This window comes from Leifsonia sp. TF02-11, from assembly GCF_017565305.1.
Taxonomy (GTDB): Bacteria; Actinomycetota; Actinomycetes; order Actinomycetales; family Microbacteriaceae; genus Leifsonia.
Genome location: NZ_JAGEKP010000030.1, coordinates 1 through 55,754, shown reverse-complemented (window position 1 = coordinate 55,754; position 55,754 = coordinate 1). Strand labels below are relative to the sequence as shown.

The following is a 55,754-nucleotide window of genomic DNA, read 5'->3' as shown; positions in this document are numbered from 1 at the left end:
CTCGAAGAACGGCGCCCGCCCCGCCGACAACGCCGCGACCTTCACCCCATCCACATCCACACCCACCACGGTGTGACCCAAATCAGCCATCGCCGCAGCATGCACCGCACCCAAATAACCGACGCCGACGACGGAAAGTCTCACTGGATCGTTCTCCTCTGTGCCCGTTCAAACGCGGGGCCCGTTGTGGTCGTGGGACGGCCCGAAAGAACACGCGTCGAACGTGGCCGGTGCGGGTGCCGCTCGATGTCAGGGAGGCACCCGCACCACTCGCCGCCGGAGGGGATGATGGTGGCGGCGGGCCGACCGCGGCGATTCCCGAAATTCGTCGCGATGTGTGAAATTGTGTGCTCCAGTCCCAGCCGACCGCAATGGCCGGAGTGGGAATTCACCCACCCTCGGACCGAAGATCACCCGCTACCCGGCAATGCACGTTTTGCATGCATTTCACCTCGCTCTCGCCCCGGGGCTCACCCGATCCACAGCTACCGTGAACCGCACGTTCGGGGAAACGACGCTCGACCGGATCCGGGGGATCCGACCTCTCCGATCGACAGAGGAACTCATCAGAGAACGGTTGGAGAGATCGATGAACAGACTCACGAAAGGGCTGATCGCCGGCGGCGCGGGCTTGGCGCTGCTGATCGGATCGGCCGGCACCCTGGCGCTCTGGAACGATGCGGCGACGCTCAACGCGGGCGCCGTCGACTCCGGTGTGCTGACGGTGAACGCGACAGGGGGCACGTGGGACAACACGATCACCGCGTGGTCGCCAGGCGACACCGCCACCTACACCGCCGACGTGTCGATCGTCGCGCAGGGTGACAACCTGCACTCCCGGCTCTCCATCGACCCGTCGTCCATCACGGGGGACCCGGAGTTGCTCGCCGCCCTGCAGATCACGATGTCGGTCGGCACGACCTCGGGCGGCACGCTCACCCCGGTCGCCGGACAGCCGAACACGTTCGACGTGGTCTCCGCGGCGCCGACGACGACGGCTCCGATCACGGCGCCGGTAACGGTGACGGTCACCTTCCCCGCAGACTCGGTCACCGGAACGGTGGCGCAGGCCCAGTCCGTGCAGCTCAGCGGGCTCCAGTTCCTGCTGCAGCAGACACCCTGACGACGGCGCCATCGAACGCATTCCACGGGAGGGGCGGTGATGAGAGAACGACAGGCGAGACGGTCCCTGGTGCCTCCCGCCCTCCTGACCGCGTCGATCGCGCTCGTCGCAGGCATCAGCGTCGGGGGGAGCTACGCACTGTGGAACGGGGGAGCTCCCATCTCCGAGACGGAGGTCCGTTCCGGAACCCTGACGGCGACGGTCGCGGTCGGCGATACAGGCTCGCCGACCGCGACTTCGGCCGCGTTCGACCCGGCCGCGTTCGACGGGATGCTCCCGGGCGAGGCACGATCGGAGACTCTCACGGTGGGGAACACCGGGACGACGTCTTTCCTGGTGGCCGCGTCCGTGGATGCCGCCTCCGCGGCGAGTGCCGAGGTGTCGTGGGCGCTGGCTCCCGGTGCGTGCGCGGCTCCGGCTGCCGCTGCGATACCGCTCGGCGCGACGCCCGAGAACATCGGCGGCCCGCTGGCCGGCAGTGCGTTCGCGCCCTACTGCCTGACTGTCACGCTCGCCCCCGATGTCCCCGCGGACGCCGCGGGGACCACGGTGGCCGACTTCATGCTCATCCTCGACGCGAATCAGTACCGGTCATGACCGGACGGCTCAGCTCACGAACGCATCACAGGACCGTCCTCTCCGTGGCGGCCGTGCTCGCGGCCGTGTTCGCGGGGCCGGCCGCGATGGCCCTGTGGAGCGCCCAGGTCACCGTTTCGGGGCAGGTCACGGCGGCGCAGGTCACGAGTTCCGTGGGGCTCGCGCCGCAGACGGCGACGATCGCCAACGAGGCACTCTCGCGGGCATCCTTGGTCACGATCACCAACACCACGACAGGTTCGTCGCCCGTGGCTGCGCAGGTGCGGGCCGACCTCTCCGTCGATTCCGTTCTCAACCCGGGCATCCTCGTCACGGCCTGGCCGGTGCAGACTCCGGCGGAGTGCACGGATACGGCCGTCGCGCCGCCGGGCTCCGCAACGGGGCCATGGACCGACGGGCTGTCTGTGCAGGGCGACCCGGTCGTGCCGGGCGCGGAGTCCTACCTCTGCGTGCAGACCACGGGCACGACCAGCGCTTTCGGCATCGATGGCGGGACGCAGTCCTTCTCGCCGACCATCACGACAACACTGTCGGTGCACGGTTTCGCGGCGACGGCGACGACGGTGGCGACCTATACGACGCAGTGGATCTTCCGCGTCTTCACCTGGAGCAACGGGCGAGTCCATCAGATCCGGCCCGACAGCGACAGGACGTTGTGCTTGGACGCCGGCGCCGCAATGGGAATGCCGGTGACCTTGGCCGCCTGCCAGGGCACCGTCGCCACGCCGGGTCCGAACCAATTCTTCATCTGGACCACCGTTGCGCCCAACTACCAGACATTGACGGCGGGCAGAGCCGCGGGCGGTCTCGTGACGATCGACCCGGACCAGTCCTTGCGCACGCGCGCCGCCGGCGTGGGAGAGCAGACCTGGCAGCTCCAGCGGAGGACAGGCTCTGGCACCGCGTTCCAGGTCGTCTCGGGCAACGGACTGTGCTGGACTGCTCCGGCGGTGGCCGGCGGGCCGATGACAGCGGCCGTCTGCGATGGGTCTACGGCGCAGCAGTGGGCGTTCTTGCTCGTCTCCGAAGGCACGACCGGAAACCCGGAGGGCGGCGGATGAAGACCCTGACCGCCGCTCTGGTGATCGCCCTCGCCGGCCTGACCGGCGCCTCCGGATCGGGTGCGCACCCCGCCGCGTCGCCGGACCTCTACGTGCTCACGACCCAGGCGGACAGCGTCGTGCGGACCCCGCAATCGCTCTTCGACGGCTCGATCCTCGTCCCGGGCACGAGTGCGCACGATCGCTTCGCCGTGCAGAACGGCTCGGGCGCCCTCGCCTACCTCCGGGTCGCGTTGACGTCGGTCGACGTCCCCGACGACGACCTGCGTCGGTCGCTCTCGCTCGGCGTCTCGACGGAGCGCGAGTCCGGCCCTGTGGTGCCGCTCGACGGTTCCGGTTCGTGCGTCACCCTGCTCGCTCCCCAGCCCGTGGCCACCGGCGCGACCGTGAACGTCGATGCGGCCCTCGCGCTCGGCGACCTCACCGGAACCGCGGGACAATCCGAGCCGATCGGCTTCTCGCTCCTGGTGGTGCTGGACGCCGATCCCGCCGGCGCCGGCTGCGACACCCGACCGCCGGACGGGGGAGGCGGCACGAGACCTCCCGGCTCCGCAGAGCGCGAGCGCCCGGACCCGCTCGCCGCGACCGGGTCCGACATCCTGGCCGCCCTCTGGGCCGCCGCGGCGCTCGGAGGCGCGGGCACGGCCGCCGTTCTCATAGCGCGCGTGCGCAGGGCCACGCGCCGCAGAAGCCGCAACGCCCCGAGAGACGAGGGATGACGAATGGTCGTCGCGAACATCGCGCACGGACGACGGTCCGCCGGCGCGCGCAGCCCGGGCAGGCTCCCGCGGATCGTGCGTGCGGTCGGGAGGGCGGTCACCGCCGGCTTGCTGATCCTGGTGTGTGGACTGCTCGTGATGACGGTCGGCGTCCCCATCGCGACGGGTGCCGACACGTACACGGTGCTGACGCGGTCGATGGAACCCGGTCTTCCGCCCGGCACGCTCCTGGTCGTGCGCCCCACCGCGCACGACAGCCTCCACGTCGGTGACGTCGTGACCTATCAGCTCCATTCGGGCAAACCCGATGTCGTCACCCACCGCATCGTCCGCGTGGAGGCGAGCTCCGACGGGACCAAGCGATACATCACCCAGGGCGATGCCAATGCCGTCGCCGACGCGTCACCGGTGCGCGCCGAGCAAGTGCGGGGTCGGGTCTGGTACGCGATTCCGGCCGTCGGTTGGCTGGCGGTCGTGAAGAACAGCACGTCCCTGCAGCCGTGGCTGATCGGGGTCGGCGCCCTCCTGGTCCTCTACTCCCTCATCTCGATCGCCAGGTGGCTGCGCAGCCGGCGCCGCACCGCCGCCGCGCCCGTCGTCCACCGGGAGACGTACATCCCGCTCTAGGGATGCAGACGCGCCAACGGCTCGAGCGCGGCTGTCACGTCGTCGAGGACGTTCGGCGCGAGGTCGACCAGTTGCCGGTCCGCGACCTCCTGGATGCGGCGGGCGCGCAGCGTGAGGATCGGCCCGGCCATCGACGCCAGCGCAGGTGGGAGCGCACCGCCCTCCAGCAGGAACGACGCGGGAACGCCGAAGACCCCGGCCAATCCGGCGAACACCTCGTTCGAGGGGAGGGCGCCGCAGCCGCCGCCGACCAGCAGCGACCACTGGGACGGGCGCAGCGACAGGTTCTGCGGCTGGAGCGAACCCACCAGCTCCGCGTACGAGAAGGGCGCACCTCTGACCACCTCTGCGAAGTCCTGCAGCAGCTGGATCCGTCGGGCCAGGGCGGCTCTCGAGGGGTCGCCGTGAACGGTGTGCTCTGTCATCGAGCCTCCTCGGTGCCGGTGCGCCAGACGCCTCCACGGTCGCACGGGATCGGTGGGGTACCGGGTGCGGCGTGGGTCTTCGGCGTCGAGTTTCACCCGGGGATTCGTCCCGGCAGGATGTTCCGCCCAGTGGGCCAGCGGGTGAACGCACAGGTGACGATAAGGAACGCGACGTATGATCTCTACAATGTTACCCACAGACGTTGGGTGATTCACCGGATGAAGACCCCCATACGCGGGTGGCGTAGACCGCCGTGATGGTCTTCCGCTGAGCGGTATCCCTCGTAATCGGCCTGCGATCATCGCACATGCGCTCCTGGCGTCGCCCGACCGTTTCGGGGCGGACCAGCAGACCAGGGCCACAGCACGAGGGGGAGACACGGGATGAAGAAGACAAGGGTCGCGTCGCGACATGTGCGCGTTACGTTCCGCGCGGTAGCCGGATCGTACGCAGTGACACCCAGCCGAAGGAGTCCAGCATGACCACCACGCACCCGCACGAGACACGAGTGCACGAAACCGCCGCGGAGTCGTCGCGGCTTCCCCGCCTGTCGCGCTACACGATCGAGAGGCCGGCGCTGTTCGAACGCCTCGACCGCGCGCTCCGCGAACAGGCGACCATCGTCAGGGCTCCCGCGGGCTATGGCAAGACGTCCCTGGTCCGCAAGTGGCTCGACCGCACGGAGGACGCGAATCGCCCGTGGGCGACCTGGATCGACCTCGACCTCGTCAGCGGCGGGATCGACGGGTTCTGGGACGCCATGCACGCGGGGTTCGATCCGCATGACGAATCGGCGTTCTGGGACGCAGACCCGCTCGCCGCGACGCAGGACGGCATCGGCCGGCACATCGGGGCCGTCGTGCTCGTCCTCGACGGCTACACGCGCGGGTGGGACGGCCTGCTCTCGAGCGAGCTCGTCCAGCTGCTGCGTCGCACGCCCAACCTCCATCTCATGGTCCTCACCCGCGCGCTGACCTCCTTCGAAGCCCCCGCCCTCGCTGCGGTGTTCGACCTGGTCGTCGTACAGAACGACGACCTGGCCTTCGAGCGTCAGGAGCTCGACGAGGTCGTCCACCTCCTGGGCACCGAGGTCGAGCCGCGCGTGCTCGACCACGTCTGGAAGCGCAGCCACGGCTGGCCGCTGGCGGCGCGCGCGATGATCCGCGTGTTCGACGACCCGCGTGCCGTGCTGCCGGAGCCCGTCGTGGCACGGGCGCTGGAGGAGATCTCGGAGACGGTGGTGTCCGAGCTGCTCGCACAGGCACCGATCGGGGTGCAGGAACGGAGCGCCCTCCAGCGCGCCGCCGTCGCGCCGTACCTCGCGCCGCACATCGTCGCCCGGATCGGAACTGACGGCGCCGACGACGGCGCACTCTCCGTGGCGGAGTCGGCAGGGCTCGGCGTCTGGACGTACGCGCGCGGGCAGGGGCGCCTCGTCTACGAGTTCCTCGACCCGGTACGCGCCGTCCTCCGCTCCCAGCTCGAGGTCGAGTCGCCCGGCGAGGGCGACCGGCTGGCGGGTGAGCTCCTCGACGTGCTCGAGGCGAACGGCGATCCGATCACGGCGCTGCGCCAGGCGCTGCGGAGCAACGAGATCGTGGCGGCGGAGACCATCCTGGCCCGCAACTGGACGTCGGCCTTCACCGAGGAGGCGGACGACTACCTGCAGGAGCTCAGCGCGCTCGACCTCGGAGCGCTGCGCTCCTCGGTGATCCTGCTGACGGTGACGGGCCTCCTCCGCGAGAACGCCGGCGGCGACCCGCTCGGTGCCCTCGACTACTACCACGCCGCCGCGGAACCGCAGGCCCTGCGCGGTCGGCGGCTCGAGCCGGTGCGGCAGTACTGGACCGATCTGACCAGCATGATCGCGCTGCGCAAGGTGGGCAGGCTCTCGCAAGCCGACGACTTCCTCGCCGCACTGTCCGCTCCCGACCCAGCCGTGGCCGAACCTCCGCTGGCCTGGCTCGAGATCGGGCTCACCCAGCTGCGACTGGGCCGCGACCAGGAGGCCGCGACCGCGTTCGAGCGGGCCGCCATCGGAGCGGCAGACGATCCGAACCTCTACACGTATTCGACCGGCGCCGCGTCGCTCGCGTACGCCCTTCACGGTGAGATCGACAGGGCTCAGGCCGTCGCCACGCGGGTCGAGGCCTTCGTCGTCGGCGACCACACCCTCCGGCCGAGCGCCTTCATCCCCGTCGCCGTCGCGTCACGACTGATCGACACCGAGTCGCATCCGGAGGGCGCGACCGAGTCCCGCTCCCCTTGGGTGAACCTGGAGTCCGACCTCGGCGAGCTGCACAGCTACTCCGCGTACGCGGCGGCGCTCGGCGCGCTGGCATCGGGTGAGCTGGAGCAGGCGCAGCAGATCATCGACGCGGAGCTGCTGAGCAAGTGCGCCCACTCCCCGAGCAACAGCGAGCGGGCGCGCTTCGTTGCGCTGGAGGCCGACCTCCTGATGTCGCAGGGCAACCTCGTGGCCGCGCAGAAGCTCATCAAGTCGTTCCCGGACGGCACGAACGCCTTGCGGCCCGTCTCGGCCCGACTGCTGCTCATGTTCCGCGAGTACCGGAGCGCCCAGCTGCTGGCGGAAGCGGTGCTCGGGGAGGGCGCAGGTCCCCGGACGCGCGTGGAGATGCTCCTCGTGCAGGCCGAGGCGCTGCAGCGGCTGAAGAGCGCTCGGGCGGCGACGATCCGCCTCAACGCCCGTCAAGTCGCCGAGGCGAACAACCTCCTCACCCCGTTCGTGCTGACGATCGCGGGCCACCCCGCGCCCCCGCTCGCGGTGTCGGTCGACGGCGCAGGCGAGGGGACGGCGGAGACCGCGCTGGCCAAGGTCAAGCCGCTCTTCTCGGAGGCCGCCATGGCCGCGCAACTGACCCAGCGCGAGCGCATCGTGCTCGACCGGCTGCAGTCGACGGCGAGTCTGGAGTACATCGCACGGTCGCTGGTGGTCTCCATCAACACGGTGAAGACCCAGACGCGGAGCATCTACCGCAAGCTCGGGGCGAACTCCCGCGACGAGGCCGTCCGCATCGCCTACGACCTCGGGCTGCTGCGGCCGCGGCTTCCCCTCGGACGCAACCGCTACGAGGGTGACGACCGGATCGCCTGATCCGGTCGGGAGGGAGTGGGCGGATGTTCGGGAACCTCTTCAGCGGGTGGCACCTCGTCATCATCGTCGCCCTGGTGCTGCTGCTCTTCGGTGCCACCAAGCTGCCCGCGCTGGCGAAGGGCCTGGGCGAGTCGATCCGGATTCTGCGGAAGGAGTCGAAGCCGACGACGAAGGCGGAGCCCAGTGACGGTGGTGCGGGGTCTGGTGGTGCGGGGTCTGGCGGCGCGGGGGCTGGCGGCGCGGGGGCTGGCGGTGCAGAGGCCGGGGCCGGCCCAGGTGCCGAGGCACGTACGGGCGGTGCGGCTGACGCGGGCTCGGCGGACGCAGGCGGGGCGGACGCGCCCGCACCGTCCGCGGGTGCAGCGGACGACCCCGCGGTGGACCCGCCTCAGCGCGACTGACGCGCCGGGGACGCGGTGACGATCTGGATCAGCGCGGCGCGCAGCGCTTCGGGGTCGTCGACCCGCGGGAACACCTCGTCCTCCAGCCCGCGCACCGCCTCGAACGCTGCCCGGCCCGCGGGAGTCATCGCCACGATATGGCGCCGACGGTCGGCCGGATCGGGCGCGCGGGTGACGAGTCCTTCGCGTTCGAGCCGGTCCACGGTGCGCGACATGGTCTGCGCCTCCACTTGGGCGATCCGGGCGAGATCGGTCTGGGAGCGGATCCCGAGCTCGACGAAGTGCAGCACGATGAGGCCCGCATGGGTGAGCCCGCGGGCCTCGAGGGCGTCATGCCAGGCGCGTTCCACGGCCCGGGACGCGGCCCCGAGTAGCCGGCCCAACGGCCAGCCGTCCGGGCTGTGCCCCTCGGGGTCCGGCACCGCAGGCTCCTGCGTCTCCGGATTCCGCGCCTCCGGCTCGCGCGCCTCCGGTTCGCCGGCCGCCCTCGGCGCGCGCGCCACGGTCGTTCCTCAGTCGGTCCCGGCGTCGAAGGCGGCGCCCTCGGACGATGCGTCGATCTCGCGGGAGAGGGCGTCGTCGGTCGTGCTCACATCGAGCTCGAGGATGGAGCGGGCGCTGCCCTCCTGCAGCTCGCCGACCAGCTCGCCGGTCGGGCCGCCGATCAGTCCGGATGCCGCGTACTGCTCGAGGCGCGAGCGCGAGTCCGCGATGTCGAGGTTGCGCATGGTCAGCTGACCGATCCGGTCCGAGGGGCCGAAGGCGGCGTTGCCGACGCGCTCCATCGAGAGCTTGTCGGGGTGGTAGCTGAGTGCCGGTCCTGTCGTGTCGAGGATCGTGTAGTCATCGCCGCGGCGCAGGCGCAGGGTGACCTCGCCGGTGATCGCGGAGCCGACCCAGCGCTGCAGGGACTCGCGCAGCATCAGCGACTGCGGGTCGAGCCAGCGGCCCTCGTACATGAGTCGGCCGAGGCGGCGACCCTCGTTGTGGTAGTTGGCGACGGTGTCCTCGTTGTGGATCGCGTTGAGGAGCCGCTCGTAGGCGATGTGCAGCAGCGCCATGCCCGGAGCCTCGTAGATGCCGCGGCTCTTGGCCTCGATGATGCGGTTCTCGATCTGGTCGGACGCGCCGAGGCCGTGTCGGCCTCCGATCGCGTTCGCCTCGAGCACGAGCGCCACCGGGTCCGTGAACTCCACGCCGTTGAGGGCGACGGGGCGCCCCGCCTCGAACCGCACGGACACGGTCTCCGGGACGATCTCCACGTCTTCGCGCCAGGCGGCGAGGCCCATGATCGGGTCGACGATGTCGAGACCCGCGTCGAGCTCCTCGAGGCGCTTGGCCTCGTGGGTGGCTCCCCAGATGTTCGCGTCGGTCGAGTAGGCCTTCTCGGTGGCGTCGCGGTAGGGGAAGCCGCGGGCGACGAGCCATTCGCTCATCTCTTTGCGGCCACCGAGCTCCTCGACGAACGCCGCGTCCAGCCACGGCTTGTAGATGCGCAGGCGCGGGTTGGCGATGAGGCCGTACCGGTAGAAGCGCTCGATGTCATTGCCCTTGTACGTGGAGCCGTCGCCCCAGATCTCGACGTCGTCGTCCATCATGGCGCGCACCAGCATGACGCCGGTCACCGCGCGGCCGAGCGGAGTGGTGTTGAAGTAGGTCTTGCCGCCGGAGCGGATGTGGAAGGCGCCGCACTGCAGGGCGATGAGGCCTTCCTCGACCAGCGCGCGCTTGGCGTCGACCAGGCGGGCGATCTCGGCGCCGTACTCGGTGGCGCGTCCGGGCACCTTGTCGATCTCTGGCTCGTCGTACTGGCCGATGTCGGCGGTGTACGTGCAGGGCACCGCGCCCTTCTCGCGCATCCAGGCGACCGCGCAGGAGGTGTCGAGACCTCCCGAGAACGCGATGCCGACTCGCTCACCGACCGGAAGACTGCTCAAGACTTTGGACACGGCTTCCAGCTTAGTGCGGGCGTGCGGCGGCTGCCTTCGCGCCGGCGCCCGGGCGGCTCAGTGCGCGGAGCCCAGCCCGGGATGCACTCCTGCTCGGTAGCAGGCCGACGCCACCAGGCGGGTCAGGGTCGCGATCAGCGCTGCCCGTTCCTCGGGGCTGAGGTCGCCGAGCAGCGCCTCCTCCTGCTCGTCGGCCAGCGGGTCGTCGGCGGCGAGCACCTCCCGGGCCGCGGGGGTGAGGTGGATGGCGTAGGCGCCGACCTCGCCGCCGCGATGCTCGCATGCCTCGGACGTCCGGAGACCGAACGACAGGCGGTCGGCGTCGCGGGGTGACCGGGCGGTGGCGGTCGGGGTGGATAGCGGGCCTCGCCGCCGGCTCCCGCGTTCAGCGCGGCGCCCAGTGTGCCGCTGCGTTCCGCGCCGCGAGCCCGAGCGGTGTCGCCGGCACCAGCAGCGCGGCACCCAGCCGCGCGCCGCGCTGATGGCGCTCCACCACCGGACGGTGGGCGCGCTCGTAGGCGTCGAGGGCCGTTGCGAGGTCGGTGCCGGCGTCCAGTGCGGCGCTCAGGGTGCGGGCGCCGGTTACGGCCATGCTCGAGCCTTCGCCGAGGATGGTGATGCTCGAGGCGGCGTCGCCGAGGAGGGTGACCGCCGCGCGCGACCAGCGCGTCGTGCGGACGCGCGACACGGTGTCGTAGTACACGTCGTCGGAGTCGCGGACCCGGGCGAGTAGCTCCGGCGCGCGCCAGCCCACGTCCGCGTAGCGCCGGGCCAGCAGCCCCGCTCGGCCGTCGGATGTCGCGGGCGCCTGGTCCCGCCCAGTGCGCAGGATGAACGCCGCCACGGCCGAGCCGCCCGCGGGATGCACGGACAGCGAGACGCCGGGGCGGTTGTGCATCAGCAGCGTCGCGGGATCGTCGACCGGCCCGGCCGGGACGGTGGCGATGGTCAGACCGACCGGCATCTCCGTGGCGTCCTCGGCTCCCCAGAGCAGGCGTCGCACGGTGGAGTGCTGGCCGTCCGCTCCGATCAGCAGGTCTGCGGTGAGCGTTCGGCCGTCGCTGAGTGCGACCTCCACCCCGCCGGAGTCGGCGGTGATGGCGGTCGGGCCTGAGCCGAGCCGTAGTTCGGCCAGCTCCGCGGCGCGGTCGGCGAGGATGCGTCCGAGCGCGGTCCGCGAGAGCTCGATGTCGGGGCTTTCGGGCCGCCGGAGGCGCACGTCCGTGATGCCCCGGCCTCCCGCATCGACCAGGCGCAGCCGACGCACGCCGGTGTCGGCCTCCCGGAGCTCGGCCTCCAGGCCGAGCGCCCGCACCGCGTCGAGGGCGTCGCCGCGGAGGTCGACGGGGCTGCCGCTCGGGCGCAGGGCGGAGGCGCGCTCGAGCAGCGTCACCCGGTGGCCTGCCCTGGCGAGGAACAGCGCGGCCGCGCTGCCGGCGATCCCGGCACCAACGATGATGATGGAATATTTTCGCATGCATTGCAAAATAGCAGTCACTGCTGAAAAGCAGCAAGTGTGAAAATGCATTCATTGCTATCCTGTTGAGATGACGACTCTGCGCGAGCGCAAACGAGACCGCACCCGGGAGGCTCTCGTCGGCTCCGCGAACCGGCTGTTCGCCGAGCGCGGGTTCGATGGCGTGACGGTGGCGGAGATCGCGGAGGACGCCGAGGTCGGCGCGCGGACGTTCTTCGCGTACTTCCCGACGAAGGAAGACCTGCTCTTCCCCGACGCGGGCGCGCGGGTGGCCGCCGCGGTCGCGGCACTGCGCGAGCACGCGCCGGACGACGATCCGCTCCCCGCCCTCATGCGTGCGCTCGACAGCGCGGGCGTCACCGGTAGCGACCTGACCACCGAGCGCGCGCGTCTGCGGCTGCGTCTCATCGCGGAGCATCCCACCGTGCAGAGCCGCGCCCTCCGCTTCCAGGCGGAGGCGGAGACGGCCATCGCCGTTGCGCTACGGGAGAGCTATCCCGACCGGTACGACGCGGTGGAGGCGGCGGCGCTGGTCGGTGCGTTCATGGGTGCGGTCACCGCGGCGCTGCGGGCGGCGTTCGCCGAGGTCAGCGGAGAGGTGACGGGCGAGGTGGATGAGGAGCGCATTCGAGCGCGCGTGCGTGCGGCCGCCGAGCGTGCGCTCGCGCCCTGGCTGGGCGAGGCCGGTCGCAGCCCAGTGGCGCCCTAGCCGCGGCCGTCGGCCAGCAGCTGCGGGCACTCGCCGCCCGGCGTCGTCGCCAGCTCGAAGTGCCAGGCCTCGTTCGCGTAGATCTGGCAGATCCCCCACTCGGAGCCGAACCGGCTCAGGAAGTCCATCGCGTCAGCGGTCCCGATGTCCACGGCGTGCCCGGAGACATGCGCGGAGTCCGCGCCGCGCTTGACCCAGCGCTCGGCTTCGTGTTCGCTTCCGTACTTCTGCACGGCCTGTTCGAAGAGGTACTCCTGGTAGCGCAGCGAGCGCCAGCCGTCCACGATCGTGATCGTCGTCCCGTGTTCGTCGACGGCCGTCCGGTCGGCGGCGCGCAACGCCTCCAGCAGTTGCGGGTCGAGCCTCTGGATCGCGGGGAGATCGCTGTCGAGCGTGAGCGAGGTGCCCTCGGGGATGTACCCGTCGTCGTCGGTCAGCTGCGAGACGTCGGTCGGCGCGGGAACGGAGACGACAGCCGTCGTCGCCGCGGTGCAGCCCGTGAGGGCGACCAGGGCGGACAGGGTGAGGGCGACGGGGAGGAGGCCGCGGCGGGCGGAGACGAGGGAGGCACGTCGGGGGAGGCGCATGCTTCCACCGTCTCAACCCGGCCGCGCTGCCGTCGTCGCCCCCGCGACGTACCCGCATCCACCGTCAGGGGTATCCCGCCGCGCCCGCGCGCAGATTCGTGACGAATCGCGACATTCGTGGCACGAAACCGCAGATTCGTGACGAATCGCGACATTCGTGGCACGAAACACGGGATTCGTGACGAATCTCGACTCCGACGGGCTCGTTACGCGAGGCGCGGAGTGCGCGGCGGCTCGGTGCGGCGCCGGCCGGTCGCCTCGAACGCCGCCGCCAGGGCGAGGAGCGCGGTGTCGTCGTACGCCCGGCCCGCAAAGGTGAGCCCGACCGGCATCCCGATGTCGGCCATCGTCCCCATCGGCACGGTGACAGTCGGGATGCCGAGGTGCCGCGGCACCAGGTTGCCGTTGGCCACCCACACGCCGTTGCGCCAGCCGAGGTCGGCGGAGGCCGGGTTCACGTCCACGTCGGCCGGGCCGACGTCGGCGGAGGCGGGGAACACGACCGCGTCGACGCCGAGCGCATCCATCCACTCCTCCAGGTCGACGCGTCGGGTCTCCTCGAGCCCGCGCAGTCCGTCGGCGAGCTCGGGGATGGCGGTCAGGGTCGTGCCGGGGTGGGCGCGCACCCAGCCCGGGTACTCCGCGATGTCGTCGTCGAAGCCGTCGTAGCGATCGGGGAGCGCGCCCTCCGGTGCCGGGAAGATGCGGGCGCCGTCGACGTCGGCCAGCGTGTCGAGCGCTGGGTCGCCGTTCGCGGCCAGAAAGTCGTCCCAGGCCCACGCGGACAGGTCGATGATCTCGCGCCGCAGGTACTCCGGTGAGACGAGCCCGCGGGTGGCGATCGTCGGGGCGCCTGGCCGGTCGCCCTCGTAGTTCGAGACCACGGGGAAGTCGGTCTCCACGACCTCGGCGCCGGCCGCTTCGAGGTCGTGGCGCGCGGCCTCCCACAGGTCGATGACGGACGCCCGCGTCTCGATGCGGCGACCGGTCGGGCCGCCGATGCCGCCGTGCTCGGCCGTGCCGGCCTCCTCGTCGCGGTTGATGTACATGCGCGGGACGGCGATGCGCTTTCCGGCCAGGGCGGTCCCCGCGGCCGCGGACGCCAGCGCGGGGTACGAGGCCGGTCGCAGCTGCGACGCGCGCGGGATCGGCACCCACGGCTGCACGCGCCAGAAGTCGCCGCGCGTCTCGGTGTCGTCGGCCACGATGACGTCGAGGACCTCCAGGAGGTCGGCCATGGTGCGGGTGTGCGGAACGACGACGTCCATCGTCGGCACGAGCGGCCAGTTGCCGCGCACCGAGATCACGCCGCGCGACGGCGTGTAGGCGCACAGGGCGTTGTTGGAGGCCGGGGCACGCCCGGACGACCAGGTCTCCTCGCCGAGCCCGAACGCGGCGAAGCTCGCCGCGGTGGCGGTCCCGGAGCCGTTGGACGACCCGGAGCCGAACGCGGCCGTCAGGAAGTCGCCGTTGTACGGGCTCTCGGCGCGGCCGTACACGCCGCGCTGCATCCCGCCGTTCGCCATCGGCGGCATGTTCGTGAGCCCGAGCAGGACCGCGCCGCCCGCACGGAGCCGCTCGATCGTGAAAGCGTCGCGCTGCGCGACGAGGTGCTCGAACGCGGGCGAGCCGGCCGCGGCGGTGAGGCCGCGTGCCAGGTAACTGTCTTTGGCGGTGTACGGGATGCCGTCGAGCGGACCCAGCGTCTCGCCGCGTGCACGCCGCTCGTCGGAGGCTGCGGCCTCGGCGCGGGCGTCCGGGTTGCGGACGATCACGGCGTTGAGGGTCGGGCCGGCGGTGTCGTACGCGTCCATGCGGGCGAGGTAGGCGTCGACCAGCTCCACGCTGGTGGTCTCCCCGGCCTCCAGCGCCTGTCGCAGCTCGGCGATGCCGGCCTCGACCACGTCGAAGCGCGGCGTGCCCTGCTCGCTCATCAGGCGACCGTCGGCTGCTGCTGCGTGATGCAGTGGATGCCGCCGCCGCGGGCGAAGATCGGCCGCGAGTCGAACATGCTCACCCGGCGGCCGGGATAGGCGGCCTCCAGGATCTCCGTCGCCTCGGCGTCGGCGCGCTCGTCGCCGAAGCCGCACGCGATCACGCCGTCGTTGACGACGAGGTGGTTCACATAGCTCCAGTCGACGAAGCCCTCCTCGTCGCGCACGGTCGCCGGCGCGGGCAGCTCGATGATGTCCCACGAACGGCCGGCGGCATCGGTCGTGCCGGAGAGGAACGCCCGCAGCTCGCGCGAGACCTCGTAGTCGGGGTGCTCGGGGTTGCGCTGCGTGTGCAGCAGCAGGCGGCCGGGCGACGGGATGGTGGCCACGATGTCGACGTGGCCGTTGGTGCCGAAGTCGTCGTAGTCGCGCGTCAGCCCGCGGGGGAACCAGACCGCGTGGGTGGCTCCGATGGTGCGGGCGAGCTCGGCCTCCACCCGCGCCCGGTCGGCGTACGGGTTGCGGCGGGGGTCGAGCTGGACCGTCTCGGTGAGCAGCACGGTGCCGTCGCCGTCGACGTGGATGCCGCCGCCCTCGTTCACGAGCACCGAGCTGACCAGCTCCGCGCCGGTGCGCTCGGCGACGAAGCGGGCGATCTCCGCCGACTTGCGCCACTCCGACCAGGCCGGGTCGCCCCAGCCGTTGAAGGTCCAGTCGACAGCGCCGAGGACGCCGGGGCGCTCGTCGTCGACCACGAAGGTCGGGCCGAAGTCGCGCATCCAGAACTCGTCGAGCGGCGCCTCCACCTGCTCGACGTGCGAGCCCAGCATGCGGGCCGCGCGCTCGCGTTCCGTCGGGTCGACCACCATCGTCACCGGCTCGAACTCCGCGACCGCGTGCGCGACGGCGGTCCAGGCGGCGTAGGCCTCCTCGGCCGAGGCCGCGTCGTCGCCGAGGGTGATCCCGGCGCGCGGGAAGGCCATCCAGGTGCGCTCGTGCGGTGCGGTCTCTGCGGGCATTCGCCAGGTCATCGTGAACCTCCGGGCTCTATTGATCGGATGATCAATAAATACCTATACTGGACCCACGATGTCAAGAGCCACCCGAAAACCGCCCGCCGAGCGCCGCGCCGAACTGGCCGCCGCCGCCCGCGCGGTCGCCCTCGACGAGGGGCTCGCGGCGGTGACGCTGCGCGCGGTCGCGGCGCGGGCCGGCGTGACCCCCGCCCTGGTCGCCCACTACCACGAGTCGATGGACGGGCTGGTAGCCGAGACGTTCGTCAGCGTTGTGGCCGCAGAGCTCGACGAGCTGCGAGCACTGCTCGCCGCAGAGCGGGATCCCGTCGCCCGGCTCGCGGGTCTGGTGAGCACCCTCCTCGACGGGTCGCGCGACGACGTCACGGTGATCTGGGTGGAGGCGTACGCGCTGGGCCGCCGCAACGCCGAACTGGGGGCGGCGGTGCGCGACCAGATGGACGCCTGGAGCGACGTCATCGAAGACGTCATCGAGAGCGGGGTCGCGTCGGGCGACTTCCGCACAGAGGACCCGCGAGCGGCGGCCTGGCAGCTGCTGGGCATGATCGACGGCCTCAACGCCCAGGCCCTCGTGCGCTGGGGAGGCGCCGCCGAGCGCGGACCGCTGCTCGCCCACGCGCTCGAGGGAATGCTGGGGCTCGGGCGCGGGGTGCTCCTGGCGGGGTGATCGATGATGCGGGCGCGGGGCTCGGGGGCTCCCTGCTCCAGGACGCTGTGCTCCGAGCGATCCAGGCGTCCGAGGCTCTCGGCAAGCGCGCTCTGGGAATGCGCGCACTCATCGTGAACGCGAAGGACGACGACATCGTCCCCTTCTACGAGCGGTTCGGCTTCCGCCGGTTCCCCGACGGCTCCGAGCGCGTCCTGTATCTGACGATCGCGGACGCCCTGAAGACGGCGGCGAGCCTCACCCCACCCACGCCGTGAGCTCGGCCAGGAACTCCTCCGGCCGCTCGATGTGCGGGGAGTGGCCGCAGTCCTCGAAGACGACCTCCCGGGTGTCGCCACCGGCCGCCGCGTACCGCTCCAGCACCGAGCGGATCTGCACGAGCATCGGCTGCGGGGGCGCGACCTCCTCGCCGGGCCAGCCGGGGATGATGCCGGCCGCGCCGAGCTGGTTGAGGTCGAAGAACGACGCGTCGTTGACGATGGCGTCGACCGCCCCGTGGATCCAGAGGATGGGCGGCTTGACGGCGGCGTCCACGATCCCTGTGGTGTCGAAGTAGGTCGGGGCCATCGTGTTGAGCACGCCGCGCGTCCCCGGAGCGAATCCCGGCCACTCGTCGGTCGTCGTCGCGTCGCCGGGGTAGTTGTCCTCGCCCGTGGCGGTGGACAGCATCGACTCCACCCAGATGTCTTCGTACTCGGTCGTGAAGCCGGGCGCGACGTACGCCGAACGGTAGACGGCACGAGGCGACGTGGGTGAGTCCTCGCCGGTGTCGCCCGCCGCGAGCCGCGCGACGAAGTCCGGGTTCGCCCCGCCGCCACCGGTGCCGGAGGCGTCCGCGTTGAGGAGGGTGCCGTCGGCCGCGGTGCCGCCGAACCCGTACGGGGAGACCGTGGACACCAGGGTGAGGCTGCGCACCAGGTCGGGGCGGTCGAGCAGCAGCTGCATGACCACCCCGCCGCCCATGCTCCAGCCCACCAGGTGCACGGCGCCGGTTCCGAGCTCATCGAGCACGGCGGCCACATCGTCGGAGAAGTCGCGGACGCCGCGGGTCGCGTCGACCGGCAGGGTCTCGCTGTCGCCGAAGCCGCGGAGGTCGACGGCGAGCGCTCTGGTGCCCTCCGGGAGCGACAGCATCAGCGGCTGCCAGAACAGCGACGACGACACGTTGCCGTGGACGAACACGATGGTCGTGCCCGCGTCGTCGGGGTCGGCCGCGCGCTTCAGAACGTTCGCGGTGTAGCGGGAGGTCGGGATGCGGCGGGCGACGATGCCCGGGAGCAGGGTTCCGGTCACTGCGGTCTCCTTCGGTTCGGGTGGAGCGGGCGGAGCGGGTGGAGCGAGGAGGGATGGGATCGTGCGGCGTTGCTGTTCAGGGCTGGTGCGGCGCCCCGTGGCGGGGCGGGTGCGCCGGGTACGCGCCGGGGAGGTGCGGCGAGAGCTGACGGACTCCGGCTGGCGTCATCACGATCGTGTAGTGGTTGACGTCGTCGGCCTCGTAGGCCTCGAACCACGGCAGCCGCGCACGCCACTCGGCGACCTCCTCCGGAAGGTAGAGCGGGTCGGCGTCGAGGAGCCCGCGCGGAACCCGCACGAACGCGATCGGGAGGGTCAGCCCGCCGAGCGCCTCCGCGTAGCCGCCGCTACCGTCCATCTCGAGCGCGTTGACCGACATCGCCTCCTCGGAGACGCTCGACCGCAGCTCGGGTGCTGTGCCGACGAGGTCGTAGAGCGCGTACCGTTCGACGTCGTCGTTCCACCACGGGCCGAGCGCGGGATGCCGGCGCCAGAACGCGAGGTAGTCCTCCGCGCTCGCGAAGGTCATCCGCAGCCGGTCGCGCGCCGGGCCGAGGTCGGCGGTGCGCGAAATCGGGAGGCCGCCGTCGATGAGCACGAGCCGCTCCACCCGGTCGGGGTGCCGCGCGGCGAGCCAGACGGCGACGAACCCGCCCATCGAGTGGCCCGCGACGACGGCGCGGTCGATCCCGAGCGCGTCCATCATGCGCGCGACGTCGTCGGCATGACCGGCCATGCCGTACGGTCCGGGCAGGTCGGCGCTGCGGCCGCGGCCGCGCAGATCGGGGGCGACGAGTCGCACACCGGGCAGCGCGTCGGCGACGACCGCCCAGGAGAGGTGGTTGGCGGTGATGCCGTGGATGCCGACCAGCGGCAGCCCGGCCGCGTCGGCGTGCCACTGGCCGCCGGCGAGCTCGCCGCCGTCGACCGCGACGCGGAACGGTGCGGGGCCGGTCATCGTGCGCTCCAGCCGCCGTCGATCGTATAGCTCGCACCGGTGACCATGCGCGACCCCTCCCCGGCCAGCCAGAGGGCGAGACCGGCGACCTCCTCCGGTTCGACCAGGCTCTTGATCGCCGGCTCGGTGAGCATGATCTTCTCGACCACCTCGTCTTCGGGGATGCCGTGCAGTCGCGCCTGGTCGGCGATCTGCTTCTCGACCAGGGGTGTGCGCACGTAGCTCGGCTCGATGCAGTTGGAGGTGACGCCGTGCGCTGCGCCCTCCAGCGCCGTCACCTTCGACAGGCCCTCCAGGCCGTGCTTGGCGGCGACGTACGCCGACTTGAACTCGGACGCACGCAGACCGTGCACGCTCGACACGTTGATGATGCGCCCGAAGCCCCGCTCGTACATCCCGGGAAGCGCGGCACGGATGAGGAGGAAGGGCGCCTCCAGCATGATCCGCAGGAGGAGTGCGAAGCTCTCCGGCTCGAACTCGGGGATCGCACGCACGTGCTGGAGGCCGGCGTTGTTGACGAGGATGTCGGTGTCGAGCCTCAGGTCGCCGAGCGGAGCGGTCTGCGAGAGGTCGACCTCCCACGCCTCGCCGCCCAGCCGGTCGGCGACCGAACGCGCCGCCTCCCCGTTCAGGTCGGCGATCGTGACGTGCGCGCCCGCGGCGGCGAACGCCTCGGCGCACGCGAGCCCGATGCCGCTGGCCCCGCCGGTGATGAGCGCCCTGCGCCCCGAGAGATCCGCCATCGTGTGCTTCCTTCCCTGGCGCTCCCGCCCACACCCGCACCCTACCCGCGCCCTCCCGCCGCGCGGAAGAAGCAGCTGCCGAAGGGCACGTCGTTGTCCCCTTCGAGCCGCGAAAGGGACAACGACGTGCCCCTCGGCATGACAACGACGTGCCCCTCGGCAAGACAACGACGTGCCCCTCGAGCGAGAGCGGTGGGAGCGGGGGCGGGGGCGGGGGCGGGGGACGGGAGTGGGCGGGAGGGAGAGCAGGTCAGGCGAGCGGCGCGGGAGCGGGGGCGGAGACCGCCACGGCGACGAGGCGGCCGTCGGCCGGCGTGACCACGTGCACCGGGCCGGTGACCTCGATCGTCGTCGCCGTCTCGCGCTCGGCGCACGACGGGCCGACCCACAGCTCGACGTCGCCCGGCTCGACGATGCGCTCGCCGTCGCGGCCGGTGAACGCCAGTCGCGCGGTCGGCACCCGGAGGGCGACGACCGCCTCCTCGCCGGGCTCCAGGCTCACGCGGGCGTAGCCGAGCAGCTGGGCGACCGGACGTGTGATGCTCGCGAACACGTCGCGTGCATACAGCTGCACCAGGTCGGTCCCCGCGCGCTCGCCGGTGTTGCGGACCGTCACGCGCGCCTCGAACTCGCCGCCGGCGGCGACCGCCGCGTCGGCCTCCAGCCCGCTGCGCTCGAACGTCGTGTAGCCCAGCCCGTGCCCGAACGGGAGCACGGGGGTGCTGTCGGCGCTCGTCACGTCCGACGGGCCGCCGAGCAGCGGGTGCAGGTACGAGAACGGCTCGGCACCGGCCGAACGCGGCAGCGACACCGGGAGGTGCCCGGAGGGGGAGACGCGTCCGGAGAGCACGGCGGCGATCGCGCGGCCGCCCTCCTCGCCGGGGAAGAACGCCTGCAGCACGGCCGCGGGGGCGTCCGGCCCCTCCACGGCCCAGTCGATCGCGTAGGGGCGGCCGGAGAGCACGATCACGACCGTCGGCGTTCCGGTGCGGACGACCGCCTCCACCAGCTCGCGCTGCACGCCGGGCAGCTCCAGGCTCTCGACGTCGTTGCCCTCGCCGACCGTGCCGCGGCCGAAGAGGCCGGCGCGGTCGCCCACCACGACGACGGCGACGTCGGCGTCGGCCGCCGCGCTCACCGCCGTGACGATGCCGGAGCGGTCGTCGCCCTCCACATCGCAGCCGCGGGCGTGCACCAGCTGCGCGGCGGGGAACTCCTCGCGCAGCGCGTCCAGCACCGAGGGCAGCTCGAACCCGAGCGGAACCTCCGGGTGGTGCGCGAGCACGTGGTTGGCGAACGAGTAGCAGCCCATCAGCGCCTCTGCGGCGTCGGCGTTCGGGCCGACGACGGCGATGCGCGCGGCGGCCCGGTCGCCCTCGAGCGGCAGTGTGCCGTCGTTCGTCAGCAGCACGAGCGACTCCTCGGCCAGCCGCAGCGCGAGCTCGCGGTGGGCGGGGGAGTCCAGGTCCACCGAGGCGGGAGGCGTGTCGAACGTCTCGTCGAGCAGGCCCAGCTCCTCCTTCTGGGCGAGCAGCCGCAGGACGGCCCTGTCGACCAGCGCCTCGTCGGCGAGACCCGCGCGGATCCGCGCCGCCAGCGGCGCCAGGTAGGCGTCCCCGGTGGGCAGCTCGACGTCGATGCCAGCGGTCAGGGCCAGCTCGGCCGCCTCGCCGCGGTCGGCGGCGATGCGGTGCATGGTGTGCAGGAAGGCGACGGCGAAGTAGTCGGCGACGACCGTCCCGTCGAAGCCCCACTCGTCGCGGAGGACACCGGTGAGGTACTCGGGGTTCGCGGCGACGGGCACCCCGTCGATCTCGGCGTAGGAGTTCATCACCGAGCGGACGCCGCCGTCGCGGATCGCCATCTCGAACGGAGGCAGCAGCACATCCCGCACCTCCCGCGTGCCGGCGTGCACCGGAGCGTGGTTGCGGCCGGCCTGCGACGCCGAGTAGCCGACGAAGTGCTTCAGCGTCGCGTGCACCCCGGACGACTGCAGGCCGCGCACGTAGGCGGTGCCGATCGTCCCGACCACGTACGGATCCTCGGCGATGCACTCGTCCACCCGGCCCCAGCGCGGGTCGCGGATCACGTCGAGCACCGGCGCGAGGCCCTGGTGGATGCCGAGCTCGCGCATCGACGCGCCGATCGCGGCGCCCATCTCCTCCACCAGCTCGGGGTCGAACGCGGCGCCCCAGGCGAGCGGTGTCGGGAACGTCGCGGCCTTCCACGCCGCCAGCCCGGTCAGGCACTCCTCGTGCACCAGCGCCGGGATGCCGAGCCGGGTCTGCTCGCGCAGCCTGCGCTGCTCCGACCACAGCCAGCTCGCGCGCTCCACCGGGTCGACAGGACGGGTGCCGTAGACGCGGGTGAGGTGGCCGATGCCCTGCGCGGTCGCGTCCTCGTAGCTCTGGCCGGTGGTCATCTCGCCGTCGAGCGGCGCGACGTTGTCGTCGCCCTTGTCGACCCAGTAGCCGACGATCTGCGCCAGCTTCTCGTCGAGCGTCATCCTGGCGTGCAGTTCGCGTACACGCTCGGAGACGGTGGGGAGGTTGTCAGTAGTCATGCTTCTTTCCTGCGTACGGGGTTGTGCGTGGAGCCGGAGGGGCTCAGCCCTTGACGGCGCCGGTCAGTCCGCCGACGATGCGGCGCTCGAACAGGCTGAAGAAGATCAGGGCGGGGATCATCGACAGGGAGGTGAAGGCCAGCACCTTCGACGTGTCCGTGGCGTACTGCGACGAGAACGCCTGGACGCCGAGCGGCAGGGTGAAGGTCGCCTGGTCGTTCAGGATGAACAGGGGCAGCAGGTAGCTGTTCCAGCTGCCGATGAAGGCCAGGATGCCGACGGTGATGACGCCGGGGAGCGACAGCCGCAGCACCATCCGGAAGAAGAAGCCCAGGCGGCTGCAGCCGTCGATGAAGGCGGCCTCCTGGATCTCGTCGGGGATCGCGCGCAGGAACGGCACCAGGATGATGATCGTCGTCGGCAGCGCGAACGCGATCTGCGGGATGATCACGCCGGCGAGCGAGTTCATCAGGCCGAGGTTGCGCACCACGATGTACAGCGGTGTGATCGCGACGGTGATCGGGAACATCAGGCCGGCGGCGAAGAGCGCGTAGAGGAACCCGCTGCCGCGGAAGGTGTACCGCGCGAGCACGTAGCTGGCCATCAGGCCGAGCGCGACGGCGCCGACGGTCGTGACCAGGGCGGTGATCGTGGAGTTGAGCACCTGGCCCCAGAACACGCTGCCGGTGAGCACGTCGAGGTAGTTCGCCGGGTTCCACGGGTTCGGGAATCCGGCAGGGTCGACCGTGATCTGCGAGTTGGTGCGGAAGCCGCCGATGATGATGTACGCGATCGGGACGATCATCAGGGCGATGACGAGCAGAGCGATGAAGTAGACGGCGGGCGAGCCCCAGGGCAGGCTCTTGCGCTCGGCGCGGCGTGCGGCGCGCGAGGAGCGGGTGGAGGGAGCGGTGAGGGTGGTCATCACGCCGTCCTTTCTTTCGCGGAGGCGTTGCGGCGCCCCCTGCGTTCGGCGTTCTTGGCGGTGGTCACGGCTCCTGCGGTGTCGCGGCGGAGGACGAAACGCTGGTAGACGAGCGCGACGAACAACGAGATGAGGAAGATCACGACGGCGACGGCGTTGCCGTAGCCGTAGTTGCCGGCGTTGCGGCCGTTGGCGACCATGTACGTCGCCATCGTCGAGGTGCCGGCGGTGGAGGCCACGTACTGACCCCAGATGATGTAGACGAGGTCGAACAGCTGGAGGGCGCCGATGATCGAGAGGAACGCCCAGATCCGCAGCGTCGGGCCGAGCAGCGGGAGGGTGATCCTGCGCTGGATCTGCCAGTACGACGCGCCGTCGAGCGCTGCCGCCTCGTAGAGCTCCTCGGGGATGCCCTGCAGGCCGGCGAGGAAGAGGATGACGGCGAAGCCGACGTACTTCCAGGTCAGGATCGCCATCAGGGTCCAGATGGCGATGCTCGGGTCGGACAGCCAGTCGTGCGCCATCCAGCCGAGTCCGACGTTGTGCAGGAAGCCGTTGAGCGCGCCGTTGGTGGCGAGCATCAGGCTCCAGCCGGTGCCGACCACGACCTCCGAGATCACGTACGGCACGAAGATCAGAACGCGGATGAGCGACTGGCCCTTCATCCTCCTGTTGAGGAGGAGCGCCAGGAGGATGGCGACGGGGCCTTGGATGACGATCGACATCACGACGATGAACGCGTTGTGGCCGAGAGCAGCCTGGAACGCGGGGTCGGTGAGGATGACGAGGTAGTTCTGGAGACCGACGAAGTCGGTCGGCGTTCCGTAGCCCGCCCAGCGGAAGAAGCCGTAGTAGGCGGCCATCACGACGGGGAAGATCACGAACGCCAGGAAGACGATGACGGCGGGGCCGGCCAGGAGGAGGATCTCGGCGCGGAGGCCCCAGCCCGCGCCGCGGCGGCGGCGCTGCGGCGACGGGAGCGACGCGGTCGCGCCGCTCCCGTCGTGCTGCGCGAGATCCGCCTTCGGCTCGGTGGTGGTCGAGCCCGTCCGGTCAGAGTGCATCTCGCGGGTGTTGCTCACAGTGCGGCCTCTCAGCCCTTCTTCGCGGCGTCGTTCGCGGCCTGGATCATGCCCTTGGCGTCGGTCTTGCCGGCGAGCATGTCGACCACGGCGACGTTCAGCGCGTTGCCGATGTTCTGGCCGAGCACCGTGTCGAGCCACTGCGAGACGTACGGGGCCTTGTTGTAGGCGGCGAGGACGTCCTTGAGGTAGGGCTCGGTGACCTCCTTCTGCGCGTCGGTGTTGACCGGCGGCGAGTTGAAGGCCTTGTAGTAGTTGATCTGCTGCGGAGTGGTCGCGATGAAGTTGAGGAAGTCGGCGCACTCCTTCGGGGCCTTCACCGAGCACGAGTAGCCGTCGACGCCACCCATGATCGAGCCGGGCTCACCCTTGCCGCCGGACAGCTCGGGGAACGGGTAGAAGCCGAGGTCGGGCAAGGGCTTCTGGTCGGGCGTCAGGGAGGCGATCACGCCCGGGTCCCACGCGCCCATGAGCTCCATCGCGGCCTTGTGGTTGGCCACTAGACCGGCGGAGGAGCCGGCGCCCTGCTGGGCGGAGGTGGTCAGGAAGCCGTCGTTGAACGGCTTCTGGGCTGCGAAGGTCTCGAGGTCCTGAGCCGCCTTGGTCCAGCACGGGTCGCTGAAGCTCTTGGAGTCGGCCGTCTTCTCCATCGTGGCGCCGGAGCACTCGCGGAGCGCGAACCAGTAGAACCAGTGCGCGGCGGGCCAGGCGTCCTTGGCGCCGAGGGCGATCGGGGCGACGCCCGTCGCCTTCAGCTTCTGCACGTCGGCGCTGAGGTCGTCGATGGTCGCGGGAGCCTCGGTGATCCCTGCCGCTTTGAAGAGGTCCTGGCTGTAGAACAGGCCGCCGGGGAGGACGGCGAGCGGCATGGCCCAGACCTTGTTCTGGTACGTCTCGGCCTTGAACGAGCCGGAGGAGATGACCTTCTTGGTGTCGGAGGACACCTTGTCGGTGAGGTCCATCAGCTGGCCCGCCTGCACCATCGCGGCCATCTTGCCGCCGCCGCGCTGCAGGAAGATGTCGGGGGCGTCACCCGAGTTGAGCGCCGTCTGGAGCTTGCCGTCGAGGTCCTCGTTCTGGATCGACTGCATCTTGATGGTGACGTTCGGGTTGGCCTTCTCGAAGGCTGCGATCGCGTCCTTCCAGTACTGCTGACCGGGGCCGGTCGTCGAGTTCTGCCAGAGCGTCATGCTGACTTTGCCGTTGCTGGAGCTGTCGTTGGTGCCGCTGCATGCGGTGAGCGCGAGCGAGCCGGCGGCCAGGACAGCTGCTCCGATGAGGAGCTTCTTGGCTTTCATGTGATTCCAACCTGTTCTCTTCGTTGAGCGGCATCCACGTGATCGTCGATGCCCGGTGACGGGGCCCGTGTGGGGGGTGCCGGGCTTGCGAAGCCTCTCGCCTGCGCCGGTGCACGGTCTCGTCGGGGTCCGGGAGGCTGACCGGACCGTGTCAGTGTCGCAACCTCACCTGGGAGTGTCAAACGTTTTCGAAATCCTTTTCGAAATCCTTTTCGAGCTTGCTATGCTGCACGGTCATGGGACGACGACCAACCATCAACGACGTGGCGGAAGCGGCGGGCGTGTCCGCTGCGACCGTGTCGAAAGCGGTGAACGGCCGCTACGGCGTCGCCTCCCACACGGCCGAGCGCGTGCTCCAGATCGTGGAGGAGCTCGGGTACGAGTCCAGCCTGGTCGCCAGCAGCATGCGCTCCCGCCAGACCGGCGTGATCGGGGTGCTGGTCGCCGACTTCGAGCCGTTCAGCGCCGAGGTCCTCAAGGGTGTCGGAGCGGCGCTCGCCGACTCCCGGTACGACCTCCTCGCGTACAGCGGCTCGCGCCAGCTGGCCCAGGAGGGCTGGGAGCGGCGTTCGCTCAGCAGGCTGAGCGGCACGCTGATCGACGGCGTCATCATGGTGACGCCGACAGTCGTCAACGCGAACGTCGACGTGCCGATCGTCGCCGTCGACCCGCACACCGGCCGCGCCGACCTCCCGACGGTGGAGTCGGACAGCTTCGGAGGGGCGCGCAGCGCCGTCGACTTCCTGATCGGGCTGGGCCACCGCCGCATCGGCTTCGTCGCCGGCCGCCCGGACCTGCGATCGTCCGCGGCACGCGACGCCGGCTACCGCCGCGCGCTCAGCGAGGCCGGCATCGCCTACGACCCCGCGATCGTCGGCGTCGGCAACTACGAGCAGGACAGCGCGCGGGAGGCCGCCCGCCGGCTCCTCGCCGCACCGGAGCGGCCCAGCGCGATCTTCGCCGCCAACGACCTGTCGGCCATCGTCGTCATCGAGGTGGCGCACGAGCTGGGGCTGGAGGTGCCGCGCGACCTCTCCGTGGTCGGCTTCGACGACATCCCGGAGGCCTCGCGCTACTCGACGCCGCTGACCACGATCCGGCAGCCGATGGGACGCCTCGGCGCGGCGGCGGCCGAGATGGTCGTCGCCCTGATGTCGGGCGAGACCCCCGACCCGACCCACGTGCGCCTCCCGACGCGCCTCATCCGCCGCGCGAGCACGGCGCCGCCCGCGTAGGCGGTCGGCTAGCGCGGTCGGCTAGGGCGCGATCTACCGCGCCGCCGTCGTCCACAACGCCGTCATCGCGAGGACCAGTGCGATCACTCGGGTCGAAGTCGAGCCAGCCCGCGGAGCCCGATGATCGCGGCGGCCGGCTTGAGCAGCACGATTTCCCCGAAACGATGTTCCGCGCCCCGTCGAAGACGCCCGGCGAGATCCGGCCTCAGCTTCCAGAGATACGCGCGGCCCTTCTCCGCGTGCAGCGAATTGGAGACGATCTTGATCGAGTCCACGTCCTCGATGAGCGGGACCGCGTTCTGGATGTTCTCCCGCGTCGTGCTGCTGGTCGTGTCCAGCCGGATGGTCCCGGTGAACCCGCAGCCACGCGCATAGCGAGCCATCAATTCGGCCTCCGGCACCGCCCCGGCAACGCCGCCACCGCACAACACCAACACGGACGCGCCCGCGTTGCCGTCGAACGACCGCAACCCGGCGCGGACACGATACCGGTTGACGAAGTTCGCTCGCGTCGCGCGATTGCGGTAGCCGAGGACGACAACGGCCTCCGAGACAGACGCCGCTGCAGCCGACGAGCCGAGCCTGCGACGCGACGCCCGATCATGCACGAACTCCGACCAGGCGAGCACAGCGACGAAGACGCAAGATGCGAGCAATACGACACGCGCGAGCATCTCAGGATGCTACCGAAAACCCTCTCCGGCGAAACCGATCCCGGGCGCCTCTTCAGAGCGCCGTCGGCGCGCCGAGGCCGTCGGCGGCGGCCCGCATGGCGGCCTCCGCGCTCGCGACGGTGATCAGGGAGTTGCCCGCGACGATGTGCAGCCCGTAGGCGTCCTCCAGTGCCACGAGGTTCATCGACAGGGTCTCGAGGGGCAGCGCGGGTGCGAACACGCCGGCGGCCACGCCGCGCTCCAGGATGCCCGCGTAGGTCGCGAGCTGCCGCCGGTACATCCGCTCGACCAGTTCGTCGTGGAGCGCGGAGGTGCCGGCCAGCACATCGAACTCGTAGAGCAGCCGCATCAGAGCGTCGTCCGGTCCGCTCGGCAGGCCCTCCCGGATGGCGGCGGCGAGCTGCAGCTGCGGCTCTGCGATGCCGGCGACGACCGCGTCGCGGTGGTCGCAGAAGCGTTCGAGGCCGGCGCGGTGGGCCTCCACCAGCAGCTGGTCGAGGTCCTCGTAGTAGTACAGGATCGCCCCGCGGGTCAGCCCCGCCTTCGCCGCCACGTCGGCGAGCGAGAGCGAGCGGAGGCCGCGCTCGCCCACGGCGCTCAGCGCCGCCTCGATGAGGTCGGCACGGCGCTCGTCCTGCTTGCGGGGTCGGGCCATGCCTCGACACTACCGGCGCGGGCCGCCGGAGGAGACGCCGTCAGGCGCAGTCCCAGAGCAGCACAACGCCCCCGACGCCGAGCACCGTCGTGATCGTCCGGGTCTGCAGGGAGGTCGACGACGTCCAGCCCGAGGCGTTCGCCGTCACCGTGACCGTCGAGGTGCCGAGGAGCGACAGCGTCGCGCCGGCGACGCTCCCGCTGGTGCCCGACACGGTCGCCGAACCGCTCCCCGCTGTGCCCGACCAGGTGAGCGTGTAGCTCTGCGGGGCCAGGGCGCTGCCGCCGGAGGCCGGAGCCGTCCAGGTGAACGGCACGCCGCCGGAGAGGAGGCCGCTCGCCGCCCCGCAGCTGAGGGTGGGGACCGGGTTGATGGTCGCCGACGAGACGGACGCCGATGCGTAGGTGCTCCGCGACCATCCGGCCTCCGCCCGCGGGAGTGGTGCCGTCGCGGACGGAACGAGCAGACCGGCGGCGAGGCCCGCGATGAGGCCGACGAGGAGGGGGACGGCGCGGCGCTTCACAACGGTCGCCTCCTCGATCGAGCGACTGCGGCGACGGCCGCGACCGACGTTCCCGCCGCGACGGCGCCGCCGGCGAGCACGAGCGGAAGCTCTGGGACGCCCGTCCCGGTGTCCGCCAGCTCGCTCGGCCGGGTCGAGGCGCTGACGGAGTCGCCGGAGCCCCACGCCCATACCGCGATCTCGGCGGAACGGCGCGAGGTGGAACCCGGTGGGATGACCAGGTCCACCGCCAGCCAGCGCTGTGCGGTGGAGGGCATGGAGCCGATCGCGAGGGGCGGGGAGGCGGGGAGCGTCGCCGCCGGTGTATCGCGGAGGAGGGTCTCCGGCACCCCGGGGCAGGTGACGCCGGCCCACGGCGTCGGGCAGGCGATGACCGAGACGACGAGCGAGGAGACGAGCGCACCGGTCGCGGTCAGTCCGAGCTGGATCGTCGTGGGGGTCGGCGGATGCGCGGTCACGCCGACCGTCCAGCGGACCGGATCGCCCGGACGGAGCGCGGCGAAGCGTTCGGGGTCGACGACGGAGGTGAGCGTGAGGTAGCGGCTCGAGGTCGTGGTGACGACGGTCGCGGCGTGCGCTCCCGGGGCGGGCCCGGCGACCAGGGCGGCGACCGCGATGCCGGTACCGGCGAGGACGACCGCAACCGTCGTCGCGCCCGAACCGGGAGTGCGGTGCCGGCCCCGGGCCACCCGACCCGCGCGGTCCTCCCTCGGCCAGAACGCCCAGCCCACCAGGGCGGCCGCTCCGAGCGTCGCGGCCCCGAGAAAGACTGGGCTCGACGCGAAAGCCACCGCCCGCGCGCCGCCAGGAACGCTCGCCACGACGATCCGCACCTGGCTCACCCGGTACGGCGCAGGGTCGTCGGCCGCGTTCGCATCCCCGCGCAGCACAAGCTCGGTGATGCCGTTCCCGGCCGGGGTCGTGCTGACGACCCGGTGCGTGATCGGGAGCTCGCCTGGGCGGTCGACGGTCACGACGTCGCCCGGCCGCGCCTCCGACGCGGGAATCGCCCGCACCAGCGCGACCGAGCCCGCAGGGATGGTCGGACTCATCGAGCCGGTGCTGAACAGGATCAGGCCGACGTGGAAGACGACGGCGAGGATCGCGCCGACGATGCACAGCGCGCCGACGGCGGCCGCGAGCGTCAGCAGCGCGTCCCCGGCCCGGGGCAGCAGGCGGCCGGTCATCCCGACACCGCCGTGAACTGCCAGGTCGCGGAGGCCGACTTGTGCTGGAGGCTGTTCGCCGCCCCTGTCGGGAGGGTGACCTCGAAACAGAATCCGGTGGGGCTTCCCGGCGCGCCGGCCGTGGCCGCGGCCAACGGATTGACCACGCCCGTCTCCTGGCCGGCGGTGAGCGGTCGGGTCGTGCCGGCGGACCCCACCACGAAGACCGGCGTGCCGGAGAACGCCGACGCGGCGCACGTCGCCGTCGTGCGCACGACGCGGTACACGAGCGCCACGCCGAGGGTGGCCGCGTCCGTGCCGCCGAGCGTCGCGCCGTTCAGCGTCACCGTGCCGGCGACGGACGCGGCCGTGGTGCGGATGAGGACGGGCAGATACGCCGAGACGCCGGGGGCGAACGCCCCGGAGATGGTCGCGGTCGCCCCGGGGGCCGTTGCATTGGCGGCGTAGGCGGAGCCGCCGACGCTCGACTCGGTGGCGAACACCGAGCCGGTGAACGACCCGGTGCCGTACTCGACATCCGTCCAGCTGGCGAGCGTCATCCCCGCTCCCGATCCGAGCACGACTCCCGCAGCCAGCACCGCCCGCAGCCGGAGCGCCCGAACTCTCCGGCTGCGAGGCGGCGGCTCGAGGGGCATCGGCGCTACTGGCTCGCCGCCTGGAACTGCCAGGTCGCGCTGCCGGTCTGGCCCTGGGCGAGCCCGGCGCCGGCCGTCACCTTGAAGCACAGGTAGACCGGTGCCCCTGCCGCGCCGCCCGTGCCCGCCGCCAGAGGGAATGTCGTCGAGGCCGGGACCGTACTCAGCGCCGTTCCCGCGGGGACGAGCGTGGTACCGGTCGTTCCCGCGGTGCAGCCGAACGTGGTCGTCTGCAGCAGCTGATAGGTCAGGTTGGTCACCGTGCCGGTCGTGCCGGCACTCGTGACGGTCACGGTGGCGTTGTTCGTCGTGTTCGCCGCGAGTTCGACGGCGAACGGCGCTGCTGCGACGTCCGTCGGCGACAGGGATGCGGCGTTCACGGTGAAGGGCAGCGTCGCCGCCGTGCCGGCAGTGGCATGGTCGGTGAAAGTGGTGCCGTCGGTGCTGCCGACCAGGTTGAACGTCCCGGCGGTGAACGTGCCTGTCGCGAACTCCGAATCGTTCCAGGCGGCGAGCGTCACGGCGGCGCCGGCGCCGAGCACGAGCCCGGCGGCCAGCACGGCCCTCACTTTGCGGCGGCGTCCGGAGGCGCGTACCACTGCGGTATCGGTCATGGTCCCTCTTCCTTCTGCGTGGCGCATTTCTGCGTGACGCGTCTCTGCTAGGCGCGCCGGGTTCGACGCAGGACGATCAGGGCGCCGCCCAGGATGAGCAGGAGGCCGAGGCCGGCGAGCAGGGTGGCATTGCCGGTGTCGGACCCGGTGTCGGCGAGGCCGTTCGGGTCGGAGCCGGTCGACGCAGCGCCGGTCGATCCGCCTCCCGCCGGGGGATCGACGTAGCGGAACCCGCCGGGGAGCGTCGCGGTGCCGCAGGCTGCGGCGCCCACCACGGTGATGTCGACCGTGCCGGCGCCGGCAGGGCTCACCGCCGTGAGGGTGGCGTCGTTGATCACGGTGAACGAGGTCGCCGGTGTCGTCCCGAACAGCACGGCGGTCGCGCCGGTGAAGCAGCCGCCCGTCACGGTGACGGTCGTTCCTCCGCCGCTCGGCCCGGAGCTCGGCGTCACCCCGTCGACCGTCGTCCCCGCGTCGTAGGTGAAGGGTGCGGGAGGCGTCGAGCCGACCGGCGTCGTCACGACGATCGGAACGGCCCCGGCGGCGTGCGCCGGTGTGGTGATCGTGATGGTGCCGTCGCCGACGACCGTGAACGGGACCGACTGGCCGCCGACCGTCACGCTCGTGGCGCTCGTGAACCCGCTTCCCGAGATGGTCACGGTCGTGCCGCCGCGCGCCGGTCCGTGATCGGGTGCGAGTCCGGAGATCGTGGGGGCACCCGGGACGACGTCGAAGGTGAACGTCCCGGGGGAGGATGCTCCGTTCGGGTGCTGCACGATCACTCCCACTGCTCCCGGCGCGTGGGCCGGGGTCGTGACGGTGATCGTGGTGTCGTTCACCACGGTGAAGGCGGTGCCGGGAGCGCCTCCGAAGTTCACGCCGGTGGCGCCGGTGAACCCGGTGCCGGTGATGGTGACGGTCGTGCCTCCGGTCTGCGGTCCGTGCGTCGGGGTGAGACTCGTGATCGCCGGGACGGCGAGGTAGGTGAAGGTGCCTGGCCCGGAGTCCGCGACCGGGGACTGCACGACCACGTTCGCCGGGCCGGGTGTTCCCGCAGGAGTGGTGGCTGTGATCGTGGTGTCGTTCACCACGGTGACCCCGGTCGCCGGCGCGCCGCCGACCGTCACTCCCGTGGCTCCGGTGAACCCGCTGCCCGTGATGGTGATGGACGTCCCTCCGGTCTGCGGGCCGCTGTTCGGCGTGATGCCGGTGATGGCCGGGACGGCGAGGTAGGTGAAGGTGCTCGAGGCGGAGTCCGCGACCGGATGCTGCACCATGACGTTCACCGCGCCCGGAGCGTGGGCCGGGGTTGCAACGGTGATGGTGGTGTCGTTCACGACGGTGAATCCCACCCCGGGGACGCCGTCGAAGGTGACCCCGGTCGCACCCGTGAATCCGCTCCCGGTGATGGTCACCGCGGTGCCTCCGGTCTGCGGGCCGCTGTTCGGCGTGATGCCGGTGATGGCCGGGACGGCGAGGTAGGTGAAGGTGCCCGGCGCGGAGTCGGCCACCGGATTCTGCACGACGACGTTCACCGCTCCTGGTGCATTGGCCGGTGTCGTTGCCGTGATCGTGGTGTCGTTCACGACGGTGACCCCGGTGGCCGGGACGCCGCCGAACGTGACGCCCGTCGAGCCGGTGAAGCCGGATCCCGTGATCGTCACCGCTGTGCCTCCCGTCTGCGGCCCGCTGTTCGGCGTGATGCCGGTGATGGCAGGCACGGCGAGGTAGGTGAAGATGCCCGGGGTGGAATTCGCCACCGGGGACAGCACGACCACGCTCGCCGGACCGGGGATCCCCGCGGGGGTCGTTGCCGTGATGGTCGTGTCGTTCACCACGGTGAACGCGGTGCCGGGACTCCCGGCGAAGGTGACGCCGGTCGCGCCGGTGAAGCCGGAACCGGTGATGGTGACGTGCGTGCCTCCCGTGTCCGGGCCGCTGGCCGGCGCGATGGAGCTGATCGCGGGGACCGGCAGGAACGTGAAGTCGCCGGGGACGGACTGACCGCCCGGTGCTGTCACCACGACGCCGACCGGGCCGACGGCGTGGGCCGGTGTCGTCGCCGTGATCGTGGTGTCGTTCACGACGGTGACGCCGGTGGCCGGGGTGCCGCCGAAGGTGACGGCGGTCGCGCCTGTGAAGCCCGACCCGGTGATGGTGACCGGAGTCCCTCCTGTCTGCGGTCCGCTCGTCGGGGCCACCGCGGTGATCGCGGGGGCTGCGAGGTAGGTGTAGGTGAGCGGCGCCGTGTCGCCGAGCGGATGCTGCACCACGACGTTCACGGCTCCAGGCGCGTGGGCCGGGGTGGTCACCGTGATCGTGGTGTCGTTCACCACCGTGAACGTGCTGCCAGGGGTCCCGTCGAAGGTGACCCCGGTCGCGCCGGTGAAGCCGGTCCCGGTGATCGTCACCGTCGTGCCTCCCGCCTGCGGCCCCTGCGCCGGCGTGATTCCGGTGGCGGTCGGCGGAGCGGGGACCGCGTCGGGGCCGACGCTCGCGTTCGCGACGTTCAGCACCAGCGCCGAGGTCGCGGGGAGGACCGTCGCGCGCAGTGCGGTCTCGGTGAACACGCCGCCGGCGGTGGACTGGTTGTTGGCGGTCAGCGTCACGACCTGGCTCAGCACGGGGTCGAGCGCGGGGACGAGGGTGTTCGCGACCGGCGCGATAACGGCGGGGCCGAGCGCCGTGACGAGTGCGCCGACGGAGTTCAGCGGTCCGGTCAGTGCGCTCAGAACCGTTCCCAGCGGGAGCGCGAGCCCGGCGCCGGCGAGGGCGATCCCGGAGGTGTCGCCGCCGAGGAGCGCGCCCACGGTGGAGTTGACGGTGACGACCGGCAGGCCGAGCACGCTCACGCCCGCGGTCACGGTGAGTGCGTCGATGGCGGTGGTGAGCGTGTTCTGCACGCGCGTCAGGAGCGACCCGACGACCCCGGTGATGCGGTTGCCGATCTCGGCGATGACCGGGCCGCTGAGGACGTTGGTGTTCGGGGCGAGACCTTCGAGGGCGGTGATCGCCCCGAGGTCGACGGTGACCGTCCCCGTCCCGAGGTCGATGGCGATCCCGGGATAGGCCGGGTCGGTGATCGTGCCGGTGAGGAGCGGCGCGACGGCCGACTGCAGGTTCACGGCGCCGACCGTGGCCGAGGTGGTGAGCACGCCGGCGAGCGGGAGGCCGGCGAGGGAGGTCGCGAGCGTTCCGCCCGGCCCCGAGAGCCCGTCGACGGCCGTCTGGACGGTCGCCACCTGGTTGGTGATCGCGGTGGTCAGTGCCGCGAGGGTCGGGCTCTGGAAGCTGAGCCCCGTCGATGCGATGGAGTACGAGCCCGTTGCGGCACCGGGAGCGGCCTGGGCGGCCCGCGCGGCCGTGATGCCGACGGTGAGGTCGAGCTGCGCCACCTCGTTCAGGGTCGCGGTCGGGAGGCCGAGCGAGGAGACGGCCTGCGCGAGGTTCAGGTGCAGCGGGCCCGGTGCGACGCCGGGGGCGGGGGTGATCCCCGTCCCGATGTCGCCGGTGGCGGACGTGAGACCGGATGCCCCGACCGACGACCCGTTCTGCAGCGCGGAGGCGTACTGTCCGACCACTCCGGCGCTGCCGAGGTCGAGCGGCAGCTGGATGCCGCCGGGGGCGGTGAGTGTCACGGCGCCGAGCACGCCGACGTTCAGATTGTTCGCGTTCGTCTGATCGGCCGCGCCGTTGCTGACGGCCGCCTCTCCGCCGAGCGAGGCGACGAGCGCCGCGTCCAGCCCGAGCAGCGAGCCATTCAGGTATTGCCCTGTCGCCGCGGAGGTGTCGCCGGGCGCGGCCTGCGCGGGGAGCGCCCAGATGCCGGCGCCCGCGAGCAGCAGGGCGAGTGCGGTGCTGACCGCGGCCGGCCGCAGTGCCCGGTGCCTTCCCCTCCCATCTGCGGTCGGTGCGTGTGCGCGGAGACGGTTGAGACCAGACCTCACGATGTTCCCCCAACGGTTGAGACGTTGAGTGGATCCTGTACATCGGTCGGTCGGTCTCGGCTCACCCGGATCGGGTGATTTCTCCCCCGTTCAGAGCAGGCCGAGTTCGCGAGCGCGCCGAACGGCATCCGCCCGGCCGCTCGCCCCGACCTTCGCGTAGATCGACCGCAGGTGCGTCTTGACGGTGTTGATGCTCACGCTGTGCTTGGCCGCGATCTCCAGGACGGTCTGGTGCAGCGGGAGCTCCCGCAGGAGGTCGCGCTCGCGCGTCGTCAGGCTCTTCTGCGGGGCGCGGCGGCCTTCGGGGGCGATCCCGACCGCGGACGCGGCCTCCAGGACGGAGGCCGCGAACGCCTCCGAAGCCCCGAACGTCCCGCGCCGTTCCGCCACCAGCCGCACGAACGCCTGGCGCGCGAGGAACGGCCTCCTGGCGCGCATCCGCTCGGCCAGGGCGAGCGCCTTCGACAGGCGCAGGCGTGCTCGTGCCTCGTCTCCGCTTTCGGCCGACCAGTGGGCGAGCAGCAGCCAGCCGACGACCAGGTTCGTGCCCTCGAGGACGCGCGAACCTCCCGAGAGCGCGCGTTCGAGGGCTGCAGCGCCGGAGTCCTGGGCGACCGTGCCCTCGCGCAGGAGTGCGGCCGCGAGGACGGAGCCGAGGCTGTCCGGCCCGAGCGCGGTCGTCAGCTGCTCCACGTAGTCGCGCGCGACGCTCCGGCCCCGATACAGGAGCGCGAGGTCGAGGAACCGGAAGGCGCCGAGCGCGATGGTCTCCGGCCGGCGGCGCAGGCTCACCGCGAACAGCTGCTCCATCTCCTCGAAGACCGAGCGCGGGTCGGCGCCGCCGTCGAGCCGGAAGAGCAGACGCAGAGCGCGGGGAGCGAGGACACCCACCGCGTCGAGTGCCCGCCATTGCGCGTTGATGATGTCGTCGAGCTGCGAGAGGCGGAACGGCTCGCACGACCGATAGGCGGCTGCGGCGGTGCGCAGCAGGGCGCTCGCGTCGACGAGGCTCTCCGGTTCGGCCGATCGGCTGCCCAGTCGGGCGATGCGGCTCTCGAGGATGCCGACCAGGGGCCAGTTGGAGAGCGCGTTCGCCGCGTTCGCCGCCGTGTCCAGCGCGAGCAGCTCGAGCCATGGCAGCTGGGATTCATCGGCGCTGTCGGCTGCGGCGACTGCTCGCGTCAGAGCGCGCTCGAGGCGACCGGTCGACAGCTCGACCCTGGCTCTGGCGGCCTCGGCGAACAGTCGGGCGTCCAGAACGGCGAGCGGGCCGCCCCCGCCGGCCGGATGCTCCGCGGTCACCGCTTCCGCCGCCTCCAGCCGTGCCAGGGCGCTCGCGAGTTCGGGTCCGGTGCTGGCATGGAGCGCGTGGAGCGCGGCCACGACGAGGTCGCGCTCCGGAGAGCGCGGCGCGCCCTCGTCCTCCGCGAGGGCCAGGAAGTGATCGACGCGGACGGACTCCGCCAGTTGCGGTGAGGAGACGAGGGCGCCGAGGAGCCCGGTCGTCGCGGTGAGCACACCGCGGTCCTCCAGGTGCGCGAGGGAGCCCCGGACGCTCAGCGTGGATCCCCGGAAGACCAGGGCGAGGCCGAACCGTCGCAGCAGGTCTTCGACCAGCTCGGAAGAGTTCGATCGCTGCGCCTGATCGAGCGCAGCCTCGATATCGCCCTCGGCGACGTGCCACTCGGCGGCGACGCTGTGCAACCGCAGGAGCCCGATCGCGTCCCGGGCGATGAACTCGGTCAGGACGCCGTCGCGGAAGGCCGGTTCGAGGCGGGAGCGGGCGTGCGGCTCGGAGCGGGCGGCGCCGGCCGTCCGGCCGACGAGCCCCGACCCGAAGCCGATCCGTTCGAGGGCGGCGATGGCGTCCGGGCGTCCGCTGAGGACCGCGGCGAGCTCGGCGTCGAACTCCGGCACAGTGGACAGCGCCAGGAGGAGCTGGGACTGCGCGGGCGCGAGCTCGTCGAGCAGGAGGCGGGCGAGCACCGTGGTGAGGCTCTCCGGGGAGGAGCTGATCGCGGAGAGCGCTGCCGCGCGGTCGCGGGAGCGGGCGATCGCCTCCGCGGCGAGTGCGAGCGTGGCGGCCCTCCCCTCTGCGCGGGCGACGAGCGAGAGGAGGGCGGGCCGGGGGAGCTCGACGCCGCGGGAACGCAGCAGCTCGTCGGCCTCGTCCGCACGGAACGCCAGCTCGCCGGCGCCGACGGCGACGGCGGGCCGCCCCTCAGCCGTCGCGAAGGGCACGAGGGGGACATCGCGTCCGCTGAGGACGACGGCACCGGAGGATGCGGTCACGTACTCCACGAGCCGCTCGCGGCCGGTCCGCGCGCGCACGGCCTCGATGGAGTCGACGACGACCGTGCGACCGTCGCCGGAGGCGGCGTGCGCGTCGAGACGGGCGATCCAGTCGGTGTCAGTGGCGGCGTCGAGGTACGCTCGACGGCCGGCGTCCTCGTCGCACCAGGAGCGCAGCAGCGTCGACTTGCCGGTGCCTGCAGGGGCGGTGACGACGATCACCGCGGAGGCGCGCTCGCCGCGGTCGAGCAGGTCGATCAGGCTCCTGCGCAGCACTGTCCGCCCGCGCGATTCCCACGTGTCTCCTGAGAAACGGACCATGCGACCTCCAGCGACGGGTTCCCGTTCTACGCGTCGACCCACCGGCTGTGGCGGGCCAGGTGCATAGACCGGTTGGTTCACTATCACCTCTTCCGGGTGAAATCGCTCGTCTTGACATTCGGAGGGAAGGCGTGGAACACTGCTGGAATTATTTGACACAAGTGTCAAAGAATTCCTTCACCGTCGATGGGAACCACCGTGACCGCACCGCAGAACACCGACCTCCTCCTCACCGGAGCACGCGTCCGCACGTTCGACGACGCCGGCCCCTGGGCAGAAGCGGTCGGTGTGACCGACGGCCGGATCAGCTACGTCGGCCCTGCCGCCGACGCCCCCGCGGCCCGCGAGACGCGCGATCTCGGCGGCGCGCTGGTCACGCCCGGCATCATCGACAGCCACAACCACCTCCTGCTCGGCTTCGACCCGGACGCGGTCAGCCTGGAGGGTGCTGAGACGCTGGAGGAGGTGCGCCGACGCATCCGCGACCTCGCCGACCGTCGGCCCGACCTCGACTGGATCTGTGCCGAGAACGCGGTCTACTCGGTGGTCACCGGCCGCCGCCCGAACGCGGCCGACCTCGCCGGCCTCACCGACCGCCCGGTGTTCGTCACCACGTACGACCAGCACTCGGTCTGGCTCAACGACGCGGCCCTGCACGCCCTCGGCATCGCGTCGGGAGGCGACATCCCGTGGGGGAGGCCCGAGCGCGACGAGCACGGGGAGCCCACCGGGTGGGTCACCGACTTCTACACCAGCGCGATGACGACTGCCGGGCTCGCGGGACTCCAGCGCGACATCCCGATGTACTCGCCGGAGCGCCGCTACCGCAAGCTGCTCGGCAGCCTCGCGCTCGCCACCGCGAGCGGCATCACCACGGTCGTCGAGCCGCAGGTGCCGCTCGCCGAGCTGGGCCTGTTCGACAGGGCGCGCGACGCCGGGCTGCTCTCGTCGCGCGTCATCGCGGCGCTGTTCCACCCGATCGACGCCGACGCCTCCTTCCGGAGCGAACTGCGGGAGGCCGTCGACGGCGCGACAGCGAGCGACCTGCTGCGGTTCGGACCGGTGAAGCTGTACGCCGACGACGTGATCGAGCCGCACACCGCCTGGATGCTCGACGACTACGCCAACCGGCCAGGCCACCGGGGTCACCCCTCCGCACCCGTGGGGGAGCTGACCCGCATCGTCACCGAGCTCGACAGGCTCGGCTTCCAGACCCACACCCACGCGACGGGCGACGGCGGCATCCGGCTCGCCCTCGACGCGATCGAGGCGGCTGCGCGCACGAACGGCACGCGCGACCGCCGGCACGGGATCGTGCACGTCGAGTGCCTGCACCCCGACGACCTGCCCCGCTTCGCCGCCCTCGGCGTCACCGCGGCGATGCAGCCGCGGCACTGCTCGCCCGACCTCGTCGCCGGCACCTGGATGGAGAACATCGGCGAGCAGCGCTGGGACCGCGCCTGGCGCTTCCGCTCGCTGATGGCCTCCGGTGCACACGTCGCGCTGTCGAGCGACTGGCAGGTCGGCGAGATGGACCCGCTGGTCGGCCTCTACTCGGCGCTGACGCGCGCCGGACTCGACGGCGGCGACGCGTGGACGCCCGCCGAGCGCCTCGGCCTCGACGACGCCCTCCGCGGCTACACGCGCGAAGGCGCCTGGGCCTGGCACGCGGAGGACGACCTCGGCGTGCTCCGGGTCGGAGCGCGCGCCGACGTCGTCGCCTGGTCGGACGACCTGTACCAGCACGAGGGCGACCCGGCCGCGCTGCTCGACCAGCGCGCAGCGCTCACCGTCGTGGGCGGCGCGATCGTGCACGACGCCGACCGCGACGCGCCCGTCCCCGAGCAGCACGGCGCCCTCGCCCACTGCTCCGCCGCCCACTGACCCGGCCTCGCTACGACTCTCGGCCGTCGCCCCCGGCCGGACCGACCGTCCCGTCCTCTCCCGCCGCCGCGAAAGGATCCACCCGAATGTCCCAGCTCGACCCCTCCATCGCTCCCGCCCGCTCGGCCGAGACGCCGAGCGATCTGGAGGCCGCCGGCCTGCGCCGCAGCCTCACCCTGCGTCACATCGTGTTCCTCGGGCTCGCCTACATGGCGCCGCTCGCGGTCTTCGACACGTTCGGGATCGTCGCCGACATCACGCACGGGCACGTGCCGCTGTCGTACCTGCTGGTGCTCGTCGCCGTGCTGATCACCGCGCTCAGCTACGCGAAGATGGTGCGCTTCTACCCGCGGGCCGGCTCCGCCTACACCTACACGCGGGAGGCGATCAACCCGCACCTCGGGTTCCTCGTGGGCTGGGCGGCGACGCTCGACTACCTGCTGCTTCCGATGATCAACGCGCTGCTGTCGGCGATCTACATGACGGCGGCGTTCCCGGAGGTGCCGTCGTGGGTGTGGATCGTGTCCACGATCGTCGTCTGCACGGTGCTCAACCTCATCGGGGTCCGGATCGCGGCCAAGGTCAACGTCATCCTGGTCGTCATCCAGGTGGTCGTCGCCGTCGCGTTCGTCGCCTTCACGATCAAGAACATCGCGGAGGGCGCGAACGGCTCGTCGTTCTCGCTGACGCCGTTCTTCTCATCGGGGATCGATGCCGGGGCGATCGTGTCGGGCGCGGCCATCCTCGCCCTGTCGTTCCTCGGCTTCGACGCGGTGAGCACCCTGGCGGAGGAGGCAGAACACCCGCGCAGGGACATCCCGCGCGCGATCCTCATCATCGTCGGCGTCGCCGGGCTGTTCTTCGTCAGCGTCACCTACGTGATGCAGGTGCTGTTCCCCGACGTGTCCGCCGTCGGCAACATCGTCGGCGCCTCGCCGGAGATCGCGAAGTACATCGGCGGCGCCGCCTTCCAGGCCGTGTTCATCGGCGGCTACATGGTCGCCGTGCTGGGCTGCGGGATCACCCAGCAGATGAGCGCGGCGCGTCTGCTCTACGCGATGGGCCGCGACGGTGCGCTGCCGCGGAAGTTCTTCGGGCGGCTGAACCGGGCGGGCGTGCCGGCCGGCAACGTGCTGCTGATCGCCGCGCTGGCATGCTCCGCGGTGTTCCTCGACCTGAGCCGCGCGGCCTCCCTCATCAACTTCGGCGCGTTCGTGGCGTTCATCTTCGTGAACCTGTCGGTGATCTTCACCTACGTCCGCTTCGTGAAGGAGCGTGGCTGGAGGGCGGCGCTCGGGTTCGTGGTGCTGCCGGCGCTCGGAGTGGCGATCAACATCGCCCTCTGGTTCAGCCTGGAGCCGAGCGCGATGGTCGTCGGCGGGGTGTGGGTCGCGCTCGGCCTCGGCTACCTGCTCTGGCGCACCAGGTTCTTCCGGGTCGCGCCGCCTGCTCTCGCTGGCCCCGTCGAGCAGCGCTGACGCGCCTGGGAACCCTCCCACCCAGCACGAGGGGCACGTTGTTGTCCCCTTCGCGACGCGAAGGGGACAACAACGTGCCCCTCGGGAGCAGGCGGCGCGGGTCTACGGTTCGGTCACGAAGGCGGCGCGGCGGCGGCGAGCGCGACGGGGCAGCGCTGCGATGACGAGACCGGCGACCGCCAGCCCGGCGCTCAGGTAGAGCCCGGGGCGGTAGTGCGCGAGCTGCTCGGCGAGGGCGGCGGAGCCTCCCGCTCCCGAGCCGGCCGGGCCTCCCGCGATCAGCGCGGTGGTCACCGCCAGAGCGAGCGCTCCGCCGACCTGCGAGCTGGTCTGCACGAGACCGGCCGCCAGGCCCTGCTCGTCGTCGTGGACGCCGGTCGTCGCCTGCACCTGGATGGCGGGGAAGCCGATCCCGAAGCCGACGCCGAGCAGCACGACGGGCGGCAGCACATCCGACCAGTACACGGGCGCGGTGCCGAGTCGCAGGAACAGCAGGTAGCCGGCCGAGAGCGAGCCCAGGCCGATGATGATCAGCACCGTCGACCCGAACCGGTCGATCAGGCGGTCGGTGAACGGGGCGCTCAGCACGACGACCAGTCCGGTGGGCAGCAGTGCGAGCGCCATGGCCAGCGGCGACCAGCCGAGCACGTCCTGGAGGTAGAGGGTGAGCACGAACTGGAACGAGACGTACGAGCCGAAGAGCGTGATCGCCGTGAGGTTGGCCCGCAGAACGGAGGCGACCCGGAAGATCCCGAACCGGATCAGCGGGTGCCGCACCCGCAGCTCCAGCACGACGAACGCAGCCAGCAGCGCCCCGGCGACGACGAATCCGAGGATGGTCTGCGGTGAGCCCCAGCCGGCGCCGGGTGCCGACACGACCGTGTAGACGAGCAGCAGCATGCCCGCAGCGAGGAGGACAGCTCCCGGGATGTCGTGGCCGGCGCCGCGCTCGCGGCGGTCCTTCGGCACGAAGAAGAAGCCGAGCACGAGGGCGAGCACCGCGAGCGGCACGGAGAAGAGGAACGTCCAGCGCCAGCTGAGTGAGGTCATCAACCCGCTCATGATCAGGCCGAGCGAGAACCCGCTCGCGGCGAACGTCGTGAAGATCGAGATGGCCTTGTTGCGCTCGGGGCCCTCCTCGAAGTTGGTGGTGATCAGCGAGAAGGCGGCCGGAGCCGTGAAGGCGGCCGCCACGCCCTTGACGAAGCGGCTGGCGATGAGCAGCCCGGCATCGGCGGAGAGGCCTCCGGCGAGCGAGGCGATGGTGAAGACGCTCAGCGCGACCAGGAGCACCGTGCGGCGACCGAGCAGGTCGGCCAGACGGCCGCCGAGCAGCAGGAGGCTGCCGTAGCCCAGCACGTAGCCGGAGACGATCCACTGCAGGGCGCCGGGCTCCAGGCCCAGCTCCTTGCCGATGGAGGGGAGGGCGACGCCGACCATGGAGACGTCGAGACCGTCGAGGGCGATGACGATGCAGGTGGCGAAGAGCAGCAGCCAGCGGGCGCGGCTCCAGGTGACGCGAGTGGATCCGGCGGGCGTCGCCGGCGGCCGGACAGCGGGGCGGGAGGCGGTATCGGAGTTCAGCACCCGGCAAGTCTATGACACGGAATAGATTGTGTCAGCAAAGTATGCACATTCATCTAATTCGCATGAAAACGCGCGTATCATTGCAGCCGTGAACGAACCGGTCGACATCTCGGCCCGCTGGCGAGAGCTGCAGGGCCTCTACCTCAGCACGGCGGCGGAGCTCGAGCGCACCCTCCAGCAGGGGCACCAGCTCGGTCTGAGCGAGTACGAGGTGCTCGACCTCGTCGCCGGCTACGCGAACGAGTCGTGCACCATGCGCAACCTCGTCGACCTCACGCCGATGACCCAGAGTGCCCTCTCCCGGATCGTCGAGCGGCTGGTGAAGGCCGGCCTCGTCGAGCGGAACACCTGCGACTACGACCGCCGTGCGCTCTTCGTGGGCATCACGGCCGAGGGCGCGCGCGTGCACGACGACGCCAAGCGCGCGTACGAGGGGATGCTCGAGAAGGCTCTCGCAGGGGCGGGCGTGCCCGCTTAGGCTGGAGGCTATGCGCGCGATCGTCCAGGAGGAGTTCGGCGACCCGGCCAGGGTCCTGAAGGTGGAGGAGCGGCCGCTCCCCGAACCGGGGGCGAAACAGGTGCGCGTGCGCACCGTGCTGTCGCCCATCCACAACCACGACCTGTGGACCATCCGCGGCACCTACGGCTTCAAGCCGACGCTCCCCGCGGGGGCGGGAACCGAGGCCGTCGGCATCGTCGACGCGCTCGGCGAGGGCGTGGAGGGGCTCGCGGTCGGGCAGCGTGTGGTCACGGGCGGCACGTTCGGCGTCTGGGCGGAGGCTTTCATCGCCCCGGCCGGCGCACTGATCCCCGTGCCGGACGGGCTGAGCGACGAGGTCGCCTCCCAGCTGGTCGCGATGCCGTTCAGTGCCCTCAGTCTCCTCGACTTCCTCGAGGTGAAGCCGGGGGAGGTCGTGCTGCAGAACGCGGCGAACGGCGCGGTCGGCCGGCTGCTCGCCCAGTTCGCCCTCGAACGCGGCGAGAAGGTCATCGGCCTGGTCCGCCGCCGGCACGACGCCGACGCGCTGGCCGCGCAGGGCATCCCGAACCTGGTGGCGACGAGCGACGACGACTGGCGCGACCGGGTGCGCGCCCTCGCCGACGGCGCGCCGATCGCGGTCGCCGTCGACTCGGTCGGCGGGGAGTCGAGCGGCGACCTCCTGTCGCTTCTGTCGGAGAACGGCACCCTCGTGTCGTTCGGCGCGATGGGAAGCGACGGGATGCAGCTCTCGTCGGGCGACCTGATCTTCAAGCAGGCGACGATCAAGGGATTCTGGGGCAGCAAGGTGAGCGCGGCCATGGCGCCGGCGAAGCGGGGCGAGCTGTTCGGCGAGCTGATCCGCGCCGCGTCGACTGGGGCGATCACCCTCCCAGTGGAGGGCGTGTTCGGGTTCGACCAGGTGCGCGAGGCGGTGGAGGTCGCGGCGCGGTCGGGCCGCACCGGCAAGGTGCTGCTGCGACCGTAGGGCGCGGAGCGGGGCCGGTTGGCAAGTCCGGAGGTCTCGGCCGCTACGCCGCCGAGATGCCCGTTCCTCCGGAGATCCCGCCCGTCAGCGGCCGGTTCTCCGGAGTTCCGGACCGGCGCGGAGGTCGCGCGTGGGGTCCGTAGATACGGAGATGTGGCTGGTCGGGCGCGAAATCTCCGGAGTTCCGGACCGGCGCGCGGCGTGTCGCCGGCGACCTCCGGAGTTGCGCGCGGCGCCGCCGCCCGTGTCGCCCGATTTGGGGGACAAATTGCTGTCCTCCAAACAACCTACAGACCGTTCTTTCTAGCTATGCTCCTCACTGACGCATCGCAGCGTCGCCAGCTACAGCCTTTTGCACCGACCCGACGCAAGCGGAAGGACGTACCATGACCCAGCCCTTTGGCGCCGTCGACCCTGAGACGGCAGCGGAGCGCGCACACGTGCTCCTCGAATCCGAGATCACCGCGCGACTCGACGCCGTGCGCGAACTCGCCAGGCGACTCAACGGCCTGGATGCCGCCATCGCCGACTACCTGTCGGCCTGGCAGAGCGCCACCCGAGCCGGTTGGACCGACAGCACGCTCGCCGACATCGGCCTGCGCGCTCCGGAGTCCCTGCCGACCCCGAGCGGTCGCCGAGCCGCGGACGCCGGCGCGCCCGCCGCACCGTCCCCGTCCGCTCCATCCGCGTCCGCTCCGACGCTCGCTCCGGTCGTAGCGCTCACCCCGCCTCCCGCGCCGCCGTCGACCGTGACCGCACCCGCGTTCGGTCCCGCTCCGACGCTCGCCTCGGTGGCGCCGCTCTCCGCGCCGACGGCGCCGACCGCGGCGGCCTCCACCTCCGTGGTCTCGACCCCCGTCAACTGACGCGCCGCCCGGTCCTGACGGGCGACCTCCGCGAGACCACGCGCACACGCGCGCCCGCACCACCCACCCGATGACAGCCACGTCTACCCGAAGGACACGTCTGTGAACACTCTGCCCGCCTACGATCGCGCCCACGACGACGCGCAACGGCTCGCCCGCCGCCACGAGCGCGACCTGCACTGGGCGAAGGAGCGCCGCCGCCAGCAGGAGCGCGAGATCGCCGAGGCCGCTGCGCTGCTCGCGGTCCCTGCGCTCACCCTGGCGCGGCGCACCGTCGTCGTCTCCGTGGTGCTGCTGGCGCTGACCGGGGTCGCTCTGGACCTCGTGCTCAACGCCGGACTCACCCCCGGCTGGCTGCTGATGGCCAGTGCGGTGGCGGGAGTGGCGGTGCTGGCCGTCGTCATCGGCGCCGCCGTCTCGTTGCTCGGCATCCGCTCGCGCCGGGCCGCCGCCCGCACAACGCTGCACTCGCGCGACGCGCGGCTCTCGCACACCCAGTACCACATCCATGAGAGCGTGCACTCGTTCATCGACTCGCACGTGGAGGTCGTCAACACCCGACCCGCCAACGTGGCCTGAGCACTCCGCCTGCGCTCCGCCTTCGCCCTTCGGCGGCAGGCGGCTAGCAATAGTCATCCAGCATGAGTATCATGCTCGCATGACCATCGAACTCCGCGAGCCCTCCTTCCTCGTCCTCGCCGCCCTCGCCGATGGCCCGAAGCACGGCTACGCGCTCCTCACCGAAGTGGCCGACCTCTCGGACGGGCGGATCACGCTGAAGGTCGGATCGCTCTACGCGATCGTCGAGCGGGTCGAGAGCGCCGGGCTGGTCGAGCACGTGCGCGACGAGGTCGTCAACGGGAGGCTGCGGCGGTACTTCGCCCTCTCCGACTCGGGGCGCGAGCGCCTCGCCGAGGAGGCGACCCGACTCGAAGAGAACGCCAGCCGGGCGCGCGAGCGGTTGCGCCGACGACCGGGGACCACGATCGCCGGGGCGGTGAGTCGATGACGCGGGAGCTCGAGGCGCGGTACCGGGCGGCACTGCGCTGGTATCCGGAGTCGTGGCGACGACACAATGCCGACGCCGTCGTCGGGATGCTGCTGGACGGAGCCGACCACGATGGCCGCACGGAGCCCGCGCCCGGCGAGCTGACCGACCTGGTGCTTCGCGGCCTGGCGGCTCGCGCCGCGGTGGTCCTCCCGGCCGGCGTGCGCTCCGGGGCGGCGACACTCGCGTTCGGCTACGGGTTCGCCTTCTCGCTCGTCGCATTCTGGAGCAGCTGGTGGGCGCCGTTCTCCCGCTACCGGTCGTGGCTTCGGGAGACGACGCCCGACGTGAGCACCTTCGGGTCGTTCCTCAGCCCAGGAGTGGTGCTGACCGTGCTGTGGTCGGCAGCGCTGGTGCTGTTCCTCATCGGCTCTGGCCGCGCGTCGCGCGTGGTCCTTGCGGTGAGCGGCGTCGTCGCGATGCTGCTGCCGTCGGCGAACGCGCTCGTCCCGGGATGGGACGGTCCGAGCGCGACGAATCTGGTGTTCTTCGCCCTCGCCGCCTTCGTCGCCGCCTCGGCCGTGCCGAGCCGGCGTGCGCTCGTGATCGGTGTCCCGCTCTGGATCCTGCTCTTCGTCGGTGTCTACGCGTGGAACGCGATGCTGACCCCGGACATGCCGTCCGACCGCCAGTTCTGGTATGTCTTCGCAGCACGCGTCCCGCCCGCCGTCGTGGTCGCGCTGCTGATCGTCGTCGCGATCGTCCTCCTCCTGCTGCGCCGGCCCGGGGCCGTGGGCGTCGTCGCGCTTGCCGCCCTCCCCTGGACGGCCGGCTGGTATCTGGCGACGATCCGCGACAATCCGAGCGGCGCGATCGGCTGGGGTGTGGCGACGGTTTTCGCCTGCACCCTCGCGGCGGTGCTCCTCCTGGCGCTGCACCGCTCGGGTGTCCGGATCGTGGTCGAGCGCCCGCGCATCGCGGCGCGCAAGGCGCGCTAGCACGACCGCACCGGATCCGGAGCAGCCGCCATGGCCCGTTCGGGCCACCCCGACCCCGAGGAGAGATGGCCGTTTCGGCCGACGATTCCCGCGCGCCGTCCTGCGACCGTGGAGCAAACACTCCCGACCGGCGGGAGTGACGGAGGAGGAGGCGGACCGATGCCGCTCATCAATGTCAAGGTCATCGAGAACGTGTTCACCGCGGATCAGAAGCAGGACATCATCCGCGCTCTGACCGACGCCATGGTCACGATCGAGGGGGAGAACATGCGTCCCGTCACGTGGTGCGTGGTCGAGGAGGTGCGGAGCGGCGACTGGGGCATCGCCGGCAACCCGCTGACCACGAACGACGTCAAGTCGCTCGCCGCGGGAGTCGCGGTCTGACGCTGTTGCCGTGGCCCGCTCCACGGGCGAAGCTGAAGCACGTGATCAAGTCTCCGGAACGTGCTTCGGCCCTCGACGCCCTGAGGCGGGGAGCGTGGACCGAGGCCGTTCGCGGGTTCGAGGCGCTTCTGGATGAGACCGAGGCGCCAGAGGCTCGCGAGGGCCTTGCCCAGGCGTTCTGGTGGCTCGACGACGGCGACGCGTGTCTGGCGTCGCGCGAGGCCGCCTACCGTGGGTACCGCGAACGCGGTGATGACGTCGGTGCCGCACGGGCCGCGACGTCGCTCGCCTGGGATGCGGTGCTCTTCGGGCAGGGTCCGGCGGTCGCGAGGGGCTGGTACGCCCGCGCAACGGACCTCCTGAAAGACCTCCCCATCCGCGCGGAGCACGGCTGGCACGCGGTGCGCGGTGCCGAGCTCGCGCTCACTCTGGACGACGACACTGACGCAGCACTGGCCGCGGCGCGGCGTGCTTCCGTGATCGGGAGGGACACGGCCGATGACGATCTGGCGTTCGCCGGACAGGCATACGCGGGCCTGGCGCTGGTGATGGCTGGCGAGGTGGACGACGGGATGCGACTGCTCGACGGAGCGGTGGCGGCCGCGACGGCGGGCGACGTCGTCGACCCGATGTGGATGGGCAAAATCTGCTGCTGGCTCATCGTCGCGTGCCGCCGATCGCAGGACATCGAGCGTGCGGCCGACTGGTGTACTCGGGTCGAGGCGATGAGCACGGTCCGAGACCTCACCCCGCTCACGTCGGTGTGCAGGATCCAGTACGCGTCAGTCCTCGTCTCGCGCGGCTCGTGGGCGGATGCCGACGCCCAGCTGCGTCGGACGCTGGACACGCTCGCCGGCTCCCGCCGGGAGTCTCGCGTCGAAGCGGTCGCCGAGCTCGGCGAGCTGCGGCGCCGCCAGGGTCGGCTCGTGGAAGCGGAGGCGCTTCTGCGGCAGGCGGAGTTCTTCGGGCCGGCGGTCATCAGCAGGGCGCGCCTCCGGATCGACCGGGGCGAGCCGGACGGGGCGTGGATCGAGCTGTCCGGGCTCCTCGACGCGATCCCGCCGACCAACCTGCTCGCCCGTGCGGCCGTGCTGCCCGCCGCGGTCGATGCGGCTGTGGCGATCGCCAAGGGGGACGATGCGCGACGGCTCGCAGACGAGCTCGAGGCCATCGCCCGACGTGTGTCGACCGACCCGCTGCGGGGTTTCGCGGCAGCCGCGGCGGCGTCCGTCTCCTCTGGCACGCCCGCGCTGATCTGGTGGCGCGAAGCGGTGCGGATGTTCGCAGTGTCCGGGCTGCGCTACGAGGAGGCGCAGAGCCGGCGGTCCCTCGGCATCGCTCTGGCGGCCCTCGGCGACGCCGCTGGAGCCGCGGAACAGCGGGACACCGCCCGGACGATCTTCGCGGAGCTCGGGGTTCATTCGTCGACGGACGCGACGGATCTCACCGCGCGGCAGCGCGAGGTGCTCCGCCTCATAGCGCGTGGACGGACGAACGCCGAGATCGCCCGCGAGCTGACGGTCAGCGAGCACACCGTCCATCGGCACGTCGCGAACATCCTGACCAAGCTCGGCCTCGGGTCGCGGGCGGCCGCCGCCGCATATGCTGCGCAGTCGCACCTGATCTAGCGAGCCTGTGAAAACACTCAGGTTCGGCCGCCTCTCTTAGAAGTTGCTGAGCCGTACAGTGTTTGACTGGTGGTTCCGCTCGAGAGGAGTCTCCGCCCGTGAAGCCAGCCCAGCTCCGCATCCCTCGTCACTGGATCGTCTGGACCGTGGTCCTGTTCGCCCTGACCTTCGCGCTCGGCTTCGCGGCCAAGTGGATTCCCGCTCTCCGGATGGAGTCGCTCGGCGCCTCCATCAACCGGGTGAACTCGCCGTTCCTCGACAAGATCGCTCTGCTGCTCGACAAGATCGACCAGGTGACCGTGGTCGGTGTCATCCTGGTCATCGTCTTCATCATCCTGCTGTTAGTGAAGGGCTGGAGGCTCGCGCTCGGCACCGTGGTGGTGACCGGTCTCGGCTGGATCACGACGCTGGTCGTGAAGACCGTCGTCGCCGAACCGCGCCCGACCACCGCCGGCCTGACCCATCTGCTGCACGTGAACCCGGCGACCCTCAGCTACCCGAGTGGTCACGTGGTCTTCGCAGCGGCGCTGGTGACGGCGCTCGCGATGGTCTGCCGGGGAACTCTCGCGCGCACGATCGTCCTCGTCGTCGGTGCACTCTTCGTGCTCCTCGTGATGTGGTCGCGGCTCTACGTGGGCGTGCACTACGGCTCGGACGTCGTGGGCGGCGTGCTCAACGGCGTCGCGGGCGTGCTGCTGTTCGCCGGGCTCTGGAACCTGGTCGCCTCCCGCGTCTTCGCCGGCCGGGGCCGTCGCGTCGCCGCGTAGCGCCCCCGCGGCACCACGAGTCACGAGATTCGTGACGAATGTGCCGATTCGTGCCACGAATCTCGAGATTCGTGACGAATGTCGGTGACCCTCCGGGGTGCGAGGCTCAGAGGTAGAGCGTGCCGGCGGCGGCGACGACGCCGGAGCCGGTCAGCGTCACGCGCGCGCCATCGACGGTGACGGTCAGCAGGCTCGGCCTGCCGAGCGCGCGGCCCTGCTCGATGCGCACCGGCTCGCCGGACGCGGCGACACCGTCGCGCACCAGCAGGGCGGCCAGCGGACCCGCGGCCGTGCCGGTCGCCGGGTCCTCCGCGATGCCGACCGTCGGATTGAAGAAGCGTGCGTACGCGTGGCGGCCGGCGCCCGCGTCGAGCGTGTAGACGTAGCAGCCTTCGCCGCCCGCGTGCGCCAGCAGCGTCGCCAGTGCTGCGCTGTCGGGCCGGGCCGCATCCACCGCGGCGACCCCGGCCACACGCACGAGGAGGTGCCCTGCGCCCGTCGAGCCGACCTCCGGCACCGATGACGCGACGACATCGTCGACCGCAAGCCCCAGCGCCGCCGCGAGCGCTGCGACATCGACCGGGGGCGTTCCGGGGAACACTGGCGGCGACTGCCGCATCGACACCACCGGCCGGCCGTCCCGCGCGCGCGAGACCGTGACCTCCAGGAGGTCGTCCCCGATCTGCTGCAGGTAGCTGTCGCGGTCCGGGTCGAGCCGCCCGGACCCGGCCAGCCAGATCCACGCGCCCATCGCGTTGTGGCCGGCGCCGCCGACCTCCACCCCCGCCGGGGTGAACGAGCGGAGGCGCACCGCGGCGCCGGCCGCGGTCGGGGCGCACAGGAACGTCGTCTCCGACTGGTTGAATTCACGCGCGATGGCGCGCAGCTGCGGCTCGGTCAGCTCATCGGCGTCGGGCACGAGCGCGAGCGGGTTGCCCTCCAGGGCGCGCTCGGCGAACACATCGATCCAGAAGAACGGCACGTCCATGCGCCCATAGTGCCTCACCGCGCTCGCGTCCGGCTCACGTTACGGCGCATTGCAGCCGGGCCGCAGGAGGCCCGCTCCGGACGATAGCGTTCTGCGCAACGGAACCCGTCCCGAGACCCTCCCGAGGTAGCAGCATGCCCAGCGACACCGCCGTCAGCCCCGCGATCGCCCGCCCGTACGCACCGGCGCACGTGATCGCCTCCGATGCGGAGGCGCGCGCAGCCGCCCGCGACTTCGCCGAGACCGTGCGTCCCTACGCGGCGCAGATCGACGCCGAGCGGCGCATCCCGATCGAGGTCGTCGACGCGTTCAGCGCGACCGGACTCTGGGCCATCACCATCCCGCGCGAGTTCGGCGGCGCAGAGGTCTCGCACGCGACCCTCGCCGACGTCATCGCGACCGTTTCGGCGGTGGAGCCGTCGCTCGGGCAGATCCCGCAGAACCACTTCTGCCTCGTGGAGGACATCCGACTCTCCGGAACGCCGGAGCAGAAGGCCTTCTTCTTCGGGCTGGTGCTGTCGGGCGCCCGCTTCGCGAACGCGTTCTCGGAGGCCGGAGGCAAGAACGTGGCCGAAATCCAGACCCGGCTCGTCCGCGACGGCGACGAGGTCGTGGTCAGCGGCCGCAAGTTCTACTCCACCGGCTCGGCGTACGCGCACTGGATCCCGGTGCTGGCCGTCGATGAGGACGGCCTCGAGCAGCTGGTCTTCACCGAGCGCGACTCCGAGGGCCTCACCGTCGTCGACGACTGGTCGGCGTTCGGACAGCGGGCGACCTCCAGCGGTTCGGTGGTGCTGGAGGACCTCCGCGTGCCGGTCGAGCGCGTCTTCCCGATGCACACCGAGTACGAGAACCCGACCATCGCCGGTCCGTTCGCCCAGCTCACGACCGCCGCTGTCGATCTCGGGATCGCGCGCGGCGCCATCCGCGAGACGCACGACGCGGTGCGGGCGGCGCGGCCCTGGATCGACAGCGGCGTCGACTCGGCGACCAAGGACCCGCTGACCCTGGAGCGTCTGGGCCGCCTCGACATCGACCTGGCCGCAGCGGAAGCGCTCACCGAGAAGGCGGGCGAGGCCATCGACGCGGCCAAGCCGGCGGCCGACGAGGCCAACGTGGCCGCGGCCTCCATCGCCGTCGCCCGCGCGAAGGTGCTCACCACCGAGCTGTCGCTCGAGGCCTCCACACGCCTGCTGGAGCTGGGCGGCACGCGCTCGGCCCTCGGTGCGAAGGCACTCGACCGCTACTGGCGCAACGCGCGCGTCCACACGCTGCACGACCCGGTGCGCTGGAAGCCGGTCATCATCGGCGACTACGCGCTCAACGGCACGCTGCCCGCGCGGCACTCCTGGATCTGAGCGGCGACGACGGCATGGCCCAGCAGATCCGGCTCAACGCGTTCACGATGAACACGGTCGGGCACCTCTCGCCCGGCCTCTGGCGGCACCCGCGCGACGAGTCGCGGCGCTACCTCGACCTCGACTACTGGATCGAGCTCGCGCAGACCCTGGAGCGCGGCCTCATCGACGCGGTGTTCCTCGCCGACGTGCTCGGCGTCTACGACGTCTACGGAGGCAGCAGGGATGCGGCGCTGCGCGGGGGAGTGCAGGTGCCGGTCAACGACCCGCTGCAGCTCATCCCGGCGATGGCCGCGGCGACCGAGCACCTCGGGTTCGGCGTGACCGCCAGTGTCTCCTTCGAGCACCCGTACCCGTTCGCCCGCCGGATGTCGACGCTCGACCACCTGACGAACGGCCGCATCGGCTGGAACATCGTCACCTCTTACCTGAACAGCGGTGCACTGAACCTCGGCGTGAGCGGCCAGGAGGCCCACGACCGCCGGTACGAGATCGCCGAGGAGTACCTCGAGGTGGTCTACAAGCTCTGGCAGGCCAGCTGGGACGACGACGCGGTGGTGGCCGACCCGGTCACCGGCGTCTACGCCGACCCGTCGCGGGTGCGGCCGATCGCGCACGAGGGCGAGTTCTTCCGCGTCCCCGGCATCCACCTCAGCGAGCCGAGCCCGCAGCGCACGCCGTTCCTGTTCCAGGCCGGCGCCTCGGCGCGCGGCCTCGCGTTCGCGGCCAAGCACGCCGAGAACGTCTTCGTCGCCGCGCCCAGTCGTGCCGTGCTGACCAAGCAGGTCGCCGGGCTCAGGGAGGCCGTCGCCGCCGCCGGCCGCGACGCCGCCTCCGTCGCCGTGATCAACCAGCAGACCGTGATCGTCGCCGAGACCGACGCCGAGGCCCAGCGGCGGCTGGAGGAGTACCTGGAAGTCGCCTCCACCGTCGGCGCACTGACCCTGATGTCGGGCTGGACCGGCATCGACTTCAGCACCCTGGACCCCGACGCGGTGCTGCGCGACCAGGACTCCAACGCCATCCAGTCGGTGGTCAAGGCCTTCAGCGCGGCCGACCCCGACCGCGAGTGGACCGTGCGGGAGATCGCCGAGTATGCCCGCATCGGCGGCGACGGCCCCGTGATCGCCGGCTCGGCCGCCACCGTGGCGGACGCGCTCGAGGAGTGGGTCGACGAGACAGGCGTCGACGGCTTCAACCTCGCAGCAGCAGCCGTGCCGGAGACCTTCGAGGGCGTCGTCGACCTGCTGGTGCCCGAACTGCAGAAGCGCGGCCGCTACCAGACCGCGTACCGGCCGGGGACGCTGCGCGAGAAGCTCGGCGGGGCCGGTGCACGACCGTCGGAGCCGCACCCCGCCGCGCGCATCACGCTGGGCGAGCCGGTGAGCGAGCCGCTGGGCGCGCCGGTCGGCTGACGCCTCGTCGCCGGCCGCCACGCGGACGGCGGACACATTCGGTAATCCATCGCGACACGGGACGTCCGGCGTCGCTAGTCTCTGCTCCACCCGTCCCGCCCCGCTTCCTTCTCCCTCCCCGAAAGAGCCCCTCATGGCCATCGAAGACCAGACCAGCGCCGCCCCGGCGCCCTCCACGGCTCCCGCCGCATCCGCCGCTCCGACCCGCTCGCGCCTGCGCGGCAACCTCGGCGTCGCCTCGATCGTGTTCATGGTGGTCGCCGCCGCGTCGCCGCTCGGCGTGATCGGCGGACCGGTGCCGCTCGGCATCGCCATCGGCAACGGCACCGGCTTCCCGTTCACGTTCGTGATCGCGACCGTCGTGCTGCTGCTGTTCGCCGTCGGGTTCACGACCATGACCCCGTACGTGAAGTCGGCCGGCGCCTTCTATTCGTACGTCGACCGAAGCCTGGGCCGCGCCGCCGGTCTGGGCACCGGGTTCGCCGCACTGCTGTCGTACATCACCCTGGAGGCCGCGGTCTTCGGGCTCATCGGCCCCGGCGTGAACTCCCTGCTCGGGTCGTACGGTGTGCCCAGCCTGCCGTGGTGGATCTACGCGGCCGTCGCGTTCGGCGTCGTCGTGTTCCTCGGCTACCGCAACATCGAGCTGTCGGGCCGCGTGCTCGCGGTGCTGCTCGTCGCCGAGGTGCTCATCGTGCTCGTGCTCGACGCCGTCATCGTCTTCGGCGGCAACACCCCCGAGGGCCTGTCGACCGGGATCGTCACGCCGTCGGCGATTCTGTCGGGCGCGCCGGGCATCGGCATCCTGTTCGCCATCCTGAGCTTCATCGGCTTCGAGGCGACCGCGGTGTTCCGCGACGAGGCGCGCGACCCCGACCGCACCATCCCGCGCGCCACCTACCTCTCGCTCGTGCTCATCGGCGTGTTCTACGCACTCTCCAGCTGGGCGCTGATCAGCGCGGTCGGCGACTCGAAGGCCGTCAAGACGGCGACGGACCACGGCGGCACACTGCTCGCGGACGTCACGCAGCAGTACCTCGGCACGGTCGGCGAGCACATCATCCAGGTGCTGTTCGTCACCAGCCTGTTCGCGTGCATCCTGTCGTTCCACAACATCGTGTCCCGGTACGTGTTCACGCTGTCGGGCCGCTCCGCGCTGCCGCAGCGTCTCGGCCGCGCGCACTCCCGCCTCGGCTCCCCGCACCGCGCGTCGGTCGCGACCGGCGTCGTCGTCGGGGTGCTGCTTCTGGTCGGCGTGGTGACGGGCCTCGACCCGATCAACCAGTTCTACACGTGGCTGGCCGGCTTCTCCTCGGTGGGCATCGTGCTGCTGCTCGGCATCACGAGCGTGGCGGTGCTGGTGTTCTTCGCGCGCAACCGCGGAACCGGTGTCTCGCTGTGGCGACGCGCGATCGCGCCGGCGCTCGGCCTCCTCGGCCTGCTGGTGTTCCTCGTGCTCATCCTCCAAAACCTGCCGACGCTGGTCGGCGGCAGCCTCCCCCTCGCGATCGGGATCGTCGTGCTCCTGCTGGCCGCCTTCGCGCTCGGACCCGTGGTGGCGCGGCTCCGGGCCCACGCGGGTGTCGCGGCCGACGACGAGGAGCCTGCGCCCCGCGCCTGACCGTCGACCCGCGTGACGAATCGGCGGCGCGGCGGTCTACCGAGGTATGGATGATCGCACGCCGCCTCTCACCGATGTCTCGGTGGTGGTCCCGACCTTCAACGAGGCCGGGTCCATCGCGGAGCTCCTCCACCGGCTGTCGCTGCTGCTCGACCCGGAGCGCAGCGAGATGCTGGTCGTCGACGACTCGACCGACGACACGGTGCGGGAGGCCACGGCCGAGGCCGAGCGCCTGCCGCACTCCATCCGGATCATCCACCGTCCACACCCCGACGGGGGACTGTCCGGCGCGGTGATCGCCGGGATGCGGCTGGCGGCGCGGCGCTGGGTGGTGGTCATGGACGGTGACCTCCAGCACCCTCCGGAGGCCGTGCCGCTGCTGGTCATCACCGGCCGGGAACGTGACGCCGGGATCGTCCTGGGCTCCCGCTACTGCGCAGGAGGTCGCGCGTCGGGACTGGAGGGCCGCTTCCGTCACGCCGTATCGTCCGCGAGCACGGTCGCCGCCCGCGCGCTCTTCCCGCGTCGGCTGCACGGGTGCAGCGACCCGATGTCGGGATTCTTCGCGGTGCGCCTCGATGCGCTCGACCTGGACGCGCTGCAGCCGCGCGGCTTCAAGATCCTGCTGGAGGTGTTGGTGCGGCACCGCCTCACCCTCGTGGAGGTGCCGTACGACTTCGGCGCGCGTCACGGCGGCGTCTCGAAGGCGTCGCTGGCGAACGGCGGCGCCTACCTCCGCCAACTCGTCGCGCTGCGCCTGCACCGCACCCCCCCACTAGCCCCCGCAACATTCGTCACGAATCACCACATTCGTGCCACGAATCCCGACATTCGTCACGAATGTGGGCGCCTCACTCCCACGCGCGGTCCGCAACATTGGTCACGAATGTCGTGATTCGTGCCACGAATCGCGACATTCGTCACGAATGTGCGCGTGCCACACGCGCGCGCGGTT

General features: G+C 71.5%; 51 protein-coding genes and 1 pseudogene. 26 read left to right on the top strand and 26 right to left on the bottom strand.

Features of this window, described 5'->3' with window-relative positions; all coding sequences use genetic code 11:
- A pseudogene (locus tag JNB50_RS23900) lies at positions 1-144 on the bottom strand (UDP-glucose 6-dehydrogenase); the annotation flags it as partial.
- 445 nt (positions 145-589) lie between these two features.
- Between JNB50_RS23900 and JNB50_RS23895 the strand changes: the two are divergent.
- The 5 genes from JNB50_RS23895 to JNB50_RS23875 are packed head-to-tail and all read left to right on the top strand — an operon-like array spanning position 590 to position 4,127.
- Positions 590-1,123 carry an alternate-type signal peptide domain-containing protein gene (locus JNB50_RS23895; RefSeq protein ID WP_208042592.1) on the top strand — a complete coding sequence of 178 codons (534 nt, stop codon included), beginning with the start codon at positions 590-592 and terminating at the stop codon, positions 1,121-1,123.
- Positions 1,124-1,162: 39 nt separating this feature from the next.
- Positions 1,163-1,720: a hypothetical protein gene (locus JNB50_RS23890; RefSeq protein WP_208042591.1), complete on the top strand. Its 558-nt coding sequence runs from the start codon at positions 1,163-1,165 to the stop codon at positions 1,718-1,720.
- Positions 1,721-1,764: 44 nt separating this feature from the next.
- Positions 1,765-2,781 carry an RICIN domain-containing protein gene (locus tag JNB50_RS23885; protein ID WP_208042590.1) on the top strand — a complete coding sequence of 339 codons (1,017 nt, stop codon included), beginning with the start codon at positions 1,765-1,767 and terminating at the stop codon, positions 2,779-2,781.
- Positions 2,778-3,500, top strand: a complete 723-nt coding sequence (locus JNB50_RS23880) for a hypothetical protein (protein WP_208042589.1) — start codon at positions 2,778-2,780, stop codon at positions 3,498-3,500. The genes JNB50_RS23885 and JNB50_RS23880 overlap by 4 nt, the downstream gene beginning before the upstream one ends.
- 3 nt (positions 3,501-3,503) lie before the next feature.
- Positions 3,504-4,127, top strand: a complete 624-nt coding sequence (locus JNB50_RS23875; RefSeq protein ID WP_208042588.1) for a signal peptidase I — start codon at positions 3,504-3,506, stop codon at positions 4,125-4,127.
- On the opposite strand, the gene JNB50_RS23870 is transcribed toward JNB50_RS23875, so the two are convergent.
- The gene (locus tag JNB50_RS23870) at positions 4,124-4,552 is read right to left on the bottom strand and encodes a hypothetical protein (RefSeq protein ID WP_208042587.1); all 429 of its coding nucleotides are present in this window, start codon (positions 4,550-4,552) and stop codon (positions 4,124-4,126) included. The genes JNB50_RS23875 and JNB50_RS23870 overlap by 4 nt on opposite strands.
- 479 nt (positions 4,553-5,031) lie before the next feature.
- On the opposite strand from JNB50_RS23870, the gene JNB50_RS23865 reads away from it, so the two are divergent.
- Positions 5,032-7,668 carry a LuxR C-terminal-related transcriptional regulator gene (locus JNB50_RS23865; protein ID WP_208042586.1) on the top strand — a complete coding sequence of 879 codons (2,637 nt, stop codon included), beginning with the start codon at positions 5,032-5,034 and terminating at the stop codon, positions 7,666-7,668.
- Between the two features lie 23 nt (positions 7,669-7,691).
- Positions 7,692-8,069: a twin-arginine translocase TatA/TatE family subunit gene (locus tag JNB50_RS23860; RefSeq protein ID WP_208042585.1), complete on the top strand. Its 378-nt coding sequence runs from the start codon at positions 7,692-7,694 to the stop codon at positions 8,067-8,069.
- On the opposite strand, the gene JNB50_RS23855 is transcribed toward JNB50_RS23860, so the two are convergent.
- From JNB50_RS23855 to JNB50_RS23840, 4 genes are all read right to left on the bottom strand, one after another.
- Positions 8,057-8,572 carry a MarR family transcriptional regulator gene (locus tag JNB50_RS23855; protein ID WP_307794856.1) on the bottom strand — a complete coding sequence of 172 codons (516 nt, stop codon included), beginning with the start codon at positions 8,570-8,572 and terminating at the stop codon, positions 8,057-8,059. The two genes, JNB50_RS23860 and JNB50_RS23855, sit on opposite strands and share 13 nt — an antisense overlap.
- A 9-nt stretch (positions 8,573-8,581) precedes the next feature.
- Positions 8,582-10,018, bottom strand: coding sequence for an argininosuccinate synthase (gene argG / locus JNB50_RS23850; RefSeq protein WP_208042584.1), 1,437 nt, complete (start codon positions 10,016-10,018; stop codon positions 8,582-8,584).
- A gap of 57 nt (positions 10,019-10,075) precedes the next feature.
- A complete protein-coding gene (locus JNB50_RS23845; RefSeq protein ID WP_243768911.1) occupies positions 10,076-10,237 on the bottom strand; it encodes a hypothetical protein in 162 nt (53 codons plus the stop codon).
- 166 nt (positions 10,238-10,403) lie between these two features.
- Positions 10,404-11,495 (bottom strand): FAD-dependent oxidoreductase, encoded by a 1,092-nt coding sequence (locus JNB50_RS23840; RefSeq protein ID WP_208042583.1) that lies wholly within the window; start codon positions 11,493-11,495, stop codon positions 10,404-10,406.
- A 70-nt stretch (positions 11,496-11,565) separates the two neighbouring features.
- Between JNB50_RS23840 and JNB50_RS23835 the strand changes: the two genes are divergently transcribed.
- On the top strand, positions 11,566-12,204 hold the full coding sequence (locus JNB50_RS23835) for a TetR/AcrR family transcriptional regulator (protein WP_208042582.1): 639 nt from the start codon (positions 11,566-11,568) through the stop codon (positions 12,202-12,204).
- Here the strand turns inward: JNB50_RS23835 and JNB50_RS23830 are convergent.
- The 3 genes from JNB50_RS23830 to JNB50_RS23820 form a co-directional block, all read right to left on the bottom strand.
- Complete coding sequence (locus JNB50_RS23830) at positions 12,201-12,791, bottom strand: M15 family metallopeptidase (RefSeq protein ID WP_208042581.1); 591 nt, start codon at positions 12,789-12,791, stop codon at positions 12,201-12,203. The two genes, JNB50_RS23835 and JNB50_RS23830, sit on opposite strands and share 4 nt — an antisense overlap.
- Positions 12,792-12,997: 206 nt before the next feature.
- Entirely contained in the window at positions 12,998-14,725 is a 1,728-nt protein-coding gene (locus JNB50_RS23825) for an amidase (RefSeq protein WP_208042580.1), read from the bottom strand.
- Positions 14,725-15,756, bottom strand: a complete 1,032-nt coding sequence (locus JNB50_RS23820) for an agmatine/peptidylarginine deiminase (protein WP_208042579.1) — start codon at positions 15,754-15,756, stop codon at positions 14,725-14,727. The genes JNB50_RS23825 and JNB50_RS23820 overlap by 1 nt, the downstream gene beginning before the upstream one ends.
- Positions 15,757-15,814: 58 nt before the next feature.
- Between JNB50_RS23820 and JNB50_RS23815 the strand changes: the two genes are divergently transcribed.
- Positions 15,815-16,426 carry a TetR/AcrR family transcriptional regulator gene (locus tag JNB50_RS23815; protein ID WP_208042578.1) on the top strand — a complete coding sequence of 204 codons (612 nt, stop codon included), beginning with the start codon at positions 15,815-15,817 and terminating at the stop codon, positions 16,424-16,426.
- On the top strand, positions 16,423-16,683 hold the full coding sequence (locus JNB50_RS23810) for a hypothetical protein (protein WP_208042577.1): 261 nt from the start codon (positions 16,423-16,425) through the stop codon (positions 16,681-16,683). The genes JNB50_RS23815 and JNB50_RS23810 overlap by 4 nt, the downstream gene beginning before the upstream one ends.
- Here JNB50_RS23810 and JNB50_RS23805 read toward each other — a convergent pair.
- The 7 genes from JNB50_RS23805 to JNB50_RS23775 form a co-directional block, all read right to left on the bottom strand.
- On the bottom strand, positions 16,664-17,719 hold the full coding sequence (locus JNB50_RS23805) for an alpha/beta fold hydrolase (RefSeq protein WP_208042576.1): 1,056 nt from the start codon (positions 17,717-17,719) through the stop codon (positions 16,664-16,666). The genes JNB50_RS23810 and JNB50_RS23805 overlap by 20 nt on opposite strands.
- Positions 17,720-17,795: 76 nt before the next feature.
- Positions 17,796-18,677, bottom strand: a complete 882-nt coding sequence (locus JNB50_RS23800; protein WP_208042575.1) for an alpha/beta fold hydrolase — start codon at positions 18,675-18,677, stop codon at positions 17,796-17,798.
- Positions 18,674-19,420 carry a 3-hydroxybutyrate dehydrogenase gene (locus tag JNB50_RS23795; protein ID WP_208042574.1) on the bottom strand — a complete coding sequence of 249 codons (747 nt, stop codon included), beginning with the start codon at positions 19,418-19,420 and terminating at the stop codon, positions 18,674-18,676. Before JNB50_RS23795 ends, JNB50_RS23800 begins: the two co-directional genes overlap by 4 nt.
- Before the next feature lie 250 nt (positions 19,421-19,670).
- Complete coding sequence (locus JNB50_RS23790; protein ID WP_208042573.1) at positions 19,671-21,983, bottom strand: glycoside hydrolase family 3 N-terminal domain-containing protein; 2,313 nt, start codon at positions 21,981-21,983, stop codon at positions 19,671-19,673.
- A 43-nt stretch (positions 21,984-22,026) separates the two neighbouring features.
- Complete coding sequence (locus JNB50_RS23785) at positions 22,027-22,908, bottom strand: carbohydrate ABC transporter permease (RefSeq protein WP_208042572.1); 882 nt, start codon at positions 22,906-22,908, stop codon at positions 22,027-22,029.
- On the bottom strand, positions 22,908-23,972 hold the full coding sequence (locus JNB50_RS23780; protein WP_208042595.1) for a carbohydrate ABC transporter permease: 1,065 nt from the start codon (positions 23,970-23,972) through the stop codon (positions 22,908-22,910). Before JNB50_RS23780 ends, JNB50_RS23785 begins: the two co-directional genes overlap by 1 nt.
- A 29-nt stretch (positions 23,973-24,001) precedes the next feature.
- Positions 24,002-25,288 carry an ABC transporter substrate-binding protein gene (locus JNB50_RS23775; protein ID WP_208042571.1) on the bottom strand — a complete coding sequence of 429 codons (1,287 nt, stop codon included), beginning with the start codon at positions 25,286-25,288 and terminating at the stop codon, positions 24,002-24,004.
- Positions 25,289-25,524: 236 nt separating this feature from the next.
- Here JNB50_RS23775 and JNB50_RS23770 point away from each other — a divergent pair, with 236 nt between their 5' ends.
- The gene (locus JNB50_RS23770; protein WP_208042570.1) at positions 25,525-26,523 is read left to right on the top strand and encodes a LacI family DNA-binding transcriptional regulator; all 999 of its coding nucleotides are present in this window, start codon (positions 25,525-25,527) and stop codon (positions 26,521-26,523) included.
- A gap of 83 nt (positions 26,524-26,606) precedes the next feature.
- Here JNB50_RS23770 and JNB50_RS23765 read toward each other — a convergent pair whose 3' ends face one another.
- The 8 genes from JNB50_RS23765 to JNB50_RS23730 form a co-directional block, all read right to left on the bottom strand.
- Complete coding sequence (locus tag JNB50_RS23765; RefSeq protein ID WP_208042569.1) at positions 26,607-27,197, bottom strand: ElyC/SanA/YdcF family protein; 591 nt, start codon at positions 27,195-27,197, stop codon at positions 26,607-26,609.
- Between the two features lie 52 nt (positions 27,198-27,249).
- Positions 27,250-27,852 carry a TetR/AcrR family transcriptional regulator gene (locus JNB50_RS23760; protein WP_208042568.1) on the bottom strand — a complete coding sequence of 201 codons (603 nt, stop codon included), beginning with the start codon at positions 27,850-27,852 and terminating at the stop codon, positions 27,250-27,252.
- A gap of 40 nt (positions 27,853-27,892) precedes the next feature.
- Positions 27,893-28,375 carry a hypothetical protein gene (locus JNB50_RS23755; protein ID WP_208042567.1) on the bottom strand — a complete coding sequence of 161 codons (483 nt, stop codon included), beginning with the start codon at positions 28,373-28,375 and terminating at the stop codon, positions 27,893-27,895.
- Positions 28,372-29,562 (bottom strand): signal peptidase I, encoded by a 1,191-nt coding sequence (locus JNB50_RS23750; RefSeq protein WP_208042566.1) that lies wholly within the window; start codon positions 29,560-29,562, stop codon positions 28,372-28,374. Before JNB50_RS23750 ends, JNB50_RS23755 begins: the two co-directional genes overlap by 4 nt.
- A complete protein-coding gene (locus JNB50_RS23745; protein WP_208042565.1) occupies positions 29,559-30,197 on the bottom strand; it encodes a SipW-dependent-type signal peptide-containing protein in 639 nt (212 codons plus the stop codon). Before JNB50_RS23745 ends, JNB50_RS23750 begins: the two co-directional genes overlap by 4 nt.
- A 5-nt stretch (positions 30,198-30,202) precedes the next feature.
- Positions 30,203-30,811 (bottom strand): SipW-dependent-type signal peptide-containing protein, encoded by a 609-nt coding sequence (locus tag JNB50_RS23740; protein WP_208042564.1) that lies wholly within the window; start codon positions 30,809-30,811, stop codon positions 30,203-30,205.
- Positions 30,812-30,858: 47 nt separating this feature from the next.
- The gene (locus JNB50_RS23735; protein WP_208042563.1) at positions 30,859-34,758 is read right to left on the bottom strand and encodes an IPT/TIG domain-containing protein; all 3,900 of its coding nucleotides are present in this window, start codon (positions 34,756-34,758) and stop codon (positions 30,859-30,861) included.
- Positions 34,759-34,848: 90 nt separating this feature from the next.
- Complete coding sequence (locus JNB50_RS23730) at positions 34,849-37,371, bottom strand: LuxR C-terminal-related transcriptional regulator (protein ID WP_208042562.1); 2,523 nt, start codon at positions 37,369-37,371, stop codon at positions 34,849-34,851.
- Positions 37,372-37,557: 186 nt separating this feature from the next.
- Here JNB50_RS23730 and JNB50_RS23725 point away from each other — a divergent pair, with 186 nt between their 5' ends.
- Together JNB50_RS23725 and JNB50_RS23720 are read left to right on the top strand one after the other, a co-directional pair.
- Positions 37,558-39,255 (top strand): amidohydrolase, encoded by a 1,698-nt coding sequence (locus JNB50_RS23725; protein WP_208042561.1) that lies wholly within the window; start codon positions 37,558-37,560, stop codon positions 39,253-39,255.
- Between the two features lie 86 nt (positions 39,256-39,341).
- Positions 39,342-40,733, top strand: coding sequence for an APC family permease (locus tag JNB50_RS23720; RefSeq protein ID WP_208042560.1), 1,392 nt, complete (start codon positions 39,342-39,344; stop codon positions 40,731-40,733).
- Positions 40,734-40,835: 102 nt separating this feature from the next.
- Here the strand turns inward: JNB50_RS23720 and JNB50_RS23715 are convergent, their stop codons facing one another.
- The gene (locus JNB50_RS23715) at positions 40,836-42,320 is read right to left on the bottom strand and encodes an MFS transporter (protein ID WP_307794855.1); all 1,485 of its coding nucleotides are present in this window, start codon (positions 42,318-42,320) and stop codon (positions 40,836-40,838) included.
- Between the two features lie 88 nt (positions 42,321-42,408).
- Between JNB50_RS23715 and JNB50_RS23710 the strand changes: the two genes are divergently transcribed.
- The 9 genes from JNB50_RS23710 (at position 42,409) to JNB50_RS23670 (ending at position 49,417) form a co-directional block, all read left to right on the top strand.
- Entirely contained in the window at positions 42,409-42,798 is a 390-nt protein-coding gene (locus tag JNB50_RS23710; RefSeq protein ID WP_208042559.1) for a MarR family winged helix-turn-helix transcriptional regulator, read from the top strand.
- Between the two features lie 10 nt (positions 42,799-42,808).
- Complete coding sequence (locus tag JNB50_RS23705; RefSeq protein ID WP_208042558.1) at positions 42,809-43,786, top strand: zinc-binding dehydrogenase; 978 nt, start codon at positions 42,809-42,811, stop codon at positions 43,784-43,786.
- 386 nt (positions 43,787-44,172) lie between these two features.
- Positions 44,173-44,652 (top strand): hypothetical protein, encoded by a 480-nt coding sequence (locus tag JNB50_RS23700; RefSeq protein WP_208042557.1) that lies wholly within the window; start codon positions 44,173-44,175, stop codon positions 44,650-44,652.
- A 102-nt stretch (positions 44,653-44,754) separates the two neighbouring features.
- Positions 44,755-45,231, top strand: a complete 477-nt coding sequence (locus JNB50_RS23695) for a hypothetical protein (RefSeq protein WP_208042556.1) — start codon at positions 44,755-44,757, stop codon at positions 45,229-45,231.
- Between the two features lie 79 nt (positions 45,232-45,310).
- The gene (locus tag JNB50_RS23690) at positions 45,311-45,661 is read left to right on the top strand and encodes a PadR family transcriptional regulator (RefSeq protein WP_208042555.1); all 351 of its coding nucleotides are present in this window, start codon (positions 45,311-45,313) and stop codon (positions 45,659-45,661) included.
- Positions 45,658-46,638 (top strand): hypothetical protein, encoded by a 981-nt coding sequence (locus JNB50_RS23685; protein WP_208042554.1) that lies wholly within the window; start codon positions 45,658-45,660, stop codon positions 46,636-46,638. The genes JNB50_RS23690 and JNB50_RS23685 overlap by 4 nt, the downstream gene beginning before the upstream one ends.
- A gap of 159 nt (positions 46,639-46,797) precedes the next feature.
- Positions 46,798-47,022, top strand: coding sequence for a 4-oxalocrotonate tautomerase family protein (locus JNB50_RS23680; RefSeq protein WP_208042553.1), 225 nt, complete (start codon positions 46,798-46,800; stop codon positions 47,020-47,022).
- Positions 47,023-47,063: 41 nt separating this feature from the next.
- The gene (locus JNB50_RS23675; RefSeq protein ID WP_307794854.1) at positions 47,064-48,650 is read left to right on the top strand and encodes a LuxR C-terminal-related transcriptional regulator; all 1,587 of its coding nucleotides are present in this window, start codon (positions 47,064-47,066) and stop codon (positions 48,648-48,650) included.
- Positions 48,651-48,748: 98 nt separating this feature from the next.
- The gene (locus JNB50_RS23670; RefSeq protein WP_208042552.1) at positions 48,749-49,417 is read left to right on the top strand and encodes a phosphatase PAP2 family protein; all 669 of its coding nucleotides are present in this window, start codon (positions 48,749-48,751) and stop codon (positions 49,415-49,417) included.
- 106 nt (positions 49,418-49,523) lie between these two features.
- On the opposite strand, the gene JNB50_RS23665 is transcribed toward JNB50_RS23670, so the two are convergent.
- Entirely contained in the window at positions 49,524-50,405 is an 882-nt protein-coding gene (locus JNB50_RS23665) for a PhzF family phenazine biosynthesis protein (RefSeq protein ID WP_208042551.1), read from the bottom strand.
- 134 nt (positions 50,406-50,539) lie between these two features.
- On the opposite strand from JNB50_RS23665, the gene JNB50_RS23660 reads away from it, so the two are divergent.
- The 4 genes from JNB50_RS23660 (at position 50,540) to JNB50_RS23645 (ending at position 55,694) form a co-directional block, all read left to right on the top strand.
- On the top strand, positions 50,540-51,763 hold the full coding sequence (locus tag JNB50_RS23660) for an SfnB family sulfur acquisition oxidoreductase (RefSeq protein ID WP_208042550.1): 1,224 nt from the start codon (positions 50,540-50,542) through the stop codon (positions 51,761-51,763).
- Between the two features lie 14 nt (positions 51,764-51,777).
- Entirely contained in the window at positions 51,778-53,178 is a 1,401-nt protein-coding gene (locus JNB50_RS23655) for an LLM class flavin-dependent oxidoreductase (RefSeq protein ID WP_208042549.1), read from the top strand.
- A gap of 133 nt (positions 53,179-53,311) precedes the next feature.
- Positions 53,312-54,799, top strand: coding sequence for an APC family permease (locus JNB50_RS23650; RefSeq protein ID WP_208042548.1), 1,488 nt, complete (start codon positions 53,312-53,314; stop codon positions 54,797-54,799).
- Positions 54,800-54,845: 46 nt separating this feature from the next.
- Positions 54,846-55,694: a glycosyltransferase gene (locus tag JNB50_RS23645; RefSeq protein ID WP_208042547.1), complete on the top strand. Its 849-nt coding sequence runs from the start codon at positions 54,846-54,848 to the stop codon at positions 55,692-55,694.
- The last annotated feature ends 60 nt before the right edge of the window (positions 55,695-55,754 follow it).

Excerpts from the sequence above, each read along its gene's own strand:
- JNB50_RS23895 (WP_208042592.1), top strand. The coding sequence starts at position 590 with ATGAACAGACTCACGAAAGGGCTGATCGCCGGCGGCGCGGGCTTGGCG.
- JNB50_RS23890 (WP_208042591.1), top strand. The coding sequence starts at position 1,163 with ATGAGAGAACGACAGGCGAGACGGTCCCTGGTGCCTCCCGCCCTCCTG.
- JNB50_RS23880 (WP_208042589.1), top strand. The coding sequence starts at position 2,778 with ATGAAGACCCTGACCGCCGCTCTGGTGATCGCCCTCGCCGGCCTGACC.
- JNB50_RS23875 (WP_208042588.1), top strand. The coding sequence starts at position 3,504 with ATGGTCGTCGCGAACATCGCGCACGGACGACGGTCCGCCGGCGCGCGC.
- JNB50_RS23870 (WP_208042587.1), bottom strand. The coding sequence starts at position 4,552 with ATGACAGAGCACACCGTTCACGGCGACCCCTCGAGAGCCGCCCTGGCC.
- JNB50_RS23865 (WP_208042586.1), top strand. The coding sequence starts at position 5,032 with ATGACCACCACGCACCCGCACGAGACACGAGTGCACGAAACCGCCGCG.
- JNB50_RS23860 (WP_208042585.1), top strand. The coding sequence starts at position 7,692 with ATGTTCGGGAACCTCTTCAGCGGGTGGCACCTCGTCATCATCGTCGCC.
- JNB50_RS23840 (WP_208042583.1), bottom strand. The coding sequence starts at position 11,495 with ATGCGAAAATATTCCATCATCATCGTTGGTGCCGGGATCGCCGGCAGC.
- JNB50_RS23835 (WP_208042582.1), top strand. The coding sequence starts at position 11,566 with ATGACGACTCTGCGCGAGCGCAAACGAGACCGCACCCGGGAGGCTCTC.
- JNB50_RS23830 (WP_208042581.1), bottom strand. The coding sequence starts at position 12,791 with ATGCGCCTCCCCCGACGTGCCTCCCTCGTCTCCGCCCGCCGCGGCCTC.
- JNB50_RS23825 (WP_208042580.1), bottom strand. The coding sequence starts at position 14,725 with ATGAGCGAGCAGGGCACGCCGCGCTTCGACGTGGTCGAGGCCGGCATC.
- JNB50_RS23820 (WP_208042579.1), bottom strand. The coding sequence starts at position 15,756 with ATGACCTGGCGAATGCCCGCAGAGACCGCACCGCACGAGCGCACCTGG.
- JNB50_RS23815 (WP_208042578.1), top strand. The coding sequence starts at position 15,815 with ATGTCAAGAGCCACCCGAAAACCGCCCGCCGAGCGCCGCGCCGAACTG.
- JNB50_RS23800 (WP_208042575.1), bottom strand. The coding sequence starts at position 18,677 with ATGACCGGCCCCGCACCGTTCCGCGTCGCGGTCGACGGCGGCGAGCTC.
- JNB50_RS23795 (WP_208042574.1), bottom strand. The coding sequence starts at position 19,420 with ATGGCGGATCTCTCGGGGCGCAGGGCGCTCATCACCGGCGGGGCCAGC.
- JNB50_RS23790 (WP_208042573.1), bottom strand. The coding sequence starts at position 21,983 with ATGACTACTGACAACCTCCCCACCGTCTCCGAGCGTGTACGCGAACTG.
- JNB50_RS23785 (WP_208042572.1), bottom strand. The coding sequence starts at position 22,908 with ATGACCACCCTCACCGCTCCCTCCACCCGCTCCTCGCGCGCCGCACGC.
- JNB50_RS23780 (WP_208042595.1), bottom strand. The coding sequence starts at position 23,972 with ATGCACTCTGACCGGACGGGCTCGACCACCACCGAGCCGAAGGCGGAT.
- JNB50_RS23775 (WP_208042571.1), bottom strand. The coding sequence starts at position 25,288 with ATGAAAGCCAAGAAGCTCCTCATCGGAGCAGCTGTCCTGGCCGCCGGC.
- JNB50_RS23770 (WP_208042570.1), top strand. The coding sequence starts at position 25,525 with ATGGGACGACGACCAACCATCAACGACGTGGCGGAAGCGGCGGGCGTG.
- JNB50_RS23765 (WP_208042569.1), bottom strand. The coding sequence starts at position 27,197 with ATGCTCGCGCGTGTCGTATTGCTCGCATCTTGCGTCTTCGTCGCTGTG.
- JNB50_RS23760 (WP_208042568.1), bottom strand. The coding sequence starts at position 27,852 with ATGGCCCGACCCCGCAAGCAGGACGAGCGCCGTGCCGACCTCATCGAG.
- JNB50_RS23750 (WP_208042566.1), bottom strand. The coding sequence starts at position 29,562 with ATGACCGGCCGCCTGCTGCCCCGGGCCGGGGACGCGCTGCTGACGCTC.
- JNB50_RS23745 (WP_208042565.1), bottom strand. The coding sequence starts at position 30,197 with ATGCCCCTCGAGCCGCCGCCTCGCAGCCGGAGAGTTCGGGCGCTCCGG.
- JNB50_RS23740 (WP_208042564.1), bottom strand. The coding sequence starts at position 30,811 with ATGACCGATACCGCAGTGGTACGCGCCTCCGGACGCCGCCGCAAAGTG.
- JNB50_RS23730 (WP_208042562.1), bottom strand. The coding sequence starts at position 37,371 with ATGGTCCGTTTCTCAGGAGACACGTGGGAATCGCGCGGGCGGACAGTG.
- JNB50_RS23725 (WP_208042561.1), top strand. The coding sequence starts at position 37,558 with ATGGGAACCACCGTGACCGCACCGCAGAACACCGACCTCCTCCTCACC.
- JNB50_RS23720 (WP_208042560.1), top strand. The coding sequence starts at position 39,342 with ATGTCCCAGCTCGACCCCTCCATCGCTCCCGCCCGCTCGGCCGAGACG.
- JNB50_RS23705 (WP_208042558.1), top strand. The coding sequence starts at position 42,809 with ATGCGCGCGATCGTCCAGGAGGAGTTCGGCGACCCGGCCAGGGTCCTG.
- JNB50_RS23700 (WP_208042557.1), top strand. The coding sequence starts at position 44,173 with ATGACCCAGCCCTTTGGCGCCGTCGACCCTGAGACGGCAGCGGAGCGC.
- JNB50_RS23690 (WP_208042555.1), top strand. The coding sequence starts at position 45,311 with ATGACCATCGAACTCCGCGAGCCCTCCTTCCTCGTCCTCGCCGCCCTC.
- JNB50_RS23685 (WP_208042554.1), top strand. The coding sequence starts at position 45,658 with ATGACGCGGGAGCTCGAGGCGCGGTACCGGGCGGCACTGCGCTGGTAT.
- JNB50_RS23680 (WP_208042553.1), top strand. The coding sequence starts at position 46,798 with ATGCCGCTCATCAATGTCAAGGTCATCGAGAACGTGTTCACCGCGGAT.
- JNB50_RS23665 (WP_208042551.1), bottom strand. The coding sequence starts at position 50,405 with ATGGACGTGCCGTTCTTCTGGATCGATGTGTTCGCCGAGCGCGCCCTG.
- JNB50_RS23660 (WP_208042550.1), top strand. The coding sequence starts at position 50,540 with ATGCCCAGCGACACCGCCGTCAGCCCCGCGATCGCCCGCCCGTACGCA.
- JNB50_RS23655 (WP_208042549.1), top strand. The coding sequence starts at position 51,778 with ATGGCCCAGCAGATCCGGCTCAACGCGTTCACGATGAACACGGTCGGG.
- JNB50_RS23650 (WP_208042548.1), top strand. The coding sequence starts at position 53,312 with ATGGCCATCGAAGACCAGACCAGCGCCGCCCCGGCGCCCTCCACGGCT.
- JNB50_RS23645 (WP_208042547.1), top strand. The coding sequence starts at position 54,846 with ATGGATGATCGCACGCCGCCTCTCACCGATGTCTCGGTGGTGGTCCCG.